Origin of the sequence: Zhongshania aquimaris (assembly GCF_019312595.1) — a bacterium.
GTDB lineage: Bacteria > Pseudomonadota > Gammaproteobacteria > Pseudomonadales > Spongiibacteraceae > Spongiibacter > Spongiibacter aquimaris.
Window position 1 is genome coordinate 346,028 of record NZ_JAHWDQ010000001.1, and the last position, 57,671, is coordinate 403,698.

The following is a 57,671-nucleotide window of genomic DNA, read 5'->3' on the forward strand; positions in this document are numbered from 1 at the left end:
GGCGATGACAGGCTGCTTCAGTGCGCACCCTGCTGGGCTGCAACCACGGCGGGGTATCGCAACACGCCAATTCAGCCATGTGGCAACGCGGCGCGAATCGGCATCCCCTATCGGTCGCCAGCGGCGCTCGATTGGCAATAGTCTGAGCCGGTAGCGACTTGTTTAGTATTCGGCCCTTTGGGTTTCCATCTAAATGTGCCGCGAGCAATCGCACCGTATAGGGATGACGAGGTGCCTCAAACACGGCGGCTGTTGGCCCAATCTCTACAATTTCGCCAAGATACATAACTGCCGTGCGCGTGGCTAAAAATCTTACAACAGCTAGATCGTGGGCGATAAACAGCATGGCGGTATTGTGCTCACGCTGCAATTCCTGCAATAAATTAATAATCTGCGCCTGCACTGAGACATCCAGTGCCGATACCGGCTCATCGCAAATCACCAACTTTGGTTCGGTAATAAACGCCCGAGCAATACCTATACGCTGGCGCTGACCGCCAGATAACTCATGGGGATAACGCTCCCCCGCGGATTGCGGTAAACCAACACGATCTAGCCAGTAGGCTGCTTTATCCCGCGCGGCCTGACCATGAATACCAAGGCTCCAAAGCGGCTCCTGCAAACTCGCTAAAATCGTCATCCGCGGATTTAAACTTGCATAGCTATCTTGAAACACCATTTGAACCTGGGTCGCCATCTCGCGATAGTCATGACGACGATAGGAATGGGGCATGTCTTTGCCATCAATATAAATTTTGCCTGCACTACGGGACTGCAAACCTGCGATCATTCGCCCCAGAGTAGACTTGCCAGAGCCACTTTCACCAACAAGTCCTAACACCTCACCCGCTGTAATTTGCAGGTTAATGCCATCAACCGCCGCCAATAAATTAGCGCCACTTTTAAAGTGGCAGCGCAATTGGCGAATATCCACCAGCGGCGCGGTCATAACTTTCCTCCCAACAGTGAAACAGCTTCGGCCTCGCGCCAGCGCTCTGGGTGATCTTTATGCCACAACCAGCAGCGTGCAAGATGGTCTTCACCACAGGACATCAGTGGCGGTGACTCTTCACAAATCGCCATGCGCTTCGAACACCGCGCGGCAAAACCGCAGCCACTCGGCGGCTGACGCAAATCAGGCGGGGTGCCTGCTATTGCCTCCAAAGGCTTAGGGTTCTCCAAACTCGGAACGGCCCGCTTTAGAGCTTGGGTATAAGGATGGGCCTCCCGACTAAACACATCGTGCAGCGAACCTGACTCAACGGTTTGACCGGCGTACATCACTGACACCGAGTCTGCGATCTCGGCAACGACGCCGAGATCGTGGGTAATAAACAACATGGCAGTGCCGCTTGACTCCCGCATCTCCTGTAACAAAGACAAAACCTCTGCTTGCACGGTAACGTCGAGGGCGGTGGTAGGCTCATCGGCGATAAGGAGTTCTGGCTCACACACAACCGCCATCGCGATCATTGCCCGCTGCAACATACCGCCAGAAAACTCAAAGGGATATTGTTCTGCCCGCTGCGCCGGGTTGGCAATAGCCAAGCGTTCAAGCAAGGCGATTGCGCGCATTTTTGCTTCTCGTCGCGACAGGCCTTTGTGAATCCGCAATGGCTCGGCTATCTGCGCACCGATGGTTTGCGTCGGGTCTAAAGCCGTCATCGGGTTTTGGAAAATCATCGCGATTTGATTTCCCTGCAACTGACGCCATTCACGCTCCTTGATTTGCGTCATATCGCGGCCAGCAAACCACCATTCTTCAGCACTGATTTTTGCTGCGTTTGGCATGAGTCCCAGCAAGGTCATCGCCGTCACCGACTTGCCGCAGCCCGATTCACCAACCAACGCTCTGCACTCCCCCGCCTCCAAGCTCAGAGACACATCGCGAACCGCTTTTACTGGACCGATACTAACCTGCAGTGACCTTAACTTGAGTAAGCTCATGCGCGCACCACCCCCGAGCGTCGATCAGTGGCATCGCGCAGGGCATCGCCCAATATATTAAAGGCCAGCACCGACAGACTGATGAATATGGCCGGAAGGATGAGTTGGCGAGGATGCGACAACAGCGTTTTGATACCTTCATTGCATAGCGCTCCCCAAGAAGTGGTCGGCGGCGACACCCCCATACCGATAAATGACAAAAATGCCTCGGTAAATATTGCCTGCGGAATCGCAAAGCTAAATGCCACTAATATCATCGGCAATACATTGGGCAACATATGACGGAGGATTATACGAGAGGTGCTGACGCCAGCGATGCGCGAGGCCTCTACAAACGGCTGGCTGCGCAGCGCCAATACCTGCCCGCGTATCAATCTCGCGCTACCCGGCCAACTTAACACCAACATCGCAACAATAAGTGGCATGATGCCGTTTTCGCCAGGGCCGATGCCAAACGCAACGCGGAATAAAATCATAAATAATAAAAACGGCAGTGCCACCACAAAGTCGACGAAACGCATGGCGAGCTGATCTACCCAGCCTCCCATCAACCCAGCAATCGCACCAAAAATACAACCGAAAGTAATAAAAAGTAAGGGAGCCACCACACCAACAAACAGCGATGTGCGGCCACCCGCCATCAAGCGGGCCAATATATCGCGCCCTAGCGCGTCGGTACCCAGCGGATGCCCCGGTATTTCAACCCACTGAGTTTTGTTATTCGTCACCGGAATTAAGCCCTGTAACTGGGCCTCAAAAACTGACATTGCCGCTTCCGGCCTGACCTCTCTCGACAGTAGTAAGAGTCCGGTATCGGCATCGGCAATAGTGTAGCGATACACTTCGCTACTCAGCTGCAGACGATCTTGATAATAACTGTCTGCGGTCTCGGTGATCGCCAAGCCAAGTCCGGGTTTGTCAGCGTCACCGCGATATACGCGATAGCGCTCTATACCCGCCAATTTCGGCCACTGCAGCCTTACATACTCGGTATTCGCTGCGTGAACTTTTAAACCGCTTGGCGCATCTGCTTTTTTAGAGGGCCGCCACGCACCGTTGTCCGATACAATCCGCACCGATCGAGCGCGACTCGCTCCTTCCGATATCTGCGACAGCCACTGCTGCGACGGGCTTTGACGCCATAGCGACGGTCCGACAGTGACAAACAACAGTAAAAAAATCACCATCAATCCCGACAAAATAACAGTGGGATTGGCCATGCTCGGCAGTGGAATAGGCGCAACCGCTTCCAAATCGTCTGCGGCGCCCCATGTTTTAGGAGCAAAACGGAATACTGAGATTGCCATTAGTACGACGGCCTCATGCTCTGCCTCGGTGTAAACGAATACGCGGATCAATTAAGCCATAGCTAATATCAACCAATACCACCACCAGCACCAGGAAGGCGCCGTAAAACACGGTCGTTCCCATGATGACGGTGTAGTCCAACTGCTGAACGGCTTGCACAAAATATCGTCCCAAACCCGGTATGGCGAAAATCAATTCCACCACAAAGCCACCGGTCGTAATTGCGGCGATAGTTGGGCCCAACTCGGTCACCACCGGCAATACCGCATTTCTCAGCTGATGGTGCCAAAACAAACGCCAACCATGAACGCCCTTGGCTTTTGCCGCAATATTGTAATCTGCGCTGAGCACCTCCAACATTGAGGCGCGCATAATTCTGCTCAAATACGCCATTGTGCCCAAACCTAGCACCAGAGCTGGCACCCAAATTTGGCTCACACTACCCCAACCAGCAACGGGCAATAAGGTTTTACCCGCGGCATTATTCATTGCCACAATGACCAGTTGCGCCAAGCCAGCAATAACAAAACCCGGCACCGAAATAGCGGCAATAACAGCAACCATCACCAAGCGATCTGGCCAACGATTTCGGCAGTAGGCCGCTACTGAACCCGCCGCCACCCCACCCACCAGCGCAATTAATACGGCGGCGATACCCAAGGTCGCCGAAATAGGAAAGTGCTTACTGATAATGTCGTTTACCCGCCGATTTTCCTGGGTAAAGGAAATCCCAAAATCGCCGTGCAACATATTGCTCATAAACAAGCGGTATTGCTCAAATAGTGGCTTATCCAAACCATAGCGCGCTTCTAGCTGCGCGCGTACCGCTGGCGACATCGCCTTTTCTTGGGTAAGCGGATCTCCCGGCACCGCATGCATGGCAAAAAACGTCGCGGTGGCGATAAACCAAATCGTAATCACCCCCGACAACAGTCTTCTGGCAATAAAACTCAGCATAATTATTGCTCAATCCATGCGTAGCGAAAATTCGGGTCACCACCGAAGATAGAGCGTCGAACACCTTTTAACCGCGGGTTCTGAACATACAGGGCGCCATTTTCATAGGTGGGTAAAATGGGCACATCCTCTACTACTATGCGTTGAATTTGCGCCATGGCATTAAAACGCGTCTTCGCATCATTGCTCGATTGTGCCAATCGAATCCAGCGATCATAGAGTGGATTATCATAACGTCCACGATTATTGTCATTCCAGGAGGTGAATAGATCGGCGAAGGTCATAATATCGTCGTAATCTGGACCCCACGCGGCCACGACAATATCAAAATCGCCACGGCGCATTTTTTCAAGTCGCTGCTTAAACACCTGCTGGTCAATACGGAGCTCCAAGCCTAAGCCCTTTTTAAATAAATACTGGTAGTATTCCGCTTCTTGCAAGGCTCTTGGACTATCTCCCGCCAACATCACTAGCGGCGGCCACGACTCTAAACCCAACTCAGCCTTAGCCCGCTTTAAATACTTGCGCGCCTCGGCAATATCGGCGTCGACACGCATGACCGGATACTCTTCGCGAAAGGGTTTTTCACTACCTTTAACGGTGACAGGAAAAAGTGAATACGCTGGCTTAACACCCGGCAAACCGATGATTTTATTGACCAGCAAGTCTGGGTCGATTAATCGCTGAACCGCTTTTCTAAACGCGCGATTGCTGCTAATACGTCCTTCGCGAAAATTAAACTCGAGAAAATATAGGGAGCCGGTGTGAAAATACTCAATATTAAAACCACGTTCGACAGCCTCATCCAGCAAGCCCGTATCCAATGGCGCAATGGCAATTTGTTGATCGCGAAATAAATTAAACTGGGCGCTGGGGTCGGCCGTAATATAAGGCATATCTATTTCGTGTATTTTGACGCCATCTTTCTGCCAATAATGGCCATTTTTACGTAATCTAAGATGAGCTCCGTGTACCCATTTATCTAATACATAAGCGCCATTAACCACCAGCTTGTCACTATCAGCGGCGTAGCGCCCGCCCCAGTGCGCAACGACGTCTTCCCTCAACGGTAAAAACGTCATAAAGGCAGCTAAGCTAAGAAAGTAGGGACAGGGCTTAGCAAACTCCACCCGCAGTTCATGATCGGACACCGCAGAAACACCCAACTCCGTCGCCGCTAGCTGTCCACCGTTAACTGCTTCTGCATTTTTAATGGGATAGAAGATAAACGCATACTGCGACGCGGTACTGGGTTTAAGGGCGTGGCGCCAGGCAAACACAAAATCATGGGCCGTCACCGGCTTACCGTCGCTCCAGCGCGCCGAATCACGCAACCAAAACGTGGCGCCATCAGCATCTAGTTGCCAGCGCTCTGCAACACCCGCTGCCAACTCACCATCGGATCCGTAAACCAATAGACCCTCCATCAAATGCGACAATACAAAACTGGCTATGGTATCTGTCGCCACGGCGCTATTTAGGGTTGGCGGCTCAGTCGCTAAGGCGAGAGTCACTTTACTTTTCTGGGCGTCAACCGCCTGCGCCTGCGCCTGGGACAAGAGGCCAACAGATAATACAAAAATCGCCAAGAATTGAAGGGCAACAGCCGGCACTATCAAAAATCGACTCGCGGAGGTTTTAGCCATTTTCACTGCTACAATACGCTCCCCGGCAATACTGAATTTATATACACAATGGCTAAGAGCTCGCACCCCAACCCCTATTTTCTTGAGGCCGCCAGTATCGATTGGGGAACTGATGGTGTCCCCCGGGCCGATACTTACGGCGATATTTATTTCAGTCAGGAAAGCGGCATCCATGAAAGCCGCCATGTTTTTTTATTTCACAATCAGTTAGCTGAACGCTGGGAAGCTCTGGACACACAGCAAAGTGGAAGGTTTACCATCATTGAAACCGGCTTTGGCACTGGTTTAAACTTCTTACTCGCTTGGCAGCTTTGGCAATCCTTAGCGCCGTCCAACTGGCAACTCCACTTTATTTCCGTCGAAAAACATCCTTTGCATCCAGCTGACTTACGTAGAGCGCATGCATACTGGCCAGAATTGACTCATTTGGCCTCTATACTACAGCACAATTATCCGCCGCTGTTACCAGGTCAGCACCGAAGAATGTTGAATAGTGCACAAGTTTGCCTAGATTTGCTGTTCGGTGACGCACTTGAGTGTCTGCCGGCACTACTAGACTCGCCGAGCGCATCAAGCTCACGATCACAAAGCTCGCCGCTAGATCGACCACCTTGCGTCGACGCGTGGTTCCTGGACGGCTTCTCGCCCGCGAGCAATCCTGACATGTGGCATGACACCTTGTTTAGCTGTATGGGGGCGCTCAGCGACACGGGCACTACATTCGCTACATTCACATCGGCGGGCTTTGTTAAACGCGGACTGCGTGGGCAAGGCTTTGCGATCGAGAAAGTCACCGGCTACGGTCGCAAACGGGAAATGTTGCGCGGCACATTTAAAAATCAAAGCGACGCCGACGCGCCAAAACCCGAATATGTTGCGGTACCGTGGCACCGTCCGTCCGCTTCATCAGCGGTAAATAGCGCAATAGTCATCGGCGCAGGTCTGGCGGGCTGCAGCACAGCCCGTGCTTTAGCCCAGCGCGGCATAAAAGTCACAGTCATTGAACGCAATACACCGGCAAGTGGGGCATCAGGTAACCCGCAAGGCGTGCTATATACCAAACTATCACCTGCCCCTGGCGATTTAAACCAATTCACCCTGACTAGTTTTCTGTATGCCTTGGCTCATTATCGCGAGCGGCTCGCCAGCGGTGTCATCGACGGTGAGCTCTGCGGTGTTTTGCAGCTCACGAACTCAAAGAAAGACGCCGTACACTTTGATCAGCTGAAAAACCTACTCGCCGACCAAGATTGGTTGCAGTTTTTAAGCGGAGATGAGCTGGAAAAGATCAGTGGTATCTCCTTAAGCGGCCAAGCTTTTTATTATCCAAATGCGGGCTGGCTCGCGCCACCAAGTGTCTGCAACGCCGACTTGGATCATCCCAATATTCGCCTTATCACCCACTGTAAAGGTGTTTCACTTTCAAACAATGAAAATGGGCAATGGTGTGTATTGGATGACGAAGGGCAAATCATAGTCGACGCGGATGCGGTTATAGTCGCCAACAGCAACGACGCGCTGCAATTTTCCCAAACTCAACACCTGCCGATCAAACCTATTCGCGGCCAACTAAGCTACCTAAACGAGTCTGATTTAACACAAATTCCCCAGTGCGTGATTTGCCACGAGGGATATTTGGCCCCACCCGTAGCAGGTAAATTATGTATTGGCGCCAGCTTTACTCTGAGGGACTCGAACACCGCGCTCAGGGAATCTGATCATGACTCAAATCTCGCCCAACTAAAGGCAATCTCACCTAATTTATTAAAAAGCACGGCTAGCGCCCATGACGGCCGTGCCTCACTGCGTTGCAGCAGCTCAGACTATCTCCCCATCGTCGGGGCCGCACCTATCGTGGCAGACTATGCCAAGAACTATGCTGCATTGGGCAAAGACGCTCGCCTATGTATTGATACCGCCGCGAGCAATTACCCCAGGCTGTATATCAATATAGCTCACGGATCGCGCGGGCTAACGTCTACCCCAGTGTGCGCAGAGTTGCTGGCTAGCTATATATGCGGAGAGGTGCGCCCTCTGCCTCGCCATTTGTGTGAAGCGCTATCACCCGCACGATTTACCATGCGCAAAATCATTCGCAATCAAAAAATCTAGACTGGCATTCTGATCTGCGCTTAATTTCCACTTAAGGTCTGCGGCGGGATTTGCACTAAAGCTACGAGCTAAAGCCGATTTATGGCAGACTCAAACAAACTGATTTCGGTCGGCGCTCCACCACCTTTTGAGATAACACGTGAACAAATTCGTAAACCAGACCAGATCATATTGCCGCCGCATCGCTAAGATGGCGAGACACGGTAGCGTGGGCGTGGCACTTATCGTGTTTTCGCTGATTTTGTCCAGCCGCGCGTTTCCCGACTTGGCTTACGAACTAATCAACACCTATCCGCATCAACCCGCCCTATTTACTCAAGGGCTAGAGTTGTACCAAGGGAAGCTTTACGAAAGCAGCGGCCTTTACGGTCACTCTAAAATTATCGCTCGTAATTTCCCACCAGCTGCTAACGGCAGCATCCGCGGCTCAGCCCTGCCAGACACTGTTTTTGCTGAGGGTATTACCCAATACCGCGGCAAGCTATATATGCTGACCTGGCGCACAGGACGCGGCCTAATTATCGATCCCCAGCATTTTAAATTACTCGGGGTGTTTCCCTACGAAGGTGAAGGCTGGGGACTCTGCGCCAGTATCGTCAAGGGCCGCGCCGATCACTTCGTCATGAGCAATGGCAGCAGCGAGTTACAATGGTTAGCTGCCGATACAATGACCTTGATTAACACCCTCACCGTTACAGAAAACAATTCACCGGTAACTAAACTAAACGAGCTCGAATGTGTGGGCGACTACGTCATTGCCAATCAATGGCACAGCAATTATCTATTTATCATCGATGGTCGCGATGGCAAGGTGCTTAGCAAGCTAGATCTATCAGAACTCGTCGACGCCGCCAACAAAACCAGCCCACTAGCCCCCGAGGCGGTGTTAAACGGCGTTGCCTACGACGCCAGAGACAATAGCTGGCTAGTGACCGGCAAGCTTTGGCCAAACATATTCCGCATAAGATTCGAGCTGCCCGCCCTGCCCGCACACCTTGCCAACTAAACCTTGTTCGTATTCAAAACAGCCTAGTCGCGCTGATGCAATTCACGCCCACAGAGCCTAGAATACCAACAGTATTTACTTCTTCGCCAAATATACGGATGACGCATGACTCAAGTCGACACCGCAGCAGCAACAACAGCAGCAAACCCAAAGGCATATCCCAGCTTTGAATTAATCAGCAACGAAAATGTACCCGCACTTGGAGTGTGCATTGCTGAGTACCGTCACAGCAAAACAGGCGCCAGCCACTATCACATCGCCAGCGACAATCCAGAAAACGTGTTTCTCGTGGCGCTGCGCACCGTGCCAAAAGACTCCAGCGGCGTTGCCCATATTTTGGAACACACCGCCCTTTGCGGCAGCGAAAAATATCCGGTTCGCGACCCGTTTTTTATGATGATTCGCCGTTCCTTAAACAGCTTTATGAACGCATTTACCAGCTCTGACTGGACGGCCTACCCCTTCGCCAGTAGCAATCGCAAAGATTTTGAAAATCTGCTGCAAGTGTATTTAGACGCCGTCTTTTTCTCTCGTTTGCACCCACTAGACTTTGCCCAAGAGGGACATCGACTGGAATTTAAAGACCCTGCAGATCCAAATTCCGAGTTAGAATTTAAAGGCGTGGTTTTCAATGAAATGAAAGGCGCCATGAGTTCAGTACCCAGCCAACTCTGGCATACACTCTGTAAGTATTTATTTCCAAGCACTACTTACCACTACAACAGCGGTGGTGACCCCGAGGCCATACCAGACCTTAGCTACGATCAACTAAAGGCTTTCTATCAAAGCCACTATCACCCAAGCAATGCTATTTTTATGACCTTTGGTGATATTCCCGCCTCAGAACACCAGGCGCGCTTTGAAGATTTAGCACTGCATCGCTTTGAGGCACTCGACACCCATATCGCGGTTGGCGATGAAAAGCGTTACCACGCTCCGGTGCGCGTTCAAGAAAGCTACCCATTGCCACCGTCTGAAGACACAGACAAAAAGACTCATATCGTTGTAGCCTGGTTAATGGGCAAAAGCACCGAGCTGGAGACCCAGTTAGAAGCGCAATTACTTGCCGGTGTACTGCTCGACAATAGCGCCAGCCCACTCATGCACGCATTGGAAACCACCTCGCTTGGCAGCGCGCCGTCGCCAATGTGTGGGCTAGAGGACTCGATGCGTGAGATGGTGTTGGCCTGCGGTGTTGAAGGTAGCAACGTAGAACACACCGACGAGGTTCAGAACCTTATTCTTGAGACCTTAAAAAATGTCGCTGAAAATGGGATTCCCAAAGAGGATGTCGATGCCGTTTTGCATCAGCTAGAGCTGCGCCAGCGCGAAATCGGTGGTGACGGCTATCCATATGGCCTGCAATTAATATTAACCGCCTTGGGCAGCGCAACGCATCGCGGCAAGCCGATTGAATTACTCAATTTGGACCCCGCGCTACAGGCGATAAGAAATAAAACTGCCAACCCAGACTACATTAAACAACTTGCCCAAAATCTGTTGGACAACCCTCACCGAGTGACCTTGGTGATGAGTCCCGACCAAAACATTCAAGCGCGGGCAGAAAAAGCAGAAACAGATCGCCTAACAGCGATCAAAAACGGGCTTAGCGACGCTCAAAAGCAAGCCATCATCGATCAAGCAGCCGCCCTGGCTGAGCGTCAAACGATGGAAGAAGACGAGTCCATCTTGCCAAAAGTCACCCTTGACGACGTGCCGCTAGACACTCCAGCCCTGCACTTTGACACCGCGCAATTCGGCAACTTACCGTACACACAATATGGTCGCGGCACCAATGGGCTGGTTTATCAGCAATTACTTGTGAGCTTGCCGGCACTGACCGAAGACGAGCTTTCGCTACTTTCCATTTACACTCTTGTCGCGACCGAGCTTGGCCTTGGCACGCAAAGTTACCTTCAAGTTCAGGCGCGCCAGTCGCAGGTTTGCGGCGGCATCAGCTCCTATACCACTATGCGCGGCGGCATTAACAATGAACAGGAAACACAAGCTTTCTTAGTGCTGTCTTCCAAAGCGCTACTTCGTAATGCCGCGGATCAATCCCAGTTGATGCGCGACACCTTTGAGCAATTGCGTTTTGACGAGCACGACCGACTAAAAGAACTCATTGCCCAGCTTAAAGGGCGCCGCGAATCAGCCGTCACCGGCAATGGCCATAGCTTAGCAATGAGTGCAGCCAGTGCGGCGATGAGCCCGATTGCCAAGGTTAATGAAGATTTAGGCGGCTTGAGCGGGATTCGGCAACTCAAGCTACTCGCCAAACGCATCGAAGATAAGACCTCGCTGGCGAACCTTGCAAATGAGCTAGCGGCAATACACCAGAAAATGCTTTCCAGTAATAAACAATTGCTGATTATTGCCGAAAACGACCAGCTGCAAAGTTTATGTGCCGACATCGGCCCGATTTGGCAGGATTTCAATGCCGTCGCCAGCGAAGGGTTTGAGCTACCGGCCTTACGAGGGATCAATAAAGAGTTCTGGCTCGCCAACTCACAAGTCAACTTCTGCGCCAAAGCCTACCCGACCGTAGCCTCTGGCCACCCGGACGCCCCAGTACTCAGCGTATTTGCAGTGTATTTACGCAATGGCTTCTTACACCGTGCAATCCGCGAACAAGGCGGCGCCTATGGCGGCGGCGCTTCGCAGGACTCGAACATAGCCGCATTCCGGTTTTACTCCTACCGAGACCCGCGCTTGCAAGAAACCTTGAACGATTTCGATAAATCGATCACGTGGATGCTCACTACGCCCGTTTCGGCGCAGGGATTGGAAGAAGCCATTCTCGGTGTTGTTGGTAGTATCGACAAACCCGGCTCGCCCGCAGGCGAAGCCAAGCAAGATTATCACAGCAATATTTTTGGTCGTACGATCGCCGAACGCCGTCAATTCCGCCAGCGTGTCCTCGCTGTATCCGCGGAGGACTTACTGCGCGTTTGCGAAACGTATTTTACAAATGCAGAAGCGAGCATTGCGATTGTCAGCAACGAAACCAAAGCAGATGCACTGTCTGACTGGATAGCGCAAGAAGGCTTAAGCATTCAAAGGCTGTAAAAGATTAAATTGGAACAGACTTTAGCTAGCCCCAGCAAGCGGGCTAGCTATTTAGACAAAAAGATATGCCGAACAAGATCTTATTTAGCTGGCGTTTTCGCCGCCTGAAGCGCGTCTGAACGTATTTTATTATAAGCGCGCTTTTGCTCTTTATTTAACACCGCGTAGAACTTGCGCTGTGTATCAAGTAGCGCCTTAGTATGCGCCGCCGAAAGCCGCCCTGCCTCTCGACTTAAACGCGCGACACCCGCCTCGTCCAACCTTGCCAAATTAACGCGGCGAATGCTCTCCTGCGCAGCGACGAGACCGTCGCGAATAACAACTGCTTCCTTGGCATAATTTTCAAGCAAGGTTCGAATCTGCCCTTGCTGGCCTTGCGAAAGATTCAATTTCTCGCTTAAAACATCTAACCGCGCGCCGCCAAATGCAGCGTCATTCGCTAAAGCTGGTGAAATGGCAACGCCGCTCAAAACAGCACTTAATAACATGATAAAGCTAAATTTCTTCATTACTTCCCCACTAAACTAACAACAGTATTATCTAAACATAGTAATCGCAAAAAGCCCCAAATGCACAGCGCTGATATTACGTATACGTCGCCAATACCTGCTCAATTACTGTTCACTGAAACAGATAAAGCGAGGAACTGCCATCCCCTGCCCCTATCGGGATCCACATACACTCGGGCTATGAGTCGCACTGTACTCCGTCAAAAACGATTAGATTTGTCGGACGTCTGACGCTAAAGGCTTTCGCTTGGGTTTCGTCGGATGTCGGGAGTCTGATGCCAAAGACGTTCGCTGCCGCTCACCTGGATACTCGGTCGTGGCCGAGTATGACGATGCAGGGAGATACCACGGTCATCACCGACCACACTACAAACCGTCATCCCCGACCCCGATCGGGGATCCAAATACCTCGGCCTCTGGCCTGCTCTGAATTTAAGTAGAAACTCATCAGTTTCGATCATCGAGAAGCCTTAACTCGACCAAGCATGATTCAATTTTTCGCGACCAATGGTAGCGATATTTTATTCGGCCATGAAAAACCAGGGCTTCGTGAATTCAATACGACGGGGCTTTTAATAATGCAGGCACTACGAAAAAATCAAAACAACTCACGAATATGGTCAAAGGCAAAGCCTTTATACTGCATATAGCGCTGACACTTAGCCCGCAGCTTAGCGTCAGACATATCTTGTCCCGCATATTTTTTCTCAAATAATTGCTGCGCCACCGTCACCCAATCTACATCTTGGTTCGAAAATGTGTCTTCAACCACGTTTTCAGCCACACCGCGCTGGCGCAGTTCCGCGCGAATATACTGGGGGCCGTACCCTGCATTTACCCGCAAGCGCATAAAGGAGTCAGCAAAGCGACTATCTGACTGTAAGCCATCTATTATCAACTGATCTAACACCGAGTTTATTTCCGTGCTTTCAGGAAATCGCTGTGTCAATTTTTGGTGTAACTCATGTCGCGAGTATTCGCGTCTAGCGAGAAAATCCATCGCTTTAATTCGAATAGCCTTGATTACACTTGCAGACAAAACGTGCTCCACGTCACAAAAAACCCGAAAAACATCACAAAACCCTATAAAACCTGCTATTTCCCTTAAGTCGGCTTCGGCAACTACTTATTTCATTAAATCTGTGTAAAGACCAAAGTAAGCACCAAGGCCGAGAGGGAAAACCTGCGCTGTTCGGTCCTCTTATATTAATCACGGAGAATGAATCATGTTAAACAAAATTACTAGCAAACTGAACAATCTGAAAAAAGACGAGAGCGGCGCCAGCGCTATTGAATACTCAGTCATGGCTGCATTGCTTGTTATCATCATCGTTTACGGCATCAGCTTACTGGGTGGCGGTGAAGACGGCACCAAGGGTATCGAGAAAGCGTTCACCAACGTTCAGACTGAACTCGAAAAATAAGTCGAGCTTATTGTGTTAATGCCAGCACTTTGTATCCTTTCAGTTATCGCTTATGTTGACTGGAAGTATAGGCGGATACCAAATAGCTTGCTGTTGATACTCGTGGGATGGGCGGTATGCTTTGCCGCCTTATCCCATGATATTAGCCTAACGGTCATTTGCATAAATATCGGTATTGGTCTGGCAATAACACTACCGGGATATGTTAAAGGCATAGTCGGTGGCGGTGACTTGAAGCTCATGTTAGCGATATCCCCTCTATGGACACCTATTCAACTACTTTGGATTTTTTCTATCGGAGTAGTTAGCTTGCTGTTATTAATGTCTTTCGCATATTTTTTTGCAAGGATGCCATTAATAACAGCGCGCTATCCAAATGTGATCACCACAAGGACGAAGCCATTTCATCGCGGCGTTCCACTTGGAAGTGCAATCGCAATCGGCGCGATCTTTGTGTCATTTATCACTTAAATCAATATATCATTCACTAATCTACGCATGGAGCACGACAATGGTAAACCGCAATTTTTATCGCTCATTTTTGCAGCGGCAAAAAGGTGCCGTTGCCATTGAGTTCGTTTTTATCTTCCCTGTTCTCTTCATAATTTGCTACGCAATCATCGTTTATGGCTTGGCATTCCTATTAGTTCAGAACTTCACGTATTCAAGCGAGGAGGTTTTGCGAGCCGCACTGGTGTGCGAAGATTGCGAGACCCCCGAAGACTGGGAAACAGAGATAAACACCATAGCAAATATCCGCCTCAAGAAAGATGATGCGGATGGGCTACTTATCTACTCTCCAGACTCCCTTGTATGGAGCAGCGACTGCCGAGACGCCTCTGTACCGGAAGATGGCGAACCAGCGCTTGACGGTATTATATGTGAAGTTACGGTATCAGCAGCGCCGCTGCTAGACGGAATCAGCATGCCGGGCTTTGGGAAACTGCCTACCTTACCCGACCAACTAAGCGGTAAAGCTAGCTTGTTGTTTTAACAGGATGGAACACGAACGCAACAGCATTCGTAGCACCTCATGCAAAAGCAGCAAGCTTCATACGTAACAGCCACAATAGCATCACTATGACACAGTACTTAAGATTCGTTTTAAAGACAGTGGTAATAAATAGCACTTCAATTTATTGACCTTTTTAGGGATACGACTATGCAAGCAAGGACATTAAAGATTATCGCCGCATTGCTGATTATCAGCGCTGTATTTATGGGGATAATTGGCTACAAAATAAGTCAGGAGGACTCGTCAAAGAGCCGATCAGTGTCTCAGGCGCAAGCGAGTACTGCAGAGCAAACCAACTTTGCCTATGCGCAAAAATTGCTTATCGCAAATCGCGGCATGGATAAGGGCGAAATCATTACTGCTGAAGACGTCCAACTTATCCCCTACCCCCTTCTTGTCGACGGCAGCTTCACGAAAGCAGAAGACATTATCAATAAGAAGTTAGAGTCTAAAGTTGCGGTAGGCGCAATCATTCGCGCCAGTGATTTTGAAAAACAAAGCACCTTGGCACCGTATATCAACCCAGGCTATCGCGCACTGGCAATTAAAGTTGATGAAGCATCCGGAGCAGGTGGATTTCTACAACCTGGTGACCGTGTTGATGTCGTTTTTACAGTTAAAGCATCAAAAGAAACCTACAACAAAAGCATGTCTCGACGCCTGCTTAAAAATATCCGGGTCATTGCATTTGGGACGGATGTTGAACGTGCAGATAAAAATATTGTCGTTACCGACAACAAGAAAAAGTCTAGCGCAAAAGCAGAAAAAGAGTCTGGAAAAAGCAGTCGCTCAGCCGTCCTCGAGATTGCTCTAGAGGACATCCCAGTTCTGACACTCGCGGAGGACCGCGGTGATCTTCGCTTAGTCGCAATAGGTGAGATCGACATGGAGCCTGAGGACGGTAACGAAGTTGCCAGCGCAGACACTGAGGCATCACTAAGCAAGCACATGAGTGACGCCGACCGCACTGCATTTATCCGCGATGTTACCGGTTTAAAACCACCACCAGCACCGAAATCTGTCTATGTTTATAGCGGTGATTCAGTCGAAACAATTACGGTACGTAACTAATGAAAACGAGCAATTTCAAGGGCACTGAAGGAGTATCCAAGATGAAAAAAGGATTTATATTTAGCTTGCTACTTGCGCTCGTTTCGGTAGCTCAGGCGAGCCCCTACAAAACCATGCGCATGACTACTGGCGAACAGCAAGCGCTAACCACACAGTACAGTGTGAAGCGTAGCGCCATTGGCAACCCAGCCATCGCGAGTCTTAAAGTGTTGAATTCGACGCAGTTTCTGATTACTGCGAAACAAATTGGGTCGACACAACTTTTGCTATGGCAAGGTAGTGGCGATCCGACCGTATTCAAAATCGATGTCGTGCCTGATGTCGCCAGTTCTAGCACCGCGGGCATTGCCATCGACGCATCAGGTGACAATATTGTTTTGCAAGGTAAAACACAGTCCCTTATCCAGCATGATCAACTTATTGCTGAAGCAGGCGAAAAGGCAATCGACAATACAGTGCAACAAGGCGCGATTCAGGTTCAGACTGACATTCGAATTATTGAATATAGCCGCTCGCAACTAAAGCAGATTGGTACCGCATTGGCATACACCGGCGGAGACACATCCATTGCCACCGGTGCAGCAAGCCTATTACCCATATTAAGCGGCAACCCAGTTGGTCAACTACTTGGTGGCATCGCAACGGGCAGCGATACCTCATCTATCTTAGTAGGTCACGCAACGGGCAGCTTCAAGGCTGCAGTGAATGCCCTACAACAAAATGGCTACGCCTACACTTTGGCGGAACCGTCACTAGTCAGTCTGTCTGGACAAACTGCCAGCTTCCTAGCGGGCGGCGAGTTCCCCTACCCTGTTTCTAATAGAGACGGCCAAGTACAAATTGAGTTTAAGGAGTTTGGTGTTCGTCTACGTCTAACACCAACTGTGCTAAGCGAAAACAGCATTATGTTAAAGGTTGCCCCAGAAGTGAGCGATCTCGATTTTAATAGCGGAGTTCAAGCAAGTGGTGTTTCTGTTCCAGCCCTACGAGTTCGCAGAACCGATACAGCGATTCAGCTAGCTCCAGGTGAAAGTTTCGTCATTAGCGGTTTAGTCACTCGCAACACGTTCAACAATGCAAATCGAGTACCTGGATTAGGTGACATACCCATTCTTGGTGCACTGTTCCGCTCTACACGTTTTGAACAGGACGACAAAGAATTGGTGATGATAGTAACGCCTCACCTAGTCAAACCCATTGCGAAAAATACAGAGCTGCGCGAGTTACCGGGTGCAATTTACCAAGACTACACCCCCTCGTTCACCAATATGTTATTTGGTGATTCACAAAAGGGTACTAGCTCAAGTAAGACTTCAAAACCGTCAGCCGGCGTCGGCTTTTCTAACTGATTATTAGGTATTCCGTGATGAGATTGATTGAACGAAGAACACCAAGTAAACCAGTTGCCCCTACTGACGATTATGAAAAACTAAAGTCAGATATGCACAAGTTTGTTATCGATAGAATTGAAGATGACAAAATCATTTACGACGACAATCAGAAAAAGCTGGAAGAGGCGATTTCGGCGTACATTCGTCAATACTGTCGAATCTACGAAGCAACCATCGACCGCGAGACATTCCTTTCATTAGAAAAGCACTTACTGAATGAAATCGTCGGTTTTGGGCCGCTGCAAAGTCTTCTAGATGACCCAACGATAAACGACATATTGATTAACGGTCCGCGTAATATTTATATCGAACGTGCCGGCGTACTCGAAAAGGCGGATATGCGCTTTCTCGATAACCGTCACGTACTGCGGGTTATTCGCCGAATGATCTCACCCTTGGGCCGCCGTATTGATGAGTCCAGCCCAATTGTTGACGGTCGTCTTGAGGATGGCAGCCGTATCAACGCGATTGTGCCACCACTCGCACTCGATGGCCCCTGCCTTTCAATTCGTAAGTTCCGCAAAGATCCACTCACCGCGCAAGAACTGCTAGCAACCGGTTCAATCAGTGAAGATGTCCTTGAGTATCTTACTAATGCGGTAAGCAACCGCACCAACATTCTAATAAGTGGTGCAACTGGCTCGGGTAAAACAACATTGCTCAACATTCTCAGCCAATTTATTCCTAGCACCGAGCGGATTGTCACCATAGAAGACGCGGCTGAACTTCAGCTTCGCAATGGGCACGTGGTTCGCTTAGAAACCCGCCCAGAGAACAATGAAGGTGTCGGTGAAATCACCGCACGAGAGCTTGTGAAAAATGCCCTGCGTATGCGCCCAGACCGCATCATCGTGGGCGAAAGCCGTGGCGGCGAAATTCTGGACGTTCTGCAAGCGATGAACACTGGCCACAATGGCTCTATGAGTACCGTGCACGCAAACTCAGCACGCGATGCCATTACGCGTCTCGAAATGATGGTGGGTATTTCCGGTTTCAAAGGCACTGGCGAGTTAATCCTAAAAATGATCGGCAGCGCACTCGACTTAATTGTGCATATAGGCCGCAAATCAGATGGACGCCGCTGTGTGCTTCAGATCTCAGAACTACATGTCATCAATAATGAACTAACCCTAAAAGATATCTTCTGCTACGACGATGCAAGCCGAAAAGTACTTCGCGTTGACGGAGCTAAGGATACAACTCGCTCACCTGACTTGGCGCAAATCTGAGCTAAAGGAGTTTCGCTATGTTATGGATTGCACTCGCACTACTTCTGGTCGGCTTAGCTTTTGTGGTGCTAATGCTGATTAGTGGCGAATCCGAAACGCGGACGCCCGAGAATGAAATTATTCCGGAGACCGGCCCCAAGCTGCCGGCGGCATTAGAGAACTACCTCGGCAGCAACGGCGTTGAACTACCACCTGCGATTGTCTACGTTGCCATTGCAATTATGCTCACTGGTATCGCGCTAAGCCTGCTAATCCTGCCTATCAAGGTGGGTGTCCTCGCAGCAGCTGGTGTCGTATTTGTTGCTTTTTCGCTCGTTAAAATAATTGGCGCGCAACGACGGGCTAAAATGCTAGAACAGCTTCCTTCATTTATTAACCAAGTAACGCGGCGCCTGTCCGCTGGTATATCTGTAGAAAATGCTTTCGCTGACTCTGTAGAAACTTTAGAGCGGCCGCTAGGCACTGTAATGAGACGAGTTGTTAGGCGCGTACACTACGGCTACGACCTTCATCAGGCCTTTGAACGTGAAGCACGCGTTAACCAGCTAAACGAATTTGATGTGCTCGCAACAGCACTGCGCATAAACGAACAGTATGGTGGCAGTATTCGATCGATTCTCGACGATATCGTCGATATTTTACGAATGCAGGACTCAGGTAAACGAGAGCTTAGCGCCATGACAGGCGAAACTCGGGTTACCGCAGCAATCCTAGCCGCGCTCCCTCCCGCCATTGCGGCATATACCTTTATTAACAATCCGAAGTTCCTCACAGACATGTGGAATACCGTCGGAGGCCAACAAACGTTAATGGCTGCCGTCATCATGCAATTGCTCGGCGTTATTGTGTTGTGGCGCATGATCAAATCAATTGGGGCATAAGGAGAAAACCATGGAAGCGCACCACCTTTACTACATCATCGGCGCAGTAATACTTTGCACCGCCCCGGTACTGCTATTAGCCATAGCACACGTAGAAACGGCCTCATCAGGGAAGCCCCAGGAATTCGAGTTTAGCTCGAAGGATATGTGGCGCCAGTTACGTGAAGAAAACACCCATATTGCATCGCTATCCCAGTTACTGCGTCGCGCGGGCTTGCTAAACAGCGAACAACAGGTCAACGCCATCTCCATAACACTTATCGCCATTATCTGTATCGCTATATGCCTTGGTATATATACATATTTCAATGGCACCCCCGCTACCACCATACTATTTACCATTACAGGTGGGTTTGTGTTACTGGTTTATCTGGCCTATTTCTTCTTGAAGAAAATTGCCGAAGATCGCCAAGAGAAACTTAACCAAGAGACACTGATATTGGTTCAAACAACAAGGATGCTTTGGCGCGTGGGTTTATCACTTCCTAAAACACTAGCGATTATTTGCGATCAATTACGCAATCTTGCGCCAACCTGTTCGCAGGAATTACAACTTGCGGTAAACAAGATTGAATCCGGCCAAAGTCAGGAAGAGTCGCTGTATGAGCTAATAGGTTGCACCAACGCTGAGGGATTTAAAGAATACCTTATTGTTGTCCGCCAACAAGCCATTACTGGTGGCAGCATTGATAAAGCCCTTGATGAACTATACAAACTTTTACAAAACCGCAGAAAGCTCGATCTTCACGAGCAAGTTAACAAGATGTCAGGAAAGATGTCGCTGGTCATGATGGTATTTTTATTCCCTGCCCTATTGATCGTTGTAGCTGGCCCCGCCCTTATGTCAATTTCAACCGCATTAGGCAACCTAGGAAACTAAGGAAGGAGCTTTGCACATGAGTAAATTATTAATTTCCACATGCACGCTAGTGCTGCTATTGAGCGGCTGTGCTAATACGCCCGCCTCCAAGCAAGCCGCTGCCAGTAATTGCAACGTCCCAACTAGCAAAGAGGAAAGCGTCACACTAGATTTAATCGAGCAGCAAGTGTCGGAAAAACAGTATTACTCAGCGCTAGCCTATCTTGAAAAAGCGCCTGACAGCTCTCCGCGGGTGTTAAGACTGCGCGCTGAAGCGCAACGCAATACGGGTATGCTAGATGAAGCCTACACAAGCTATCGAAACCTAAGCCTAACTTGCATGGCCGCTTTCGGTCACGCCGGTATGGCAAAAATTTTAGCGACCCGCGGCGATATCCCACAAGCTCATCAGCAAATGCTAAAAGCACGTCGCCTTGCCCCAAGCAATGCCGACATTCGCAACGACTACGGTTTTATTCTGTTAGCCCACAAGAATTTTAAGGGCGCACAGCGCGAGTTTATGACCGCTTTACAGCTACAGCCAGGCCACCCAGTTGCCATTCGCAATATGGTAATGAGTTTGATACTGGATGGCGACAGCAGAACCGCCCTGCGCATGGCAAAAAATAACGGTATCCCATCGCAAGAATTTAGAGAGCTGCTAAGCCAAGCCAACGCATTTAAACAACCCACAATTGCCGGTAGCAATGTCATTGAACAAGGAGCACCACTATGAATAAATTAACCATCGCATGTTTTATTGGTGTTACAACTTTTTCGGCAGCTGTTTTTGCCGAGCCGGAAGTTATTTACACCCAAAACCCAGCGCCACAAACCGCTACCCATCGTCTACTTGAGCTACAGCGCTCTGGACAAAATGCAAGCACGGAAGAACAGTACCTAAGCGGCAAAGTCAGTACCGAAGTGTATAACCGCTATGTAAAGAGCTTCTCGCATGCCATACCAGAACGCTTTAGCAACGATTCGTTCAACGAAGAGTAATCAACATGCAAACACAGCGGCGAATATCAAGTCATTTCTATCGAAAACAGCGCGGGGTAACGACACTTCTCGCTGTGTTGATGATGCTGAGCTTATTTACATTTCTCGCTGTGGTTACCGATACCGGGCGCCTGTATTTAGAAAAACGTTCGTTACAGAAAAATGCGGATTTGGCGGCTATAGAGACAGCGCTTCTCTATTGTCGAGATCATTCACTAGATGTTGAATCATTAACTGTAGCTGATATGAATGTGCTTTCCGCTCAGAGAAATGATTTTCGAGGGAACGACGCCAACAGCACAGCAACGGTTACACGAAATGGCAATGCCGTTACCGTCGCACTATCTTATAAAGTGCCCGCGTCTCTGTTTGAACAATTACTGCCCAGTGACGACAATGAGGTAAATCTGACCGCAACAGCTACAGCCAAGGCATGCGAACCTACTGCCCTAATTTCAATTAGGTCTAATATCGCTGCGGTCGATGGCGGCGTGCTCAACTCTGTATTGGGCGGCCTGCTTGGCACAACCCTTAACCTTACAGTCGGTGACTGGGAAAGTTTACTTGATACCAATATTAATTTGCTTAATTTTTTCGATGCCCTCGCATCTGAAGTGGGCATCAGCGCGGGCAACTACGACGCACTGCTCAACGCTGATATTAGTCTTGCAGATCTTTTAGATGTCGGTGCAAATGTATTACAAGCCGACGGTGCGAGTGCTACTCCCGTTAGCGCATTACAATCCATCGTATCGGATATTCCAGGGGCAATTTCAGATCTAAATCTCAGTGAAATCCTTCAAATACAAGATGACGCTTCAAAAACCTCACTTGATGTAAACCTTCCCCTGATGCAACTTCTCGGAAGTGCCGTTCAATTGGCCAGCGTCAACAGCGGCATAGTCGCTGACGTCGCAGTACCACTTGGGATTGCCAGTGCAACGGTAAAGGCAAAAATCACTGAGCCCGCACAAACAGCTATTGGCAACCCAGATCTTGCTGAACTTGACCCCTATGGAAACAACGCGATTTTTGCCAACACCTCGCAGGTAAAGGCCTTTGTTTCACTCGATTTACCGATTGTAGGTACTGTACTAAACAACCTTACAGCACTACTCTCAGCACCACTTATAGCGGATGTAAGCAATGTCGTAAACAGCCTTCTTACACTCGATTTGATTGGCGCTCTAGGCGATATACTTTGTCTTGTCACATGCACATCAACAAAAGATCAAGTCGACATTAAAATTTTAGCGTCGCCTAGGGTAGATATTGCAATTAGCGCAGGTAATGGCGAAGCGCGCGTTAAAGATGCCGACTGCGACATTGACGGCAATAAAAATTTAAACGCTGAAGTTTCTACTTCAGTCGCCTCAGTTGCGCTTGGTCAGTTCGGTAGTAACGCCGACGATGCCGCAAGCAACTTCTTTTCAGATGATGAGCTTGAAATTCAACCAATACCTCTTATAGATATCGGAACAATCCGCGTCAGAAAAACCTGTGTCATCATTTTCGGATGCAGCTATGAATATCAAAAGGGAGCCGGATGGACTTCGGATAAAACACTCGCAGATCGGCAGGCCTTTGCAGGAGGCGGTATTGGCCTCAAGTTAGATACTTCAATTCTAGGTGATGGACCTGAAAACCTTTCAACGTTTGCAAACAACCCTGATGACACGTATCTACCCAATGTTAAAGACGACATAGAAAATTCTTACCAGAGCTTCTCCGCAGATGACCCTATCGCGAGCTTAACAAGTACGCTGCTAGGAGTAGAGTTGGAGTTCTACGAACCCAGCAACGGCAATCTATTAGGTGGCGTACTCAGTTTAGTTGGAGGAACATCTAGCGCACTGATTTCGAGTATAAACGGCATTTTAGCCACCGCGCTTTCACCCATTTTAGACCCTTTAGTAAATTCCTTATTAACTACGCTCGGCGTGTCCTTAGCGAACGCCGAAGTTGGCGCTGCCCTCAACTGTGAAAACGACAAAGTGAGATTAACAAATTAAAAGTACACTTCAATTCTATCATCTGTGAAAATGGCGTTAGCCTATAATGATAACGCCATAACAAATCGGTGATTGCGAAATATGACTTTTGATGACTACCTTACCCTTCTCGCTAAAAACGACGGTTCTGATTTATTTCTGAGCACAGGAGCGCCACCTTGTGCGAAGTTCCATGGCAAGCTCAAGCCACTGCAGAAAGAACCCTTTCTGCCTGGAGACATCAAAGCAATCGCCTACGCCATTATGGATAGCGAGCAAATCATTGAGTTTGAACAAGAATTAGAGATGAACTTGGCTTACCATATTCCGAGAGTGGGCCGTTTCCGCGTAAATATATTTAAGCAGCGAAATGAAATTTCGATAGTAGCCCGAAATATCGTTACCGAGATCCCCAATGTTGACGCGCTGGGCCTGCCGCCAATATTAAAAGACGTCATTATGACGAAACGCGGTTTAGTCTTGTTCGTCGGTGCGACCGGCTCGGGTAAATCCACTTCACTTGCCGCTCTGATCGATCACCGCAACACCAACAGTAGCGGTCATATCATTACCATTGAAGATCCCATTGAGTTTCTTCATCGGCACAAGCGCAGCATCATCAATCAGCGCGAAATCGGGATGGATACCAGAAGCTTTCATCAGGCATTGAAAAACACCCTGCGCCAAGCACCAGACGTTATTCTTATCGGCGAGATTCGCGACCGCGAAACCATGGAGCACGCTCTTGCTTTTGCAGAGACAGGGCATCTTTGTATCTCTACCCTCCATGCCAACAACGCAAACCAAGCGCTAGATCGCATTATTAACTTCTTTCCGGAAGAGAGACGTAATCAATTACTACTCGACCTGTCGCTCAATTTAAAGTGCTTTGTATCCCAGCGTTTGGTTCCGACTGAAGATGGTAAGCGCGCCGCCGCGATAGAAATACTGCTGGGCACGCCTACGGTTGCACAGGCAATCCACAAGGGCGAGATAGAAACCATCAAGGAAATAATGAGCAAATCCGAAAATTTAGGGATGCAAACCTTCGATTCCGCATTATTCAAACTCTACGAAAGCGGCAAAATATCCTTTGAAGACGCACTAAAGAATGCAGATTCTGCGAACAACCTACGCCTGCAAATAAAGCTTCGCAGCAGCCGTGGTATTCCAGAGGGAAGTGTCGAGGACGTCGCTAAAGAAGAAAAGCAAAATACCTTCTCGCTTAGCATTGAAACCGATGAAGACGAGCAAAACTAGAAGTGATTAGTTGGTAGATATACTAAAGGTAGATTACAAACACAATGAGAAAGCAGCTTAGCGGCAAAACAAAATAACTCATAGCCATTTTGCTTTGCCGCTTAGCTGGCTTATTCAGCAGCCACTTCTTCCTGCACTTTCTTCCCCGTTGGCTTTGGCAGTAACTGTTCGCGAATATTCGCTTCAATTTCCGCGGCGGCTTCAGGATTTTCCGATAGGTATTTAGCGGCATTTGCCTTGCCTTGACCGATCTTGTCGCCTTTATAGGCGTACCATGCGCCGGATTTATCTACTAACCCGAGCTTAACACCTAGATCGATTACTTCACCCATATGGTAGATGCCGCGACCATATAAGATTTGGAACTCAGCTTGCTTAAATGGTGGCGATACCTTGTTCTTCACCACTTTTACGCGAGTTTCATTACCAGTGACCTCTTCACCCTCTTTCACTGCGCCGATTCGGCGAATATCCAAGCGAACCGATGCGTAGAACTTGAGTGCGTTACCACCCGAGGTGGTTTCTGGGTTGCCAAACATGACACCAATTTTCATACGGATCTGGTTGATAAAGATAACCAGCGTATTGGTCTGCTTGATGCTGCCGGTCAATTTACGCAGGGCTTGCGACATTAAGCGCGCCTGCAAACCAACATGGGAGTCACCCATATCACCTTCGATTTCCGCTTTTGGCACTAAGGCCGCTACCGAGTCGATAACAATCACGTCAACCGAACCGGAACGCACCAGCATATCTGTAATTTCTAGAGCCTGCTCACCTGTGTCTGGCTGAGACACCAATAAGTCGTCGAGATTAACACCGAGTTTTTCGGCGTACTGCGGATCAAGTGCGTGCTCAGCATCGACTATGGCGACGGTTTTGCCCGCTTTTTGCGCTTCAGCCATAACTTGCAAACACAGGGTTGTTTTGCCTGATGATTCAGGTCCGTAGATCTCCACAATACGACCGTAGGGTAAACCGCCAATGCCTAGCGCGATATCGAGGCCCAAGGAACCCGTTGAAACCGAGGGCATCACTTCCCGTGAGCTGTCGCCCATTTTCATGATCGAACCCTTGCCAAACTGACGTTCAATCTGACCCAGCGCTGACTCCAGTGCTTTCTGTTTATTCGGATCCATGTGCTTTCTACCCTTTGTGGAGGTTGATATTAATTACGATGACTTAAATCTACATCCAGCCATACACTGTATATATGATCAGTATTATGCAAGCGCTTGTCAATGGCATAACGCAATTTCTTTCGCCGCCATCCACTTTAATGAAAACAATGCGCCAATTGCGGTATCCGCGCCCTAGCAGCTTGTTGATTTTCGTTTTCGAGGAAGCCAATGCAAGCGGAAGGCCTCCCCGATAAAAGCGGTCGAAATATGGGAGTTTATACCCCATAAATGACCGATTTGAGTCCGTTTTTAACGCAGCATTGGCTGCACAGATAGAAAATCAACAAGCTGCTAGGAGACACATATTAACGCCTAGGTAATCGCCTGATAAGGAACTGTGCTAAAGTTCGCGTCCCAAAAAAATCACCTTTAATTAACTCACCGGCAAAATCTATGATTCCCTGGAAAAAACTTGGTATCGCGCAGATACCGAACAATGGCGGTGAATTACAATTATCGCAACGCGGCGAAGAGTTTTCGATACGCCTGTCTGGGGTGCGTGGTGAATTGATGAATAGCCGCATTTACAATTCCGAACAGATACTAGCAGAGTTAGGCTGCGCCTTAATAAAAGATAAAAGCGATGCGCATGTGTTGGTCGGCGGACTAGGCATGGGCTACACCCTTTCCGCGACCTTGCAAGCGGTCGCCGCTAGCGCTCAGGTCACAGTGGCCGAACTTATTCCGGAAGTCGTTGAATGGAATAAGGGGCCTCTGGGTGATTGCGCACAAAACCCCCTGCGCGATCCCCGCACCAAGGTAGTCTTGGGCGATGTTGCCGAACTGCTTGAGAATCAACATGAGCAATACGACGCCATATTGCTAGACGTAGACAACGGCCCTGAAGGCCTGACCCACACCGATAATAATTGGCTGTATTCACAGCAAGGACTGGAATCCATCTCCAGGACTTTACGCCCAGAGGGAATGCTGGCAATTTGGTCAGCCGGCGCAGACAGCATGTTTGCGATTCGTCTAAAAAAAGCCCGTTTTAAGGTATCTATTCACACCGTTCGCGCGCGCCCCGGCAAGGGAAGTCGTCACACCATATTTCTCGCCCAAAAGCCGTGGCGGGCATCGGAGTAAATTTAGCAAACGAGGGCAATCAACGACGCCCTGCGTAGTGGTTTTATATTTGATTTGCTATCCTTGCGCTCTTTATTCAGCGCCACACATCCAGACAACGATATTCGATCTCAACATTTTTATACAACGTCGTTTAGCGCACAAACACACAGAGCATAAGCCACCGCTATGACCATTGACGCAAATATTAGCAGCGCCATAGATCCGGGCCACACGCCCATGATGCAGCAGTACCTAAAAATTAAAGCCGAGCACCCCAACGAAATTGTGTTCTATCGTATGGGCGATTTTTACGAGCTTTTTTTTGACGACGCCAAACGCGCATCAGAACTTCTCGATATTACCTTAACCGCAAGAGGTAAATCAGGCGGCAAGCCCATACCAATGTGTGGCGTGCCCCACCACGCAGCAGAAGGCTATCTAGCCAAGCTCGTTAAAGGTGGCTGGTCAGTGGCCATTTGCGAGCAAATCGGCGACCCAGCAACCAGCAAAGGCCCTGTAGAACGCGCCGTCGCCCGAATCGTCACACCGGGAACAATTAGCGACGAAGCCTTATTAGATGAAAGAAAAGACGCCCTGCTGCTAGCGGCTTGTAATCTCGGCCAACAAATCGGCGTTGCCGTGTTAGATATGAGTAGCGGACGCTTCCACGTATTTGAAGTGCTCGGACAAGCCGCTTTCCTAGGCGAACTGCAGCGCCTGCGCCCCGCAGAGCTACTGATGTCTGAAGATATTGTTTTAGACGATATGCCCAAATTACCGGGACTGCGGCGCTTACCGCCATGGGAGTTCGATATTGACGCCGCCACCCGCGGTCTATGTCAGCATTTCGGGGTACAAGACCTAGCCGGGTTTGGTTGCGACACCTTAAGCCAGGGTATCGGCGCAGCGGGTTGCCTGCTGCAATACGTCAAAGACACCCAGCGCAGCGCGCTTCCCCACATCAATCAACTCAAACATGAATCTCGCGATGATGCGGTGGCAATGGACGCGGCTACACGCCGCAATTTAGAACTTGATATCAATCTAGGCGGTGGTACTGAGAACACCCTCGCCTCGGTGTTTGACCGCTGCCAAACCGCGATGGGAAGCCGTTTGCTGCGCCGCTGGCTACATCGCCCACTGCGCGATCAGTCCACTCTAAATGCGCGACAAAGTGGCGTTATTGGCCTTATTGAGGACTACCACTTTGAATCGGTGCGAGACACGCTAAAACAGATAGGCGACCTTGAACGTATTTTATCGCGGGTGGCACTGCGCTCTGCGCGTCCCCGCGATCTTTCGCGCTTGCAGCGCTCACTGGCGACACTGCCTTTACTGCAAAGTCAGCTAAAGCACTTCGACATTCCCTACCTAATTAATCTGCGAAACGAAGTGAGTGAATTTCCGGCACTCGACGACCTGCTGGCCCGCGCAGTAGCAGAAAATCCGCCAATGGTGTTGAGGGATGGTGGCGTTATCGCTGAAGGCTACGACAGCGAACTGGACGAATTGCGAAGCTTGAGTAGCGACGCCGGAGAATTTCTACTAGCAATGGAGCGCCGAGAGCGCGAAAAAACAGGGCTCAGCACCCTTAAAGTCGGCTATAACCGCGTACACGGCTACTACATAGAAATAAGCAAACTGCAGGCTGCGCAAGCGCCGGTCGAGTATATCCGCAGACAAACGCTCAAAAATGCCGAGCGCTTTATTACGCCAGAATTAAAAACCTTTGAAGACAAAGCCCTCAGCAGCAAAAGCCGGGCACTGGCGCGGGAAAAACATCTTTATGAGTTACTCCTAGACGCGGTCAACGCCGAATTAAATACGCTGCAAGTTTGCTCGCAGGCGCTGTGCGAACTAGATGTCATTGCCAACCTTGCAGAGCGTGCGGTGCAGTTAGAGCTGTGCCAGCCACAATTTTGCAACGAGCCTATATTAGATATCGAGCAAGGCCGACACCCCGTTGTCGAAAGCGTGCTCGACGACCCGTTTATTGCCAACGACCTAAAACTCGCCGAAGACCGACGCACACTGATTATTACCGGCCCAAACATGGGCGGTAAATCGACCTATATGCGTCAGACAGCATTGATAGTGCTGCTAGCTCATATCGGCAGTTTTGTACCTGCAAAAGCCGTCAAACTGAGCTTGGTGGATCAGATATTCACCCGAATAGGTTCCTCCGACGACCTCGCCGGCGGACGCTCGACGTTTATGGTGGAAATGACCGAGACCGCAAATATCCTGCACAATGCTACGGATAAAAGCTTAATCCTGATGGACGAAATAGGTCGCGGCACCAGCACCTTTGACGGCCTATCGCTCGCCTGGGCTTGCGCCATAGACCTGGCTGACCGCGTGCAGGGCTTTACACTATTCGCCACCCATTACTTCGAACTCACCGTATTACCAGAAACCTACCCCAAGGCCGCGAATGTCCACCTTGGCGTAACCGAGCACAATGACCATATTGTCTTTCTACACCGTGTTGAAGAGGGCCCTGCCAACCGCAGCTATGGTTTACAGGTCGCTAAACTCGCCGGCATTCCCGCCAATGTGGTTCGCGCCGCTAAAATCAAACTACAAGAGCTCGAGAATCAAGCCATCGGCCACGGCCAGCTAGTCACCGCAGGGCCTCAAACAGATTTATTTGCCATGCCAACCGCAGAACACCCTATCATTGAGGCACTAGACGAAATTGACCCCGATAGCCTGAGCCCTCGCCAAGCCCATGAATTACTGTATGCCTTAAAGGCTAAGCTGTCTTAAAACGCGAATTAAATGACTAAGGGGTAAAAACGATTAGGCACATATAAATTATTGTTAAGACTTAGGCTATACCGATTTTTTTCACTGGTGTTACAATACGCCGCTCAAAGAATTACCACCCAAGTCAGGATTAAAAGGGGCTGACCAGAAATGACTTTTGTTGTAGGCGAAGATTGCATCAAGTGCAAACATACAGATTGTGTTGAGGTTTGTCCGGTAGACTGTTTTTACGAAGGCCCGAACTTCCTCGTAATTCATCCTGACGAGTGTATTGACTGCGCATTGTGCGAACCAGAATGTCCAGTAAATGCCATATTTTCTGAAGACGAGCTGCCAGATGACCAGCAAGTATTTCTGGAATTGAACGCGGAACTTGCGGAAGTGTGGCCAAACATCACCGAGATGAAAACCCCTCCTGCCGACGCAGAGGACTGGGCTGGCAAACCCGACAAGCTTCAATACCTTGAGCGCTAAGCATCGCCAAGGACATTGATAGAACTAAAAAAGCCCGCAATAGCGGGCTTTTTTAGTTTTGCGAACTCTAATCACAGAAAACTAATTAAAGTCCTCTGCAAACAGCGAAGCGGCACTGAGACCATTCGCTTCAAAAAGCACTCGCATACTTTTTAAAGCCTCTACCTGAATTTGTCTTACGCGCTCGCGCGTTAAGCCAATTTCACGTCCGACCTCTTCCAGCGTCGACGATTCATGTCCCCGTAAGCCGAACCGGCGAACGACCACTTCGCGCTGCTTTACACTCAACTCGTCAAGCCATTCATCAATACTGCTAGACAAATCTTCGCCCTGCAAAATATCACTGGGATTTAAAGCTTGCGTATCGGCGATCGTATCAAGCAAAACCTGATCGGAATCTTGAGCCAGGGGCACATCTACGGAGCCAACTCGATCCTTAAGCCCGCATAAGCGTTTTGCCTCAGACACCGGACGATCAAGGGCTTCAGCCATCTCTTCAGGCGATGGCATGTGATCTAGCTTTTGAGTGAGCTCTCGCTCCGCCCGCAAATAGCTATTCAGCTCTTTCACTACGTGAATCGGTAAGCGAATGGTTCTTGTCTGGTTCATGATCGCCCGTTCAATGGTTTGCCTTATCCACCATGTGGCATAGGTAGAAAAGCGAAAACCACGCTCCGGATCAAATTTCTCTACCGCACGAATTAAGCCGAGATTACCCTCCTCAACTAAATCGAGAAGACTCAAACCACGGTTTAGGTATCGTCGGGAAATTTTTACAACCAGCCGCAGATTACTTTCAATCATGCGTTTGCGACCGGCCTGATCGCCTTTGCGCGCAAGACGCGCGAAATGGACTTCCTCTTCGGCGCTTAGCAGCGGCGAAAATCCAATTTCACTGAGGTACATCTGCGTTGCATCAAGATCTGTGCTCTGCCTTCGAGCGCGAGGGGATTTAGTGGCTTTTGCAGCCTTTGTTACCGGGGGTTCTGCAATAAAGTCATCGCTACTTGCATCTTCATCATTTGGTATTTCAATTAAACTAGAACGATAATTATTACTTTCTTCATATACCCGCATCGTCGAATCCTTATTTTCGTTTTATTGCTCGACTTGGGTGAAACTTAAGACAATCTCCTGATCGTAATGGCGTTCAGCGCCTAGGAAGCAGTCTCAAAGGATCAACCGGTTTTCCGTCTATACGAACTTCAAAATGTACTTTTGGCGAATCTGTACCGCTATCGCCTAGCTCTGCGATAACTGCACCCGCCTTTACGCTGTCCCCCTCTTTGACTAATAAACGTCGGTTGTGCCCATAGGCACTTAAATAGCGATCAGAGTGTTTGAGAATTAATAGATTGCCATAACCTACTAAACCACTTCCCGAATACACCACCACGCCTGCCTTTGCTGCACGTACAGGCTCACCCATTTTGCCTTTAATATCAATACCTTTATGCTCTTGTCCAGTCGCCACAAAAGATCGAACCAGGGGACCTGAAATCGGCCAGCGCCAAGCCTCGCTTGAATCCAAAACTGCCGGGATTGATTTAATTGCAGGTTTTGGAATGGGCACTTTTGCCGCCGCAACAGGCTTACTTGGCGTCACACGCGCCTTGCTCGTGGATGGCTTATTTTTCGTTGGAGCCGGCTTGGCTGCAGCAGCAATGACTCGCGTACTTTCTTGAAGTACCAAGGCTTGACCGGGATAAATTGTATAAGGCGGAGCCAATTTGTTAGCAGTCGCTAACCCTTTAACATTGAATCCGTAACGCCATGCAATTGAAAAAAGCGTATCGCCAGCACTGACAACATAATACGGAGGTGGACGCTCAGAGGGATTATAACGATCAGAAACAGGCGCAGAACCGCCACTTGTAGTGCAAGCTGTAACACTTAAAACCAAGGTGATTATGCCGAAAAAATATCTCAGCATAGCCATCGTGTATCCGTCTTTATAAGCACAAAAATAAGCCTTTTTTGCTAAAGAAGTAACACTAAACCCACATCAAATAATGTGTACTCATACTACGATGAGCCGCCGGCGTGGCTCCCTGATTACTAAAAGTACTTTCAAAAGCACGTAATAGAAAAAAACAGTCTTAAAATATCACTCGTTTTTCGCTATTTTCTCAACAACTAAGACTAAAAACACCCCGGCCACAGCAATTAGCGACGATGCCAACAATTTCGGATCAGCAATATGGGCATATTCCCAAGGCAAAACATTCTGCCAACCAGGCGCTAGCGACTCAGCCAATAATTGCCCTTGCGCATCGAGCTTCCAAGGCCAAATTATCGTCAATGAGCCCAGCAGTATTCCCGTCAAAGAAGCCAACAACTGCGGTCGATGGTGATGCATCAACCACGACAGCAAGCGAACAAATAACATTAGTCCGACAGCACAACCGGCCATAAAGCTCAGTAGCGACACTATATTAAATTGCTTAATTGCACCTATCACCGGCTCATACATCCCCAGCAGCAGTAGAATAAAACTACCCGATATTCCCGGCAAAATCATTGCGCATATCGCTAAAGCACCCGATAAAAACAAGGACAACGGTGTTGCGGCAATTTCTGCAGGGCGAATCTCACCGATCACAACAGCAAATACAATACCGAAGAACAACCAGCCAATGTGTCGGCTACTTTGCGGTATTTGGCGAAAAACGATGAGAGCCGAAGCGAGAATCAAACCAAAGAATAGTGCAGCCAATGGCAGTGGATGCTCTTCCAAACCGTAGGAAATCACGCGCGCTAGAGACGCCACACTCACGGCAATTCCCAGCACTAAGCTCAGCAGAAACCCACCGTTGATATATTGCCAACACGCGATTGGACCAGACTTAAACAGGAGTTGAAGTGCTTGCAGATTACATGCTTTAAGGCTCTCAATCAGCTGGTCATAGATACCAGTAATAAACGCAACCGTACCGCCAGAAACACCTGGCACTACATCAGCGGCACCCATTGCGATACCGCGAACAAATACGCCTAGAGAAAACCCCTTCATCAAACGCCCTTTTTAACTACCAGCTAAGTTTTAATCAATTTACACAACAACGTCACACAACAAATTAAGCAACTACAACGCCCGCCACCATCGGCACAAATAACACCGGCTCGATTAGCTGCTCTTCAATACCATCTTCGGTTTTGTCGTATACATATAATGATTGCTGTTTACCCACTGGCCCAACCGGTATTACCAAACGCCCTCCCATTGCCAATTGCTCCAACAATTCCGCGGGCACTTGCTCCGGCGCCGCCGCAGAGAGTATGGCGTCAAACGGGCCGCGATCTTTCCAACCCATACCGCCATCGGCGTGACGCAAATGTACATTGTGTAAGCCGAGTTGACGCAGACGCTGCCGCGCCTTTTCTTGTAAGGGTCGAATACGCTCTACACTAAATACCCGCTCTACCATTTGGGCGAGAATCGCGGTTTGATAACCTGACCCCGTCCCCACTTCTAACACACGGGTTCGAGGTCCGTTTGCGAGTAGTAACTCGGTCATACGAGCAACAATATAAGGCTGAGAAAGGGTTTGCTGAAAGCCTATCGGCAGAGAGCTGTCTTCGTAGGCACGGTGCGACAGGGCTTCATCAAGAAAAATATGGCGGGGAGTCCCCCGTATCACATTCAATACGGCCTTGTCGATAATCCCTTGTTCTGTCAAACGCTCGATCAAACGATCTCGCGTTCGCTGAGACGTCATCCCTATGCCTTGCAAATTTAAAATTGTCACCGTGTCTTCTCAATAAACATCAGAGCCGAAAAAGCCCCTAGTAATGGATTAATTCTCGCACAAGCGCGGTAGCGAAACAGCCCCTAGGTAGTGAAAATGCTAGTTCTATGGACTGCTTATCGATTTGCTGCCACTGCAAGTCTTTTGGAACGGTTCGCAGAGCGCGTCGCTCCATCCTTAAATTATTCTTCAGCAGGCCCGCACATAGATCAGCGAATTCGCCAAACACCTTTTCTTCAAGCTGCGCGACAGCGCCACTCACAGCGACCTTACTCGCGCTGCCATAAAGTGGCCCGCTGGGGTGAATATCGCCTTCGCTTAGGCGCTGAACTATGTCAGCATCTATTTCTGCCAAAAACACGCTGCCACTATCGCGCAATGAAAATACATCGCCGTCCAAACCGCGCTGCCAATTTTCTGCGTTGACACGCGCTGCCAATACCGTATTGAAAATTAGCGATCGTGCAGCGGATAAATACATGCCGCGATCGAATCGTCCCGGACTTAAGTCACCGGCAAACCATTGCCGACAGGCATCAATATTGCCGCCCCCATGGCCAAATCGCTGCTCGCCGAAATAGTTCGGAAAGCCTTGCCCAGCTATTGGCAGTCTTGCCTCTAGGTCTGCGAAATCACCCTTTAAATCCGTTAAACGGAGAATAAAGCGATTATAGCGGTGGCTTCCCAGACGCAGTTTTTGGCGATGACGACCCTGCCGTAAAATCTTCCAACTCTCATTTTCCGGCACGACCCACTCAGGTTTATTTTTCCCCGGCAAATGCACGCAAAACCATTGTCGCGTTACCGCGTGACGATCTTTCTGGCCAGAATACGTTACCGCCCGCGGCTGAACCCCGGCCACTCTTGCCAATTGCCGTGCAACGTACTCGGTATTGTCGCCGCATTTTTCAATCCACAACCAGTCGAATTCACCATCGTCACTGAACTCGAGATCAAACACCTCCTCGACAACAAAATCCTCAGGTCTGGCTTTTAGTAAACCAGACACCGTGGGCAAACCTTGCGCTCGGGGCCAATCAGCTAGCTGCATTACTCTGCTCGCTCCAACAACACCACTGCATCCACTGCAACACCTTCACTGCGCCCGACAAATCCTAGTTTTTCCGTGGTAGTAGCTTTCACGCTGATATTGGAAGCTAAAACACCTAAGGTATTAGCAATAGATTCGCGCATTGCCAAAATATAGGGTGCTAATTTGGGCTGTTGAGCCGCAATGGTGAGATCAGCGTTACCGAGACAATACCCCTGACCTAAGACTAATTTGTAGCAATGCTGCAGCAGCACTTTACTATCGGCCCCCGCATACTGCGGATCGCTATCTGGAAAATGTTTGCCGATATCTCCCAAGGCTAAAGCACCGAGCATGGCATCGCACAGCGCGTGGAGTGCAACATCGCCATCCGAGTGAGCAATTAATCGCCACTGACATGGGATGCGGACACCACATAAACTGATACCCTCCCCTGATTCAATGCGGTGCACATCGTAGCCATGACCAATGCGAATAGCGCTCATTGTTCTTCTCCACGCAGAAACACCTCGGCAATAGCGAGATCGTCTGGGTAAGTAATTTTAATATTGCGAGGGCTGCCCTCCACCAACAAGGGTTGACGGCCACAGTGCTCTAACGCAGACGCTTCATCAGTCACCAGCAACTGTTGGTCATGGCAAAAGCGCAACGCATCTCGCAGGTCACCATAGCGAAACAGCTGCGGGGTCAGCGCCCGCCATATATCCTTGCGATCAACTGTCTCAGCAATTTCCCCCAATGCGGTACTGCGTTTTACGGTATCAACCACTGGCGACGCTAAAATAGCACCCACCGAATGCGCACAACCCAATTCTATAAGCCTTTTTATATCCCGATTCGAAACACAGGGACGTGCCGCATCGTGCACCAACACCCAATCTGAATCGGCCGCCTTTTCCAAGGCAGCTAAGGCATTCGCTACCGAATGTGCTCGTTCGCTTCCGCCATCAACACGCAACACCCGCGAGTCGTTCGCACAAGATAAGGAAGAAAAAAAATGATCGTCGGGATGCAATGCCACAGCAATGGCGGCAATATCGCTATGCATCAACAATTTTGAAATACTGTGTTCAATAACGGTTTTATCAGCGAGCTTTAGGTACTGCTTTGGCAGCGCAGCACCAAAACGTGCGCCACTTCCAGCAGCCGGGATAACCGCCCATAGGCGCGGCTTATTTATCACTGACGTTCTGCCTGTTACTAATCAAGCTATTATTCTTCTTATATAAGTATCTATTCATCGACAATGAGATAAAAAGTCTCACCAGATTTAATCAAGCCCATATCGTTGCGGGCGCGCTCCTCAATACTATCCAAGTCATGCTTCAAGCTGCGCACCTCGCCATGCAATCGCTCATTGCGCAGCTCTAACTCGCTGTTAGTATTTTTTTGAACGGCAATATCTCGACGCAAGCTGGCAATCTGTTCCCAGCTGCCAGTGCCAGTCCAAAGCCGAACTTGCAACATGACAAGTATTACCAGCAGCAAATAAAATAGCCGACGGCGAGTCATAGCAAGCCCTTTAAAGGGATATTGATGTTCATCCTAATCCAGAACGACGTCCAATAAAAAAGTAATGAGCACTATAAACAAAGAAGGCGGCTACTGCCGCCCCTTATTTTATTACGCTCGGAATTCATCCCGACCGCGGTAAGCCGCGCCTAGCTCGGCTTCAATACGCAGCAGACGGTTGTACTTGGCAACACGATCAGAGCGACACAGTGAACCGGTCTTAATCTGTCCAGCAGAAGTTGCCACCGCTAAATCAGCAATAGTGGTATCTTCAGTCTCCCCGGAGCGATGAGATATAACCGCAGTGTAACCAGCTTCCTTGGCCATTTTGATCGCATCTAGCGTTTCAGTCAGCGAACCAATCTGATTAAATTTAATCAGAATCGAGTTGGCAATATTGTTATCTATGCCACGTTTTAAAATCTTGGTATTGGTCACAAACAAATCGTCACCAACCAATTGCACTCGGTCGCCGATACGACGAGTCAGGGCAGCCCAACCCTCCCAATCGCTTTCGTCCATACCGTCTTCAATAGAGATAATGGGGTATTTTTGGCTTAACTCATCTAGGTAAGCGGCAAAACCTTCTGCGTCAAATTCTTTACCTTCGCCACTTAGAGAATATTTACCATTTTTGTAAAATTCTGACGAAGCGCAATCAAGCGCCAAGGTAATATCCTTACCCAGTTCATAGCCGGCATTTGCAACCGCTTCTGCGATGGCTTCAAGCGCTGCCTCATTCGAGGGCAAGTTCGGCGCAAAACCGCCTTCATCACCCACCGCTGTATTCAAGCCGCGGGCAACCAATACTTTCTTCAATGAGTGGAAAATTTCAGCGCCTTGGCGCAGTGCTTCAGCAAAGGTTTCTGCACCCACTGGCTGAATCATAAATTCCTGGATATCAACGTTGTTATCAGCGTGCTCACCGCCATTGATGATATTCATCATTGGCACGGGCATGGTGTACTGCCCTTCGGTGCCATTAATTTGTGCGATGCGTTGATACAAAGGGATACCTTTTTCAATCGCTACCGCTTTCGCCGCGGCCAATGACACAGCCAAAATTGCGTTTGCACCCAACACAGATTTACTCTCAGTGCCGTCTGCCTCAATCATGGCATTGTCGATGGCACGCTGGTCTTCAGCATCCATTCCCATCAACAAATCGCGGATTGTAGTATTTATATTTGCAACCGCCTTTAGTACACCCTTACCCAGGTAACGCGACTTATCGCCGTCGCGTAATTCCAAGGCTTCGCGCGAGCCTGTCGACGCGCCGGAAGGAGCACAGGCACTGCCTACGGCGCCCGATGCCAATACGACATCTGCCTCAACAGTGGGGTTTCCCCGTGAATCCAACACTTCAAACGCCTTGATATCGACAATCTCTGCCATGTGAGTTTTCTCCGTCTTAAGTCAAAATAAAATTATTTAATATCTAGCGCCGGTAGAGACTTCACTGTCTCGTCAACCGCTTTCATATGCTCTAGAAAGGGTGCCAATGCTGACAATGGTAATGCACTTGGGCCATCGCATTTAGCGCGATCGGGATCGGGATGTGCTTCCAAGAACAAGCCGCCAATCCCCAGTGCCATGCCGGCACGGCCAAGTTCAACAACTTGATTGCGACGACCACCAGACGCTGCGCCCATAGGATCGCGACACTGCAAAGCGTGGGTAACATCAAAAATAATGGGGGCGCCGCCACTGGCTTCACGCATCACCCGAAAACCCAGCATATCTACCACTAAATTATCGTAGCCAAAATTACTGCCGCGTTCGCACAGCATGATTTTCTCATTGCCGCACTCTGCAAACTTCTCAACTATATTTTTCATTTGACCGGGGCTGAGAAATTGCGGCTTTTTAATATTAATAACCGCATCTGTCGCCGCCATCGCCGCTACTAAATCGGTTTGGCGTGCTAAAAATGCCGGTAACTGAATAACATCACACACTTCAGAAACCGGGCCAGCTTGATGCACTTCATGCACATCAGTAATCACGGGAATATTAAAAGTTTGTTTTATTTCCTGAAAAATCTTCAACCCTTCTTCCATACCCGGGCCGCGATAAGAGTGCACGGAAGAGCGATTCGCTTTGTCGAATGAGGCTTTGAAAACATAGGGGATGCCCATCTTTCCGCACACTTCAACGTAGTGCTCTGCAATCTGCATCGCCAAATCGCGGGACTCGAGCACATTCATACCGCCAAACAGGACGAAAGGCTTGTCGTTTGCCACCTCAATACCGGCTACATTGACCACTTTATCTTTCATAGATCGATTCCTTTAACTCGCTCAGCCCAACAATGCTTATTCGCTATGCGCGATAGCAGCGTTAACAAAACCAGTAAACAAAGGGTGGCCGTCGCGTGGTGTAGAAGTAAATTCGGGGTGGAACTGACAGGCGATAAACCAGGGGTGATCCGCGATTTCCACCACTTCAACCAAGCTCTTATCGGCAGACCAACCACCTACTTTTAAACCGGCAGCCTGTAAACGCTCTACGTAGGTGTTATTAACCTCGTAACGGTGACGATGGCGCTCGGTGATCTGTGCACTACCGTAAACTGCTGCAACTGCGGAGCCTTCAACCAAATGACAAAGCTGGGCGCCCAAACGCATGGTGCCGCCAAGATCATCATCGTGAGCGCGTTGCTCAACTTCACCGTCAGCCGTGATCCACTCGGTAATCAAGCCAACCACCGGGTTTTTACCGTTGTCGTTAAATTCGCTGCTGTTTGCGTCTGTTAAGCCCAGCACATTGCGAGCAAATTCAATGACGGCAACCTGCATACCCAAGCAAATACCCAGGTAGGGAATTTTATTCTCACGCGCGTACTGCACTGTGCGAATTTTGCCTTCAACACCGCGGCTTCCAAAACCACCGGGAACAAGAATGCCGTCCACGCCGTCTAGAATATCTACACCATCAGTTTCTATGACTTCAGAGTCTATATAACGTACCTGCACTTTGGTGCGGCTATGTATACCTGCGTGCTTCAATGCTTCATTTAGGGATTTATATGCATCGAGCAATTCCATGTACTTGCCGACCATGGCGATCGTCACGGTTTGATCCTGATGCAGATCACCCTCGATAACAGTGTCCCACTCGGTCAAATCCGCTGGCGGGCAATCCAAACCAAAGCGCTCTACAACTAATTCGTCCAAGCCCTCGGCCGCAAGAAGCGAAGGTATGCGATAAATAGAGTCAACATCGCGCAGAGGGATAACCGCACGGGATTCGACGTTGGTGAACAAGGCGATCTTGTGACGGCTGCTTTGGTCAATTTCGTGATCTGAGCGGCACAGCAAAATATCGGGTTGCAAGCCAATAGAGCGAAGTTCTTTTACCGAATGCTGGGTCGGTTTAGTTTTAGTCTCACCTGCAGTGGCAATATAAGGCACCAGAGTCAGGTGCATTAACATGGCGCGCTTGGCACCCAATTCAACCTTTAACTGACGGGCTGCTTCAAAGAACGGCAAACCTTCGATATCACCGACTGTGCCGCCAATTTCAACAATGGCGATATCTGCATCGCCCGCTCCCGCCATTACCCGACGCTTAATTTCATCAGTGATATGTGGAATAACCTGAACAGTGCCGCCAAGGTAGTCACCGCGACGCTCCTTACGAAGTACGGTTTCATAAACCCGACCGGCCGTAAAATTATTGCCCTTGGCCATTTTTGCGCGCACAAAGCGCTCGTAATGCCCCAAGTCCAGATCGGTTTCTGCGCCGTCTTCAGTCACAAACACTTCACCGTGCTGAAACGGGCTCATGGTGCCGGGATCCACGTTGATATAGGGATCAAGTTTCAACATAGTGACTTTGAGACCACGCGCCTCAAGAATGGCACCTAGTGATGCTGACGCAATGCCCTTGCCCAAGGACGAAACAACACCGCCGGTGACGAATATAAAACGCGCCATGTAATGCCTTTTTAGATAGTACGAAGAGATATAAGGGCCTGAAAAAGCAGCGCTTGTTCGCCCCCATGAGATGGGACGTCAGTCTAACAGGAAGGACATAGCGAAACAATGAAATTAGGCCTCCGTAGGCTGCCCAGTCTCTGTTATAATGCGCGTCCAATTGCTTGCACATCAAGGCCTTAGTACTATGCAACCCATGCTGAATATCGCATTGCGCGCCGCCCGTAAAGCCGGCGACCTTATCGCGCGCGCTTCTGAACAAATCGACCGCGTTCAGATTGAAACCAAGGGCGAAAACGATTTTGTTACTGAAATAGACCGCAAGGCCGAGCAGGAAATTATTTATCACCTGCAAAAAGCCTACCCAGATCACGGCTTTTTAGGCGAAGAATCAGGTCAAACCGGCAATGCCGACAGCCCCTATCAATGGGTAATCGACCCCATTGACGGCACAACCAATTTCGTTCGCGGTATTCCGCATTTCGCGGTTTCTATTGCCTGTGTACATCAAGGCCAAATTGAACACGCCGTTATTTTAGACCCCATTCGCCGCGAAGAATTTACCGCTAGCCGCGGTCGCGGTGCACAGGTCAACGGACGCCGAGTTCGGGTAACCATGAACGCGAGCTTAGAAGGCGCCCTGATTGGTACCGGCATCCCGTTTAAAGCGCGCAATGAAGCACAAATCCCCGCCTATATGCGCAGTCTTGAAGCTATTGCCGGTGAAACAGCCGGTATCCGCCGCGCTGGCGCCGCCTCATTAGATTTGGCCTATGTCGCCGCTGGACGCCTTGATGGCTTCTGGGAAATTGGCTTAAACAAGTGGGATATCGCCGCGGGAATTTTGCTAGTGCGTGAAGCCGGCGGTTTAGTCAGTGACTTTAAGGGCGGTGGTAATTACTACGAAAGCGGCAACATCGTCGCCGCTAATCCGAAATGCTTAAAAGGGATTTTGCAGGCAATTCGCCCACATTTAGAAAATATTCGCTAACTCGGCAGACGCTTGACGGGAGATGGAAGACGCAAAAGATGTGCTCTAGCGTCTCCCATCTCTCCTTATGTATTAGACGTCTTTATGGCAAATCGTCAATCTGCGCACCCTCTTTCTCTACCACTATCAAATCATCTTGGCTGATTTTCATGGTCAGCAACAAGCTCGCCACAATATAGATAGAAGAATACGTACCCACACCAATACCGATCAGCAATGCCAGCGCGAAGCTGTGGATCATTTCGCCGCCAACAAACGCCAGCGCCAACAGCACCAGCAAGGTTGTCCCTGAGGTAACCAATGTACGATCGAGGGTTTCGGTCAATGAAATATTGATGATCTCGTCAGGATCGTGTTTACGCAGCTTTCGCAAGTTCTCGCGAATACGGTCAGCAACAACAATTGAGTCATTAAGCGAGTAACCGATAACAGCCAGAATGGCCGCAAGTACGGTTAAATCAAAATCCCAGCCGACTAAGGCGAAAATACCGAGGGTAATCAGAACATCGTGCCCCAACGCAGCCACCGCACCGATAGAGAATTTAACTTGGAAGCGCATAGCAACGTAAATCAACACCACCACAAGAGCCAATAGCACTGCCAAGCCGCCCTGCTCTCGCAGCTCCTCACCCACTTGCGGACCAACAAACTCAATACGACGAAGCTCAACTTCGGCCTCGGTGCCCGCCTGTAACACCGCGAGAACCTCTTCGCCCAGGGTGGGACTCATGCCCTCAGGCATTCTCACAAGCACATCCGTATCCGAGCCAAAATTTACAACAATCGCACTTTCGTAACCAGCAGTGCGCAAATCTTCCCTCACACGCTCTAGGGGCACCGACTCTTCGTAAATAACCTCTATTAAGGTACCACCGGTAAAATCCAGGCCGAAATTTAAACCCTTCACTGCCAATACCGCAATGGACGCGACCATTACCGCGATAGACATGAACATCGCGATACGACGCGCACCCATAAAGTTAACAATTTTTTTAGTGTCAGACATACGTTTCCCCTAGATCGCCAGCTTAGTGATACGACGACCGCCGTAAACGAAATTAACAACCGCGCGGGTACCCATGATCGCAGTGAACATGGACGTTAAGATACCGATTGACAAGGTCACCGCAAAACCGCGAACCGGACCAGTACCTACGGCGTATAAAATCACTGCCACTAATAAGGTCGTAATATTCGAGTCCATAATCGTGACAAACGCACGTCCGTACCCCGCCTCAATAGCGTGCTGCACTGATAGGCCTTCGCGTAACTCCTCCCGTATTCGAGAGAAAATAAGCACGTTTGCGTCTACTGCCATACCCACTGTCAGCACAATACCGGCGATACCCGGCAGGGTTAAGGTCGCCCCCAACAATGACATACAGGCCGTTAATAAAATGATGTTTGCGCCAAGCGCGACTACCGCAATCACACCAAATACGCGGTAGTAAACAATCATAAATAGAGCAACCATGCCTAGGCCGATCTTGACGGCATTAAGCCCCTTCTCAATATTTTCTGCCCCCAGCGATGGCCCGACAGTGCGCTCTTCGACAAAGTCGATTGGCGCCGCCAGCGCACCAGCACGCAGTAATAATGACAGCTCCGCCGCCTCACCCGGCGCATCAAGACCGGTAATACGGAACTGCACGCCCAAGGCATCTTTAATGGTGGCAAGGCTGATAATTTTCTTCTCGTCGTAGGGGACTTTCACCGCCTGCTCAACGCCATTAGCATCACGCTCATAGTGAGTACGACTCTTGCGCTCAATAAACAACACACCAAGGCGGCGGTTAATATTGTGGCGCGTCACTCTGTGCATCAAGGTACCGCCCTGACTATCCAGGGTGATATTGACCTGTGGCATACCATTCTGATCAAAGCCTGCCTGCGCATTTGCGACACGCTCACCAGTGATAACCACATCTCGTTCTAACCACGCACTCGGCTCGCCGCGGCCAGGATTGCGAAATTCAAATTGCTCGCGATCAGATAGTGGCGCGTCGTATTTTGCCTCTAGACGAAAATCCAAATTCGCTGTCTTGCCCAGTATGCGCTTGGCTTCAGCGGTGTCCTGAATACCCGGTAATTCCACCACAATCCGGTTGCGACCTTGACGCTGAACCAAAGGCTCAGACACGCCGAGCTCATTCACGCGATTACGCAGGGTCGTTAAGTTTTGGCTAACAGCATAATCTTCAATTTCCTTGCGCTTAGCCTCACCAATAATAGCGCGCAGGTAAAAAGCATCATCGCCGCTAGGTGAGTCGAGACGCTCGCCGGTCAACTCAGTAAAGTCTTTGCGGATCAAACCCAAGGCGGTGTCGCGCAGCTCAGCAGAGGTGAACTTACCCGAAATAATGTCGTCTTCCAGCGTCACAAATCCCCGTATACGCTCTTCGCGCAGCTTCTTTTTTATGCCTGAGCTGTAATGCTCTAGGCGCGTGGCAATCGCCGAATCCGTATCAACCTCTAACAAAAAATGCACACCGCCACTTAAATCCAGGCCCAGTTTCATCGCCTGCGCGCCTAGATTACTGAGCCAATCAGGTGTATTTGATGCCAGATTCAATGCCACAACGTAGCCGTCACCCAGAGTGCGCTGCACAATACGCTGTGCACGCAATTGCATATCAGTTTCGTACAAACGAATCAGGCCAGACTTACCGGTCTCATCCGCTTTTTCACCAAAGTGCTCAATACCACCAGCATCTAAAGCGGCAGACAAACGCGTCATAAGGGCTTGGTCGATGACCACACCGCTGCTGTCGCCAGAAACCTGCAGGGCAGGATCTGGTCGATAGAGGTTAGGCACCGCATAGAGAAAACCGATCCCCAGCACTGCAATAATCAGCAGGTTTTTCCAGAGCGGATATTTATTTAGCATTGTATTTCCACCAAAACCGTCTGTCGCGACGGTGTCTATTTAGTAACGGACGCCAACAATGGACGTTAATAACAGACGGAGCACCCCTGAACCGCCCTTGTAAAAACGCCGGCACAAGCCGGCGCTCATTTAACTACTTTCTTAATTTACCCATACACGTGCATTGCGGAACAAGCGCATCCAACCGCTATCTTCCACTGAATTGTCTGCCACCCAAGAGTTTTGCACGGTGCGGAAAACCCGTTCTGGATGCGGCATCATGATGGTAACGCGACCGTCAACGCTACTAGCACCAGCAATCCCAAATGGCGAACCATTCGGATTGGCGGGATAGCGTTCAGTCGTGTTCAGCTGATTATCAATAAATTGCAGCGCCACTTTCCCACTCTGCTGTAAATTCTGCAAATGAGCAGAATCTGTAAACTCCGCACGACCTTCGCCGTGGGCAACAGCAACCGGCAAATGCGACCCCGCCATACCAGTTAGTAATATGGAGGGTGATTCGGGGATTTCAACCAAGGAAAACCGCGCTTCGAACTGTTCTGAGCGATTGCGCACAAAACGCGGCCAGTATTCTGCACCCGGAATTAAGGAGTGCAAATTAGACATCATCTGACAACCGTTGCACACCCCAAGCGAGAAGGTGTCGCTGCGCTGAAAGAAGCCGGCAAACTCGTCACGCGCCAAACCATTAAACAAAATAGTTTTAGCCCAGCCCTCGCCCGCACCTAATACGTCGCCGTAGGAAAAACCACCGCAGGCGGCAAGGCCTTTAAAATCTTGCAAGCTGACACGACCGCTTAAAATATCACTCATATGAACATCAACAGCGGTGAATCCGGCGCGATCGAATGCCGCGGCCATTTCCATCTGACCATTGACACCCTGCTCCCTAAGGATAGCGACTCGCGGACGAACGCCGGAGTTTATAAAAGGGGCGGCAATATTATCCTGCGCATCGAAACGCAATGACTGGCTTAAACCGGGGTCGCTTTCTGTGATTGAGTCAAATTCCTGTTGCGCACACTCTGGATTATCCCTTAGTGATTGCATACGGTAACTCAGCTGCTGCCATTTCAGCTGCAGCGCCAAGCGATCATCTCTAAGAACTTCAACACCACCAAAACTAATCGCAACGTCACTACCGGCCACAGCGCGACCTATTTCTTGGACGCAGGCGGCGATGCCATGCGCAGCAAAGGTATCTATCACCGCTTCAACATCAGCGCAGCGTACCTGTATCACCGCACCGGCTTCTTCGGCAAACAGTGCGCCATGCAGTTTACCATGGGCATTCAGCTCAATATCTAGACCGCAATGACCAGCAAAAGCCATCTCTAACAAAGTGAGTACCAAACCGCCATCAGAGCGATCGTGGTAGGCCATTATTTTTTGCTCTTCTAACAACTGTTGGATTGCATTGAAGAAACCAGCCAACACCGCGGGGTCATCAATATCTGGCGCGTCATTGCCAATCTGCTGATAAACCTGCGCTAAACACGAGCCACCCAAACGCTGCTTACCCGCACCCAAGTCAATTAATAACAAGGCATTGTCATCAAGGTCGGTGCGCAGCTGCGGCGTGACGGTTTTACGGACGTCCGCCACAGGACTAAAAGCAGTAATGATAAGCGACATAGGCGCGGTAACGGCTTTTCTGTCATCGCCGTCCTGCCAGGTGGTGCGCATCGACATGGAGTCTTTGCCGACGGGAATAGTAATACCCAGCGCCGGGCAAAACTCCATCCCCACTGCCTTGACCGTGTCGAAGAGTATTTCGTCTTCGCCAGCATAACCCGCCGCGCACATCCAGTTGGCAGAGAGCTTGATATCAGAAATTTTTTCAATCCGGCTCGCAGCGATATTGCTTAGCGCTTCCGCAACAGCCATGCGCCCCGACGCCGGGCCATCGATAAGTGCAAGCGGCGTGCGCTCGCCCATCGCCATGGCTTCACCCGCGTAAGAGTCGTAGCTAACTGTTGTTACCGCACAGTCTGCAACGGGGACTTGCCACGGCCCAACCATTTGATCTCTATGTACCTGCCCGGTAATAGAACGGTCGCCAATTGTGATCAAGAAATTCTTGGCGGCAATGGTAGGAAGGGCCAAAAGTCGATCCAAGGCGTCTTCCACATTAATGGCAGAGGCATCAAAGGCCGGTAGCTGCGGATTTTGACGAGTAATCTCGCGGTGCATTTTTGGCGGTTTACCAAACAGCACCGACATAGGCAGGTCAACCGGGTTATTGTCGAAATGGGTGTCGCCAACTCGCAGACGCTTATCGGCAACAGACTCACCAACCACTGCATACGGCGCGCGCTCGCGATCACAGATGGCTTCAAAGGTGGCGAGGTTTTCAGGCGCAATGGCAATGACGTAGCGCTCTTGTGACTCGTTGCACCAAATTTCTAACGGCGACATGCCCGGTTCATCGTTGGGCACTTTGCGCAATTCAAAATCACCACCGCAACCGCCGTCTTTAACCAACTCGGGGAATGCATTAGACAGACCGCCGGCACCAACATCGTGAATAAAGGCGATGGGGTTGTTGTCAGCCATCGCCCAGCAGCGGTCAATCACCTCTTGGCAGCGACGTTCAATTTCGGGGTTTTGACGTTGCACGGAGGCAAAATCTAAATCTTCAGTAGAGGCACCGCTGCTCATTGAAGACGCCGCGCCACCGCCCAAACCAATCAACATAGCCGGCCCACCCAAGGCCACTAATTTATGACCGGCTGGAAACTCGGTTTTAAGCACGTGCTCTTCTTTTATATTACCGTAACCACCGGCGATCATTATTGGTTTGTGATAGCCGCGACGCTCTTTGCCCGCCGCACCCACGGCATTTTCTTCGAAGCTGCGGAAGTAGCCACATAAATTAGGTCGGCCAAACTCATTATTAAAGGCGGCGCCCCCAATAGGCCCGTCCAACATAATATCGAGTGCGGAAACAATGCGGCCGGGCTTCCCGTAATCGGCTTCCCAAGGTTGTTCAAACCCAGGGACACGCAAGTTAGATACGCTAAAACCACTCAAGCCCACCTTGGGCTTAGAGCCTCGACCTACCGCCCCCTCATCACGTATCTCACCGCCAGAGCCAGTACCGGCACCAGAGAACGGGGAAATTGCTGTGGGGTGATTGTGGGTTTCCACCTTCATTAATAAATGAATATCTTCTTGGTGGTACTGGTATTCAGCGGTGCCAGGTTCAGGATAAAAACGGCCGGCGCGGTGACCTTTCACCACAGCTGCGTTGTCTGAATAGGCGCTTAGTACATCCTCACCGCCCAATTCGTGGGTGTTTTTTATCATGCCGAACAAAGAGTGGGACTGCAGCTCGCCATCAATGGTCCAACTTGCGTTAAATATTTTATGGCGGCAATGCTCAGAGTTCGCCTGCGCGAACATCATCAACTCGACATCGCTAGGATTGCGCGCCAGCTGAATAAAGCTCTCTAGCAGATAATCGATTTCATCGTCTGCTAGGGCGAGCCCCAGTTCGCTATTCGCGGCGACTAGCGCATCGCGGCCTCCCGCGAGCACATCGACCGCCTGCATCGGCTTTGGACTCTGGCGACTAAACAACACACTCGCTTCTTCCGGCGCGCTTAATACCGACTCCACCATACGGTCGTGGATTGACGCCAAAAGCAGGGCTTGCTGCTCGCCATCAATATCGCCCTCAATATCGAAGTGGTACTGCACACCACGCTCAATTCGCGCGATCATATCCAAGCCACAGTTATGGGCAATATCGCTCGCCTTGCTAGACCACGGCGAGATGGTGCCAGGTCGAGGCACCACGAAATAACTCAGGCCTCCACCCGCGATAAACTCGGCGCGGGGGCCATATTGCAACAACTGGCTCAACACATCGCTGCGCTCAGTATCGAGCTCAGCAGCGGTATCTACCAAATGAATAAATTGAGCACTCACTCCCTGCAGAGCGGGAATAGAGGGGGCCAAAGCGGCCTTTAATTTTTCTATACGGAAATCTGAAAGCGCTGGGGCACCAGGAAGAATAAGCATTCGGGGCGACAACCTCGATCGAATGGGATTAAAGCCGGCCATTGTAAAGGATTTACGCGAGAATTTTTATCCAAAATAGTCTTTATGGTGCGATCAGTGCCATCCCGATACAATTAGCCCCGAATCCACTGGAGCTTCACACTTGCCAGCAAGCCGAAAAACATTACGATTTCTAGCAATATGGCTAGTTACAGCGAGCTTCGCGCTTGTAGCCATCGTGCTAAATAGTAGTAAAGACAACAGCGACAATCTGCAAAGAATTCGTGATAGCGGTGTTTTACGGGTACTCACCCGCAACGGCTCTACCACTTACTACGAATCTCAAGGTGCGCCAGCGGGTTTCGAATACCAACTCGCCCTCGCTTTCGCCAACCACCTCGACGTTGAACTAGAGATAATTCCTGTTGTTAGCCTCGATGACGTATTTAGTGGACTGGTAAACAATCAAGCCGATATTGCGGCCGCAGCTCTCAGCATTACGCCCGCGCGACAAGAAACCTTACTTTTCGGCCCAAGTTACCTCAGCGTAAAGCAGTATTTTATCTACAACCGCGACGTAAATAGCCCAATGAGCTCAATAGAAGACCTCATCGGCAAGCAAATACGGGTAATTAGTAATACTGCCCACGCCGAGCAACTCAAAACACTGCAAAACGAGCACCCGGAACTGACGTGGATGGAAAGCCGCGATCTTGAAACAATTGATTTGCTAGAACAGCTGGCGGACGGCCAAATTGATGCAACCATCGTCAACTCGACCGAATACTATGCAAACCGAGCATTTTACCCCAGCTTTCGCATCGCCTTCAGTGCAGGCAAACCACGCAAAATAGCATGGGCAATGGCGGCGAGCCCTGCAAACGCAAGCCTGATAAAAGAAATGACCATTTTTTTTAAAGGCATCACCGAAAATGGCAAATTAGCCCGTTTAATTGATCGGAACTTTACACTTAACGAGCGGCAAACCTTTATTAGCACCCACACCTTTCTGCAAATGAAGGAAGAGCGCCTACCCGAGGTGAAGGGAATTATTGAGCAAGTCGCTATTGAATATGATTTGGACTGGCGCTTACTGGCCGCAATCAGCTACCAAGAATCGCACTGGGACGCCGAGGCGCGCTCTCCCACCGGAGTCCGTGGCATGATGATGCTGACACGATCCACTGCACGCGAATTGCAGGTAGATGACCGTCTCGACCCACTGCAGAGCCTGCGCGGTGGCGCCCGTTACTACAAAAAACTCTATAGCCGTATACCCGCGGGAATAGAAGCTCCTGACCGCAGCTGGTTTGCCTTAGCGGCGTACAATATTGGTCTTGGCCACGTCGAAGACGCCAGGGTCATAACGCAAAAACTCGGCGGCAACCCAAACCTTTGGAATGATGTAAAAGAAAACTTACCATTGCTGCGGCAACAAAAGTGGTACAAGCCATCAAAATACGGCTATGCCCGCGGTGACGAAGCGGCGCGCTACGTGCGCAATATCCGCGATTACTATTCACTGCTAACCTGGGATGAGCTTAATCGCTATCGCGTTCCGCCACCTCGCATTGTTTCCGATTACCTACCAGCCGAGTTAAATCGCGGTTTTGACGCACTCTAAATAACTCTAGCGGCCGTCCCGCACCGCGATCAATTTACGCGAGCTTGTCACGCTTCTTTTCCGCCCTGCGCCGAGCAAAAAAAGCCTGCACAATATCACTCGCCTCATTCGCCAATACGCCGCCGCACCATTCAACCCGGTGATTCATTTGCGGCTGATCAAACAATTGCAGATGACTACAAACCGCGCCCGCCTTAGGCTCGCTTGCCGCAAATACAACGCGTGCAATACGGCTATGGATGATAGCGCCGGCACACATTGCACAGGGCTCCACAGTCACATACAAAGTTGCCTCAGGAAGACGATAGTTAGCTGCGGCGTTTGCTGCGTGACGAAGCGCGACTATTTCAGCATGAGCGCTTGGGTCGGATTGACGAATAGGCTGATTAAATCCTTCGCCAATTATTTCCCCATCGCGAACAATTACCGCGCCAACTGGAACTTCATTTATTGCCTCAGCCTCTAGCGCCAATGTAAGCGCCTTCCGCATCCATTTTTCATCAAGAGAAGATTCCATAAGCGCTGATGCAACCCCTAAACATGAACAGCTCAGCACGACACCATTCTCGACTCAATCGAGAACTGAGCTTTACGATTTTTAAATATTATGACACTAATCAGCATCTTGTAGCATCAGCCAATAGTGAACAACCTAGAAGGGGCAACACATCGATTACAAAAAGTGGGGGGGATATAGACCCTGCAGCATCATCGGAGCAAGGTCTAACAAATTAAGCAGGTATCGCATCAGAAGTATAGGACGGAGCGCGAACCTCCACCTTGCGGATTGGCTCCGGCATAAACTTTGACGCGCCGTATACTGCCAAAATACACAAACCGTATGTTAGGAAAGTCGTCGCCCAAATCAACCCTTGGCTAAACTCCGCCTCCGAAAGATGCAAAGAAATGATTATCGGCGCACCAAGACCGCCGTTTGCACCCATCATGGTTATGGGAAATATGACAAATAAACCGAGCAAACCTATTGGACTATTTACGCGACGCCAAAATTGCACGGCGAGGACAGTAAATAAGATAACTTGCGTGCCTTCTAAAACACCAATAACCAATGGATAGTTCCAAATACGCATCACATAGGGGCCGTAATAGGTATACACACCCGTACCGGTACCCACCATCTCAAAAATACAAGAAACGGTAATTTCAGCCAACCAAATCAAGAACAGTGTCGGTGTAGAAATTCTTCCCTCATAGAGTGCGCGACCTGCATAAAGACATGCAGAAGAATAGAGAATCATATAACCGCTATGCGTCCAGTTGGGTTGCACAATACCGAAAGCGGTAAAATGAGACCACATAGCGCCAGCAACGCCATTGGACACATCGTAAAACCAAAGATCAAACGCTACGTCATAAAGCGGTTCTATATAGGCGCCAACACCTGCGGCTAATACTGCAAAAACATAAAAAGGGGTTTTCTGTTTCAAACCCATACGAAGGGCAATCAAAAGCATAATGATAACTATGCCCCAGCTTGCCCACGTGAAAACACTTTGCCACATGAGATCTAGCTCACCGGCCATAACCTCTGCAGGTACTAAATTCATTATTATTACTCCTAACAAATCGCCACTTACCACTATTGCAACAAGTGACGGTACTTAGCGTTAACCTCTTTAAACTCAAGCAGGAATAGTTTCTCTTGCCCGTGCAGCCATTTTATTCAGATCTAAGGTTTCAGAGGCAATGGTTAGTACTTCTTCGCAGCCTGGTGGCGCATTCAAATTTTTAGGATTGTACCAGGGTGAACAGGCCCGCAAAATTCTCGGCGCAATAAAGAAAAACATACTAGAGTACGAACTTACTTTGCGAAGAAATGCCTTGGGACCGCGCTCCATACGTCCGGCCTTCTTATCTTCATTCTGCATGTATTCACTTAATGGAAAAGCAAACCCGATCAAGTGGAAGGTTGCTTTGAATATTCCGCGCACTCGCCCCCAATAGGTTCCATACAGCGCTTCAACAACATTGAACGCACAGCAGCGATGTTCGAATTCTTCAGAAAGATGCCAGCGCCAGAGTGATAAGGTAATCATATCCACGTCATTATCCTTAACACGCTTGTTTGCCTGAACAAGGAAATAGCTCGCGAATATTGGTCCTGCCGTTTCAAACCCTTCTGCATAAAGCATGGCGTAACGCAGACCGAATTTTTTATCAAATTCTTCATATTCTGCGCGAAGTTTGTCCGTGTGCTTATCCATTTCAGGATAGTGGCCCAAACCTCGCACCATTTCGTTAAAAGCCATATGGGTTTTTGAATGATTGGCTTCCTGCTTACAAAACAATTCGCAGTCTGCATAAAGATCGTCCCTGTCTTCTGGCAGCAGCTTTTTTGCCTTAGCCAAAGCGCGAATTAAATATCCTTCTAATAGCGGCAAGCCAATACTCACGGCGTTCCAAAATTGAGCTAACTCCGGATCTTTTGGTATCCAATCGACTCTCGCCTGTGAAAAATCACACTCGATTTTACGAGCTTCAGGTTTGATATTCATTGCCTTGTCCTCTTTTTCGACCCCGAAATATTACTTATAGAAACGGAGCCCACTGTCAAAGTTGCAATGCGGCTGCCCGCAAAGGCTTTACCTCATGATTCTATTTGAACATATATTGACCTTAAGATCAATATAAGTTGGCGATACAACAATTGCACGGAGATTTATCCACCCTCCACAAGTCAATCAATCGCGCAAAAAAAGCCCGGCAAAAGCCGGGCAAATCACTCTTGGAGCACCTAGATAATTACTTTTTTAGCCAGAATTTATTTGGCTCAGGAACCACACCTAATTGCACTGCGACACCTCGGAAATTCCAGTAGGTAAACTCTCGAACAACCTTGCGATCTTTGTAACAATGAAAAGTCATTCCACGCGTGTGTGTTGTTTTACCTGTGGCCGGCAAGCCAAGAAAATCGACATAGTGTTCAGATTTCCAAATCCACTGCATCACTCCCCACTCGTCATAGGAATGATCAGCACCTTCCATGGTGTCCTTTGTCCACATATCCCATTCGGCGGCCTGATACTGTGGCGGGCGCTCTAAACGCAGTTGCGACGTTCTATCACCGGCTAAACCGCCGTCGTAGCGAATAACATCAAAATAATGCTTACCTACATTGGACTCTTTATTAAAAGGCAAAAAGGCGTTATACAATTCTTCTTTATCCGTAATGGTTTGGAAAAGTGTAATATCTTCAAAAACAAAGTCATCTGCGTAGTAATGAATTATGCCAGCGGCACCTTCATTGAAAAACGTATCTATCCAATCCTCACCACTAGACATGCCCATACGGCCAGTCCCTTTAAATCCCTTGGCGGCCTGCTCTGCCTCAGCCGCAGAGGACATACCAAACGCGACAGATGGTGCTACACCACCTACCATAATTGCCGCACCCGCCTTTTTTAAAAAAGAACGCCGACCGGCTTCTTTTTTTAATTTTTCTTGTTGCGCCGCTAACTCGCGCCCCTCTTCCAAATACCCAAGATGCATGTTTCCGACCTCTATTTATACTATGTAGTTATATTATTGACTTAAAGATCAATAAATATACTCTCCCATTATCAAACCCCTGTCAATTACAAACTTCCACACTGCCCAAAATATCCGAGAAACCACATTCTTAGACGTAATGATCGGAATATCTGCGCAATAATTCTGATCGACACAGGCTGAACGGATATTGAAAATCAGGATGAAATCGAAGACACAGAATTAAAAACACCTGCGTAAAAATACTCTTATAGCTACAGGATAATTTTACAAACATAAAAAAAGGCGACAAGTAGAACTTGACGCCTTACATATAAAATTAATTTATTACATGGAGAATGGCTGGGTCAAAAATGGCACGCCAGGGAATGCAGAATTACCATTAGTACCGTCGAGGGCAGGTGTTAATATCGTCCCACCACCAAGAAGAAAATCAAATACACCAGCGGGGTTTTCCATCAACACAGCAAGTATAGGTGCCGCGCCGACACCAGCATTCACACCAAGCTCATTCACAGTCGAAAAGACCGCTTCCGGCTCGCCAGCAGCGCCAAAGATAATATTAGTCACGATAGCCTGACCGCCTGCAAGTTGCATTAACTGCGTCTGATCGGGAAGTAAGCGCGGAAGAAAATCACCGTCAACAATAAACGCTAAACCGCCGCCAATACCAGGAATGCTATCAAATCCGCCGGCACCGCCGCCCATTTCAGGTAGACCCGGTAAAGCGTCTAAAGATGGCAAACCAGCCATCCCGCCCATTCCAGCCAAATCAGTTGGAATAGGCAAAGAGTCTAATGAAGGAAGACCACCCGCCCCGCCTGCTAATGGCAGCGCGGACAAGCCACCCAAACCACCGCCAAGGCTGGTTAGAGCAGAAAGATCAGGAAGCTGCGCATGACTTGGACTTGCGCCAAGTACCACCAAACTAGCTACTGCCAACGTGCTTTTAACTAATTTCATATTATTCTCCGGAATTGATTTTCGACACCATCATATTTCTTTTAGCAGTTGTGAGATGTGAAACAACCCACAACCTAACGACATACTTAAGCCTTGCCAACAATCAGTATTTGTACTCAATGCCAACACCGTACATACGTGGTGCCGCATATGATTCACCCACACCAAAGTCCTGACGGAATTTCTGCAAGTGGCTAACTTCGTTGTTCAAGTTCTTGCCCCAGGCATAAAGCTTAAGATTGGTTTCAGGATCATACAAACTAGCGCGCGCATTGGTTTTGGTGTATTCCTCTTCTTCTACATTGTTGTTCGGGTTAAACCAAAAACCAGAGTTATAATAAGCACCTGCGCCAATTTCTGCTTCAAATCTAGATATAGTAAATGAATACGAGATATCAAGTGTGCCGGAAAAATCGGGAGTACGGATAGTGTCTTTGCCAGAGCAATCAAAGGTCCGCTGCAAACCGGTTTCTGGATCAAAACCAGTGCACTCGAACTCATCGTACTCACCGTCCAACCACGTACCTGCAAACGTTAATCGCAAACCATCGACTAATCCCGAGTAGGTAATCTCTGCTTCAGCGCCCTCTACTGTGTACTCAGAGGCATTCTCTAGACGAGTTACACCACCACTCGCTAAAGACAAGATTTGCGAGTGACCGTTTTCAATCGTCGTGCTAAACACGGCAAAGTTGGTGCGCAAATCACCATCGAACCAGTCAGCTTTCAAGCCAATTTCATGTGACTCTGCCTCTTCTGGCTCAATCGCTTCTGGCGCCGCGTTGATATTCAAAGCGTTGTAGTTACCAGATTTAAAGCCCGTTGAGTAACTGTAGTAAAGCATTGAGGTATCGTTGTAACGCCAATCTACACCAGCGCTTGGATTAAAATCATCCCAAGATCTTTCCTCGGCAGGATAATCAAAAACTCGGATAAAATCAGTAGCGCCTATCAAGGGCAGCCCCTGCGCCCGCGCATCTACATAAGATTCTGTAATTTCGCGAGTTTCATCTGAGTAACGACCACCAATACGCGCCGAAATTGTCTCTGTAATATCAAATGTAAACTCAGCAAACGCTGCAAATGCATCGGTTTGAACGCCGCCATACAACACAGCGTTGATATTTTCTGTATCAGACAAGCCAAATGCGCCAAGCCCCAAAGCACCGACTAGATCGTTTAATGCCCCCAGATCCGTGCCGACAAGACCGCTCGCTACTGCCACTGCGTCAATATAGATAGGAGTACGCTGGTCTTTAAACGTATCCTCGACATAGATACCGCCAACCCATGAGAACCAATCTGGGCCCCACTCCGAAGAGTTGAAAACAATCTCTAGAGAATCCGTGTCCGCCGTATTGGGAACCGCCTCAATGATCAGCACTTTCTCTTGTGACAAATCGTAATCCCAGAAGATATTACTGAAGAACTCAGTGTGACCGAACAGGATTTTGGTGTTCACGTACTCAGATAAAATATCGAAAGATATTTGACTAGAGACGGACTCCATCTCGGTGAATACTTCTGTACCCACACCAGTCTCAAAAGGCGTATCGTTCTCAGTTAGCACAGCTTCAAAAGCAGGACTAACGTCGGAATTTGTTAAAGGCACACCATCGGCAGATGAATGGCGAATTTTATAGTGGCTGGCATTCACTTCAAGCCAGTCAGACGGCGCCCAACGTGCAGCGACTTTATAGCCGCGATCATCGTAATCTATATGCTTTTGGCTGGGATCTGGCGTGTAGGTCAGGTAGGTTTCACGATTTGTGTACATGCCCGACAAACCGAAAGCAAATTTATCGCCAACAGGACCAGACACATGGGCCCTGCCCTTCAATAAATTATAATTACCCCCTTCAGCAGCGAGAACAACTTCCGGCTCTTGAAAAGATGGCTTTTTAGTTTCGACAACGATGGCACCGCCAACAGCGTTACGCCCATAGAGTGTACCCTGGGGCCCTTTCAGTACGTTCACGGATTCAACCACACCCAATGACTGCGCTTGGCTTGATGTATATGTAATGTACAGACCATCCATATAGGTAGCAACACTGGAATCAATTGGCCCCTGGAAGGAGTCAGACCCGATACCGCGCAGGAAGATCAAGCTGTAGCTGGCCATCTCGGTAACAATTAGACCGGGCGTGACGTTCTGCAGATCTTTGATATCAGCAACACCTTGCGAGTTAAGAGCGTCGCCGCTGAACGCTGAGATACTGGTAGAGACATCTTGCGTATCGGCAGACATTTTACGCGCCGATACAACCACCTCCTCCAAGGCATTTTTACCATAACTTAATGACGATCCCACTGACACGGCGAGACAAAGGCCAACCGCACTCGCTGTCTTATTTACACCAGAGGACATACCGACGCTCTTCGTTTTTTTTATCATTAACTCTTACCCCAATGCAAAAGCCACAAAAATAACGCAGCTGTTTGACGCAATTTTTTATCTTTCGAAAACCAAGCACTCTCCCGCCTATCCACTCGGGAAACTCGGCTAGGAGACAAGATTCAACCCGAGGTTTAATTTAACACTATTGATTACAGAGTCAATAGCGTTATTGCGAAAATAGAGACTCTGATCACAAACCTAATTCGGCAAGAGTCTCGCTGCTATGCCTAAAAATTAAATAAGCCATTGTTTTTATTGAATAAAATTTGGATTACCGATTATAGACCACTGAAGCGAAACTTATTATTTTATTGACCCACAAATCAACACCATTATTGCTACTGACTCAATAAGAGATAAAAACCACGCATCTTAACTAAGCTACAAGCGCGAGATTCGCACTTCCGACAAACCAATTCCACGATCATAAACAAAGCTGACGATCCAACCGTAGTCAATATAATCGCTAACAAGATGACTATGGTGAGACCAAGAAGCGTCGTTACCCAAGGTTACGAAAAACAATAAACAACTCGTATTTGTTTCAATAAGAAGCAGCTATTACCAGCGAATTCGTCATTTCCGAATTTAGCTTGCGTGATAACGTGGCGCAAATCACCTTGTACGTGAGCGCCGCCAAGTAGATTAGCAAACGCAAAGGGTTTCCTATCGAAAATACTGAACCAAACTTAATTGCGCGGGTTGATCAGCCATCACCCCAACGATAGGAAAGTAGCACGGACGAGATAATCGGGTTCAACTCTAATTTACTGCGGCTTTCAGATAAAAGGGCACCATCTTTTGCGGTAATGGCAATATTCGATGTCGTCTCCAACGCCAAATAAGATACAGAAGCAGATAGGCTCCA

At 49.2% G+C, this 57,671-nt stretch carries 49 protein-coding genes (2 of these 49 running past the window's edge); 20 read left to right on the top strand and 29 right to left on the bottom strand.

Features of this window, described 5'->3' with window-relative positions; translation table 11 throughout:
• The 5 genes in view from KXJ70_RS01695 to KXJ70_RS01715 are tightly spaced (at most 13 nt apart) and all read right to left on the bottom strand, a layout consistent with a single transcriptional unit that may run on beyond the window.
• On the bottom strand, positions 1–949 hold the 5' portion of the coding sequence (locus KXJ70_RS01695) for an oligopeptide/dipeptide ABC transporter ATP-binding protein (RefSeq protein WP_219041725.1). The gene continues 35 nt to the left of window position 1, outside the view; the window shows 949 of its 984 coding nt (coding positions 1–949); the start codon lies at positions 947–949; its stop codon lies beyond the left edge, outside the window.
• On the bottom strand, positions 946–1,947 hold the full coding sequence (locus tag KXJ70_RS01700; RefSeq protein WP_219041726.1) for an ABC transporter ATP-binding protein: 1,002 nt from the start codon (positions 1,945–1,947) through the stop codon (positions 946–948). Before KXJ70_RS01700 ends, KXJ70_RS01695 begins: the two co-directional genes overlap by 4 nt.
• Entirely contained in the window at positions 1,944–3,254 is a 1,311-nt protein-coding gene (locus KXJ70_RS01705) for an ABC transporter permease (protein WP_219041727.1), read from the bottom strand. The genes KXJ70_RS01700 and KXJ70_RS01705 overlap by 4 nt, the downstream gene beginning before the upstream one ends.
• Before the next feature lie 13 nt (positions 3,255–3,267).
• Positions 3,268–4,212 (bottom strand): ABC transporter permease, encoded by a 945-nt coding sequence (locus tag KXJ70_RS01710; RefSeq protein WP_219041728.1) that lies wholly within the window; start codon positions 4,210–4,212, stop codon positions 3,268–3,270.
• A gap of 2 nt (positions 4,213–4,214) precedes the next feature.
• Positions 4,215–5,858, bottom strand: a complete 1,644-nt coding sequence (locus KXJ70_RS01715) for a peptide ABC transporter substrate-binding protein (protein ID WP_219041729.1) — start codon at positions 5,856–5,858, stop codon at positions 4,215–4,217.
• Between the two features lie 48 nt (positions 5,859–5,906).
• On the opposite strand from KXJ70_RS01715, the gene mnmC reads away from it, so the two are divergent.
• The 3 genes from mnmC (at position 5,907) to KXJ70_RS01730 (ending at position 12,045) form a co-directional block, all read left to right on the top strand.
• Positions 5,907–7,970 (top strand): bifunctional tRNA (5-methylaminomethyl-2-thiouridine)(34)-methyltransferase MnmC2/FAD-dependent 5-carboxymethylaminomethyl-2-thiouridine(34) oxidoreductase MnmC1, encoded by a 2,064-nt coding sequence (mnmC, locus tag KXJ70_RS01720; protein ID WP_219041730.1) that lies wholly within the window; start codon positions 5,907–5,909, stop codon positions 7,968–7,970.
• Positions 7,971–8,109: 139 nt separating this feature from the next.
• On the top strand, positions 8,110–8,976 hold the full coding sequence (locus tag KXJ70_RS01725; RefSeq protein ID WP_219041731.1) for a glutaminyl-peptide cyclotransferase: 867 nt from the start codon (positions 8,110–8,112) through the stop codon (positions 8,974–8,976).
• A gap of 105 nt (positions 8,977–9,081) precedes the next feature.
• Positions 9,082–12,045, top strand: a complete 2,964-nt coding sequence (locus KXJ70_RS01730; RefSeq protein WP_219041732.1) for an insulinase family protein — start codon at positions 9,082–9,084, stop codon at positions 12,043–12,045.
• Positions 12,046–12,125: 80 nt separating this feature from the next.
• Here KXJ70_RS01730 and KXJ70_RS01735 read toward each other — a convergent pair whose 3' ends face one another.
• Together KXJ70_RS01735 and KXJ70_RS01740 are read right to left on the bottom strand one after the other, a co-directional pair.
• A complete protein-coding gene (locus KXJ70_RS01735) occupies positions 12,126–12,554 on the bottom strand; it encodes a Spy/CpxP family protein refolding chaperone (protein ID WP_219041733.1) in 429 nt (142 codons plus the stop codon).
• Between the two features lie 598 nt (positions 12,555–13,152).
• On the bottom strand, positions 13,153–13,593 hold the full coding sequence (locus tag KXJ70_RS01740; protein ID WP_219041734.1) for a regulatory protein RecX: 441 nt from the start codon (positions 13,591–13,593) through the stop codon (positions 13,153–13,155).
• Positions 13,594–13,780: 187 nt separating this feature from the next.
• Here KXJ70_RS01740 and KXJ70_RS01745 point away from each other — a divergent pair, with 187 nt between their 5' ends.
• From KXJ70_RS01745 to KXJ70_RS01800, 12 genes are all read left to right on the top strand, one after another.
• Positions 13,781–13,978 (top strand): Flp family type IVb pilin, encoded by a 198-nt coding sequence (locus KXJ70_RS01745; RefSeq protein ID WP_219041735.1) that lies wholly within the window; start codon positions 13,781–13,783, stop codon positions 13,976–13,978.
• An 18-nt stretch (positions 13,979–13,996) separates the two neighbouring features.
• On the top strand, positions 13,997–14,449 hold the full coding sequence (locus tag KXJ70_RS19495) for a prepilin peptidase (protein WP_369409757.1): 453 nt from the start codon (positions 13,997–13,999) through the stop codon (positions 14,447–14,449).
• 40 nt (positions 14,450–14,489) lie between these two features.
• Positions 14,490–14,972 (top strand): TadE/TadG family type IV pilus assembly protein, encoded by a 483-nt coding sequence (locus KXJ70_RS01755; RefSeq protein ID WP_219041737.1) that lies wholly within the window; start codon positions 14,490–14,492, stop codon positions 14,970–14,972.
• 168 nt (positions 14,973–15,140) lie between these two features.
• The gene (gene cpaB, locus KXJ70_RS01760; protein WP_219041738.1) at positions 15,141–16,064 is read left to right on the top strand and encodes a Flp pilus assembly protein CpaB; all 924 of its coding nucleotides are present in this window, start codon (positions 15,141–15,143) and stop codon (positions 16,062–16,064) included.
• A gap of 41 nt (positions 16,065–16,105) precedes the next feature.
• Complete coding sequence (locus KXJ70_RS01765) at positions 16,106–17,413, top strand: type II and III secretion system protein family protein (protein ID WP_219041739.1); 1,308 nt, start codon at positions 16,106–16,108, stop codon at positions 17,411–17,413.
• A 17-nt stretch (positions 17,414–17,430) separates the two neighbouring features.
• On the top strand, positions 17,431–18,684 hold the full coding sequence (locus KXJ70_RS01770; RefSeq protein ID WP_219041740.1) for a TadA family conjugal transfer-associated ATPase: 1,254 nt from the start codon (positions 17,431–17,433) through the stop codon (positions 18,682–18,684).
• 17 nt (positions 18,685–18,701) lie between these two features.
• Positions 18,702–19,565: a type II secretion system F family protein gene (locus KXJ70_RS01775; protein ID WP_219041741.1), complete on the top strand. Its 864-nt coding sequence runs from the start codon at positions 18,702–18,704 to the stop codon at positions 19,563–19,565.
• Positions 19,566–19,575: 10 nt separating this feature from the next.
• Positions 19,576–20,445: a type II secretion system F family protein gene (locus KXJ70_RS01780; RefSeq protein ID WP_219041742.1), complete on the top strand. Its 870-nt coding sequence runs from the start codon at positions 19,576–19,578 to the stop codon at positions 20,443–20,445.
• Positions 20,446–20,461: 16 nt separating this feature from the next.
• Positions 20,462–21,160, top strand: coding sequence for a tetratricopeptide repeat protein (locus tag KXJ70_RS01785; RefSeq protein ID WP_219041743.1), 699 nt, complete (start codon positions 20,462–20,464; stop codon positions 21,158–21,160).
• The gene (locus tag KXJ70_RS01790) at positions 21,157–21,426 is read left to right on the top strand and encodes a DUF3613 domain-containing protein (protein ID WP_219041744.1); all 270 of its coding nucleotides are present in this window, start codon (positions 21,157–21,159) and stop codon (positions 21,424–21,426) included. The genes KXJ70_RS01785 and KXJ70_RS01790 overlap by 4 nt, the downstream gene beginning before the upstream one ends.
• Before the next feature lie 5 nt (positions 21,427–21,431).
• Positions 21,432–23,438, top strand: a complete 2,007-nt coding sequence (locus KXJ70_RS01795) for a pilus assembly protein TadG-related protein (RefSeq protein ID WP_219041745.1) — start codon at positions 21,432–21,434, stop codon at positions 23,436–23,438.
• Between the two features lie 81 nt (positions 23,439–23,519).
• The gene (locus KXJ70_RS01800) at positions 23,520–24,677 is read left to right on the top strand and encodes a PilT/PilU family type 4a pilus ATPase (protein WP_219041746.1); all 1,158 of its coding nucleotides are present in this window, start codon (positions 23,520–23,522) and stop codon (positions 24,675–24,677) included.
• Positions 24,678–24,787: 110 nt separating this feature from the next.
• On the opposite strand, the gene recA is transcribed toward KXJ70_RS01800, so the two are convergent.
• Positions 24,788–25,816 (bottom strand): recombinase RecA, encoded by a 1,029-nt coding sequence (gene recA / locus KXJ70_RS01805; protein WP_219041747.1) that lies wholly within the window; start codon positions 25,814–25,816, stop codon positions 24,788–24,790.
• A gap of 435 nt (positions 25,817–26,251) precedes the next feature.
• Here recA and KXJ70_RS01810 point away from each other — a divergent pair, with 435 nt between their 5' ends.
• The 3 genes from KXJ70_RS01810 (at position 26,252) to fdxA (ending at position 30,169) form a co-directional block, all read left to right on the top strand.
• On the top strand, positions 26,252–26,944 hold the full coding sequence (locus tag KXJ70_RS01810; RefSeq protein WP_219041748.1) for a spermidine synthase: 693 nt from the start codon (positions 26,252–26,254) through the stop codon (positions 26,942–26,944).
• A gap of 168 nt (positions 26,945–27,112) precedes the next feature.
• Positions 27,113–29,695 (top strand): DNA mismatch repair protein MutS, encoded by a 2,583-nt coding sequence (mutS, locus tag KXJ70_RS01815; protein WP_219041749.1) that lies wholly within the window; start codon positions 27,113–27,115, stop codon positions 29,693–29,695.
• A gap of 150 nt (positions 29,696–29,845) precedes the next feature.
• Positions 29,846–30,169: a ferredoxin FdxA gene (fdxA, locus tag KXJ70_RS01820; protein ID WP_219041750.1), complete on the top strand. Its 324-nt coding sequence runs from the start codon at positions 29,846–29,848 to the stop codon at positions 30,167–30,169.
• An 81-nt stretch (positions 30,170–30,250) separates the two neighbouring features.
• Here fdxA and rpoS read toward each other — a convergent pair whose 3' ends face one another.
• The 11 genes from rpoS to pyrG form a co-directional block, all read right to left on the bottom strand.
• A complete protein-coding gene (rpoS, locus tag KXJ70_RS01825; protein WP_219041751.1) occupies positions 30,251–31,246 on the bottom strand; it encodes an RNA polymerase sigma factor RpoS in 996 nt (331 codons plus the stop codon).
• Positions 31,247–31,319: 73 nt separating this feature from the next.
• The gene (locus KXJ70_RS01830; protein WP_255558162.1) at positions 31,320–32,072 is read right to left on the bottom strand and encodes a peptidoglycan DD-metalloendopeptidase family protein; all 753 of its coding nucleotides are present in this window, start codon (positions 32,070–32,072) and stop codon (positions 31,320–31,322) included.
• Positions 32,073–32,276: 204 nt separating this feature from the next.
• Positions 32,277–33,182 carry a DUF368 domain-containing protein gene (locus tag KXJ70_RS01835; RefSeq protein WP_219041752.1) on the bottom strand — a complete coding sequence of 302 codons (906 nt, stop codon included), beginning with the start codon at positions 33,180–33,182 and terminating at the stop codon, positions 32,277–32,279.
• Positions 33,183–33,246: 64 nt separating this feature from the next.
• Positions 33,247–33,888 (bottom strand): protein-L-isoaspartate(D-aspartate) O-methyltransferase, encoded by a 642-nt coding sequence (locus KXJ70_RS01840; protein WP_219043060.1) that lies wholly within the window; start codon positions 33,886–33,888, stop codon positions 33,247–33,249.
• Between the two features lie 67 nt (positions 33,889–33,955).
• Positions 33,956–34,969 (bottom strand): tRNA pseudouridine(13) synthase TruD, encoded by a 1,014-nt coding sequence (truD, locus tag KXJ70_RS01845; RefSeq protein ID WP_219041753.1) that lies wholly within the window; start codon positions 34,967–34,969, stop codon positions 33,956–33,958.
• Positions 34,969–35,454, bottom strand: a complete 486-nt coding sequence (ispF, locus tag KXJ70_RS01850; protein ID WP_219041754.1) for a 2-C-methyl-D-erythritol 2,4-cyclodiphosphate synthase — start codon at positions 35,452–35,454, stop codon at positions 34,969–34,971. The genes truD and ispF overlap by 1 nt, the downstream gene beginning before the upstream one ends.
• Entirely contained in the window at positions 35,451–36,152 is a 702-nt protein-coding gene (gene ispD / locus KXJ70_RS01855; RefSeq protein WP_219041755.1) for a 2-C-methyl-D-erythritol 4-phosphate cytidylyltransferase, read from the bottom strand. The genes ispF and ispD overlap by 4 nt, the downstream gene beginning before the upstream one ends.
• 50 nt (positions 36,153–36,202) lie before the next feature.
• Positions 36,203–36,481: a septum formation initiator family protein gene (locus KXJ70_RS01860; RefSeq protein ID WP_219041756.1), complete on the bottom strand. Its 279-nt coding sequence runs from the start codon at positions 36,479–36,481 to the stop codon at positions 36,203–36,205.
• Positions 36,482–36,592: 111 nt separating this feature from the next.
• Positions 36,593–37,876 (bottom strand): phosphopyruvate hydratase, encoded by a 1,284-nt coding sequence (gene eno / locus KXJ70_RS01865; protein ID WP_219041757.1) that lies wholly within the window; start codon positions 37,874–37,876, stop codon positions 36,593–36,595.
• A 32-nt stretch (positions 37,877–37,908) separates the two neighbouring features.
• Positions 37,909–38,760 carry a 3-deoxy-8-phosphooctulonate synthase gene (kdsA, locus tag KXJ70_RS01870; RefSeq protein WP_219041758.1) on the bottom strand — a complete coding sequence of 284 codons (852 nt, stop codon included), beginning with the start codon at positions 38,758–38,760 and terminating at the stop codon, positions 37,909–37,911.
• A 36-nt stretch (positions 38,761–38,796) separates the two neighbouring features.
• Entirely contained in the window at positions 38,797–40,419 is a 1,623-nt protein-coding gene (gene pyrG, locus KXJ70_RS01875; RefSeq protein ID WP_219041759.1) for a CTP synthase, read from the bottom strand.
• A 187-nt stretch (positions 40,420–40,606) separates the two neighbouring features.
• Here pyrG and KXJ70_RS01880 point away from each other — a divergent pair, with 187 nt between their 5' ends.
• Positions 40,607–41,410, top strand: coding sequence for an inositol monophosphatase family protein (locus KXJ70_RS01880; RefSeq protein ID WP_219041760.1), 804 nt, complete (start codon positions 40,607–40,609; stop codon positions 41,408–41,410).
• 82 nt (positions 41,411–41,492) lie between these two features.
• Here the strand turns inward: KXJ70_RS01880 and secF are convergent, their stop codons facing one another.
• The 3 genes from secF to purL form a co-directional block, all read right to left on the bottom strand.
• A complete protein-coding gene (secF, locus tag KXJ70_RS01885; RefSeq protein ID WP_219041761.1) occupies positions 41,493–42,416 on the bottom strand; it encodes a protein translocase subunit SecF in 924 nt (307 codons plus the stop codon).
• A 9-nt stretch (positions 42,417–42,425) separates the two neighbouring features.
• Positions 42,426–44,297, bottom strand: a complete 1,872-nt coding sequence (secD, locus tag KXJ70_RS01890; protein WP_219041762.1) for a protein translocase subunit SecD — start codon at positions 44,295–44,297, stop codon at positions 42,426–42,428.
• A gap of 141 nt (positions 44,298–44,438) precedes the next feature.
• Positions 44,439–48,326, bottom strand: a complete 3,888-nt coding sequence (gene purL / locus KXJ70_RS01895) for a phosphoribosylformylglycinamidine synthase (RefSeq protein WP_219041763.1) — start codon at positions 48,324–48,326, stop codon at positions 44,439–44,441.
• A gap of 142 nt (positions 48,327–48,468) precedes the next feature.
• Here purL and mltF point away from each other — a divergent pair, with 142 nt between their 5' ends.
• Positions 48,469–49,929 carry a membrane-bound lytic murein transglycosylase MltF gene (gene mltF, locus KXJ70_RS01900; RefSeq protein WP_219041764.1) on the top strand — a complete coding sequence of 487 codons (1,461 nt, stop codon included), beginning with the start codon at positions 48,469–48,471 and terminating at the stop codon, positions 49,927–49,929.
• Between the two features lie 34 nt (positions 49,930–49,963).
• On the opposite strand, the gene tadA is transcribed toward mltF, so the two are convergent.
• The 7 genes from tadA to KXJ70_RS01935 form a co-directional block, all read right to left on the bottom strand.
• A complete protein-coding gene (gene tadA, locus KXJ70_RS01905) occupies positions 49,964–50,446 on the bottom strand; it encodes a tRNA adenosine(34) deaminase TadA (RefSeq protein ID WP_219041765.1) in 483 nt (160 codons plus the stop codon).
• 214 nt (positions 50,447–50,660) lie between these two features.
• A complete protein-coding gene (locus tag KXJ70_RS01910; protein ID WP_219041766.1) occupies positions 50,661–51,497 on the bottom strand; it encodes a hypothetical protein in 837 nt (278 codons plus the stop codon).
• A gap of 75 nt (positions 51,498–51,572) precedes the next feature.
• Positions 51,573–52,445: a metal-dependent hydrolase gene (locus KXJ70_RS01915; RefSeq protein ID WP_219041767.1), complete on the bottom strand. Its 873-nt coding sequence runs from the start codon at positions 52,443–52,445 to the stop codon at positions 51,573–51,575.
• A gap of 247 nt (positions 52,446–52,692) precedes the next feature.
• Positions 52,693–53,439 carry a nuclear transport factor 2 family protein gene (locus KXJ70_RS01920; protein WP_219041768.1) on the bottom strand — a complete coding sequence of 249 codons (747 nt, stop codon included), beginning with the start codon at positions 53,437–53,439 and terminating at the stop codon, positions 52,693–52,695.
• 327 nt (positions 53,440–53,766) lie between these two features.
• Entirely contained in the window at positions 53,767–54,402 is a 636-nt protein-coding gene (locus KXJ70_RS01925; protein WP_219041769.1) for a hypothetical protein, read from the bottom strand.
• Between the two features lie 103 nt (positions 54,403–54,505).
• Positions 54,506–56,800 carry a TonB-dependent receptor gene (locus KXJ70_RS01930; RefSeq protein ID WP_219041770.1) on the bottom strand — a complete coding sequence of 765 codons (2,295 nt, stop codon included), beginning with the start codon at positions 56,798–56,800 and terminating at the stop codon, positions 54,506–54,508.
• Positions 56,801–57,509: 709 nt separating this feature from the next.
• Positions 57,510–57,671, bottom strand: partial view of an OmpW/AlkL family protein gene (locus tag KXJ70_RS01935; RefSeq protein WP_219041771.1) — the 3' portion only. Its footprint extends 672 nt past the window's final position; the window shows 162 of its 834 coding nt (coding positions 673–834); its start codon lies beyond the right edge, outside the window; its stop codon occupies positions 57,510–57,512.

Coding starts and splice junctions, on each gene's coding strand:
- ispF (WP_219041754.1), bottom strand. CDS start 35,454: ATGAGCGCTATTCGCATTGGTCATGGCTACGATGTGCACCGCATTGAA.
- KXJ70_RS01730 (WP_219041732.1), top strand. CDS start 9,082: ATGACTCAAGTCGACACCGCAGCAGCAACAACAGCAGCAAACCCAAAG.
- purL (WP_219041763.1), bottom strand. CDS start 48,326: ATGCTTATTCTTCCTGGTGCCCCAGCGCTTTCAGATTTCCGTATAGAA.
- KXJ70_RS01915 (WP_219041767.1), bottom strand. CDS start 52,445: ATGAATATCAAACCTGAAGCTCGTAAAATCGAGTGTGATTTTTCACAG.
- secD (WP_219041762.1), bottom strand. CDS start 44,297: ATGCTAAATAAATATCCGCTCTGGAAAAACCTGCTGATTATTGCAGTG.
- KXJ70_RS01765 (WP_219041739.1), top strand. CDS start 16,106: ATGAAAAAAGGATTTATATTTAGCTTGCTACTTGCGCTCGTTTCGGTA.
- KXJ70_RS01800 (WP_219041746.1), top strand. CDS start 23,520: ATGACTTTTGATGACTACCTTACCCTTCTCGCTAAAAACGACGGTTCT.
- truD (WP_219041753.1), bottom strand. CDS start 34,969: ATGCAGCTAGCTGATTGGCCCCGAGCGCAAGGTTTGCCCACGGTGTCT.
- mnmC (WP_219041730.1), top strand. CDS start 5,907: ATGGCTAAGAGCTCGCACCCCAACCCCTATTTTCTTGAGGCCGCCAGT.
- KXJ70_RS01755 (WP_219041737.1), top strand. CDS start 14,490: ATGGTAAACCGCAATTTTTATCGCTCATTTTTGCAGCGGCAAAAAGGT.
- KXJ70_RS01700 (WP_219041726.1), bottom strand. CDS start 1,947: ATGAGCTTACTCAAGTTAAGGTCACTGCAGGTTAGTATCGGTCCAGTA.
- KXJ70_RS01710 (WP_219041728.1), bottom strand. CDS start 4,212: ATGCTGAGTTTTATTGCCAGAAGACTGTTGTCGGGGGTGATTACGATT.
- KXJ70_RS01860 (WP_219041756.1), bottom strand. CDS start 36,481: ATGACTCGCCGTCGGCTATTTTATTTGCTGCTGGTAATACTTGTCATG.
- KXJ70_RS19495 (WP_369409757.1), top strand. CDS start 13,997: ATGCCAGCACTTTGTATCCTTTCAGTTATCGCTTATGTTGACTGGAAG.
- eno (WP_219041757.1), bottom strand. CDS start 37,876: ATGGCAGAGATTGTCGATATCAAGGCGTTTGAAGTGTTGGATTCACGG.
- KXJ70_RS01745 (WP_219041735.1), top strand. CDS start 13,781: ATGTTAAACAAAATTACTAGCAAACTGAACAATCTGAAAAAAGACGAG.
- KXJ70_RS01775 (WP_219041741.1), top strand. CDS start 18,702: ATGTTATGGATTGCACTCGCACTACTTCTGGTCGGCTTAGCTTTTGTG.
- KXJ70_RS01705 (WP_219041727.1), bottom strand. CDS start 3,254: ATGGCAATCTCAGTATTCCGTTTTGCTCCTAAAACATGGGGCGCCGCA.
- tadA (WP_219041765.1), bottom strand. CDS start 50,446: ATGGAATCTTCTCTTGATGAAAAATGGATGCGGAAGGCGCTTACATTG.
- KXJ70_RS01795 (WP_219041745.1), top strand. CDS start 21,432: ATGCAAACACAGCGGCGAATATCAAGTCATTTCTATCGAAAACAGCGC.
- KXJ70_RS01735 (WP_219041733.1), bottom strand. CDS start 12,554: ATGAAGAAATTTAGCTTTATCATGTTATTAAGTGCTGTTTTGAGCGGC.
- KXJ70_RS01785 (WP_219041743.1), top strand. CDS start 20,462: ATGAGTAAATTATTAATTTCCACATGCACGCTAGTGCTGCTATTGAGC.
- KXJ70_RS01715 (WP_219041729.1), bottom strand. CDS start 5,858: ATGGCTAAAACCTCCGCGAGTCGATTTTTGATAGTGCCGGCTGTTGCC.
- fdxA (WP_219041750.1), top strand. CDS start 29,846: ATGACTTTTGTTGTAGGCGAAGATTGCATCAAGTGCAAACATACAGAT.
- pyrG (WP_219041759.1), bottom strand. CDS start 40,419: ATGGCGCGTTTTATATTCGTCACCGGCGGTGTTGTTTCGTCCTTGGGC.
- mutS (WP_219041749.1), top strand. CDS start 27,113: ATGACCATTGACGCAAATATTAGCAGCGCCATAGATCCGGGCCACACG.
- kdsA (WP_219041758.1), bottom strand. CDS start 38,760: ATGAAAGATAAAGTGGTCAATGTAGCCGGTATTGAGGTGGCAAACGAC.
- recA (WP_219041747.1), bottom strand. CDS start 25,816: ATGGATCCGAATAAACAGAAAGCACTGGAGTCAGCGCTGGGTCAGATT.
- KXJ70_RS01790 (WP_219041744.1), top strand. CDS start 21,157: ATGAATAAATTAACCATCGCATGTTTTATTGGTGTTACAACTTTTTCG.
- KXJ70_RS01910 (WP_219041766.1), bottom strand. CDS start 51,497: ATGAATTTAGTACCTGCAGAGGTTATGGCCGGTGAGCTAGATCTCATG.
- KXJ70_RS01920 (WP_219041768.1), bottom strand. CDS start 53,439: ATGCATCTTGGGTATTTGGAAGAGGGGCGCGAGTTAGCGGCGCAACAA.
- cpaB (WP_219041738.1), top strand. CDS start 15,141: ATGCAAGCAAGGACATTAAAGATTATCGCCGCATTGCTGATTATCAGC.
- KXJ70_RS01835 (WP_219041752.1), bottom strand. CDS start 33,182: ATGAAGGGGTTTTCTCTAGGCGTATTTGTTCGCGGTATCGCAATGGGT.
- KXJ70_RS01840 (WP_219043060.1), bottom strand. CDS start 33,888: ATGACGTCTCAGCGAACGCGAGATCGTTTGATCGAGCGTTTGACAGAA.
- rpoS (WP_219041751.1), bottom strand. CDS start 31,246: ATGCGGGTATATGAAGAAAGTAATAATTATCGTTCTAGTTTAATTGAA.
- KXJ70_RS01780 (WP_219041742.1), top strand. CDS start 19,576: ATGGAAGCGCACCACCTTTACTACATCATCGGCGCAGTAATACTTTGC.
- KXJ70_RS01930 (WP_219041770.1), bottom strand. CDS start 56,800: ATGATAAAAAAAACGAAGAGCGTCGGTATGTCCTCTGGTGTAAATAAG.
- KXJ70_RS01880 (WP_219041760.1), top strand. CDS start 40,607: ATGCAACCCATGCTGAATATCGCATTGCGCGCCGCCCGTAAAGCCGGC.
- KXJ70_RS01810 (WP_219041748.1), top strand. CDS start 26,252: ATGATTCCCTGGAAAAAACTTGGTATCGCGCAGATACCGAACAATGGC.
- KXJ70_RS01770 (WP_219041740.1), top strand. CDS start 17,431: ATGAGATTGATTGAACGAAGAACACCAAGTAAACCAGTTGCCCCTACT.
- secF (WP_219041761.1), bottom strand. CDS start 42,416: ATGTCTGACACTAAAAAAATTGTTAACTTTATGGGTGCGCGTCGTATC.
- KXJ70_RS01925 (WP_219041769.1), bottom strand. CDS start 54,402: ATGAAATTAGTTAAAAGCACGTTGGCAGTAGCTAGTTTGGTGGTACTT.